This window comes from Paraglaciecola chathamensis S18K6 (assembly GCA_000314955.1).
GTDB lineage: Bacteria > Pseudomonadota > Gammaproteobacteria > Enterobacterales > Alteromonadaceae > Paraglaciecola > Paraglaciecola chathamensis.
Genome location: BAEM01000006.1, coordinates 115,343 through 156,859 on the forward strand (window position 1 = coordinate 115,343; position 41,517 = coordinate 156,859).

37 protein-coding genes and 1 pseudogene (1 of these 38 running past the window's edge) are annotated in these 41,517 nt (G+C 45.2%); 24 read left to right on the forward strand and 14 right to left on the reverse strand.

Translation table 11 applies throughout. The features are described from left to right. The 6 genes from GCHA_RS01760 to pip form a co-directional block, all read right to left on the reverse strand. Positions 1 to 2,859: the 5' portion of an efflux RND transporter permease subunit gene (locus GCHA_RS01760; protein ID WP_007984384.1), read on the reverse strand. The gene continues 264 nt to the left of window position 1, outside the view; the window shows 2,859 of its 3,123 coding nt (coding positions 1–2,859); its start codon is at positions 2,857 to 2,859; its stop codon lies off the left edge, out of view. Positions 2,860 to 2,869: 10 nt separating this feature from the next. Further along, positions 2,870 to 4,108, reverse strand: a complete 1,239-nt coding sequence (locus tag GCHA_RS01765) for an efflux RND transporter periplasmic adaptor subunit (protein WP_039991940.1) — start codon at positions 4,106 to 4,108, stop codon at positions 2,870 to 2,872. Between the two features lie 8 nt (positions 4,109 to 4,116). Next, a complete protein-coding gene (locus tag GCHA_RS01770; RefSeq protein ID WP_007984386.1) occupies positions 4,117 to 5,397 on the reverse strand; it encodes a TolC family protein in 1,281 nt (426 codons plus the stop codon). 529 nt (positions 5,398 to 5,926) lie between these two features. Beyond that, on the reverse strand, positions 5,927 to 6,853 hold the full coding sequence (locus GCHA_RS01775; protein WP_007984387.1) for a bifunctional GNAT family N-acetyltransferase/hotdog fold thioesterase: 927 nt from the start codon (positions 6,851 to 6,853) through the stop codon (positions 5,927 to 5,929). Between the two features lie 95 nt (positions 6,854 to 6,948). Continuing rightward, positions 6,949 to 7,386, reverse strand: a complete 438-nt coding sequence (gene dtd, locus GCHA_RS01780; RefSeq protein ID WP_007984388.1) for a D-aminoacyl-tRNA deacylase — start codon at positions 7,384 to 7,386, stop codon at positions 6,949 to 6,951. Continuing rightward, complete coding sequence (gene pip / locus GCHA_RS01785) at positions 7,383 to 8,351, reverse strand: prolyl aminopeptidase (RefSeq protein ID WP_007984389.1); 969 nt, start codon at positions 8,349 to 8,351, stop codon at positions 7,383 to 7,385. The genes dtd and pip overlap by 4 nt, the downstream gene beginning before the upstream one ends. Before the next feature lie 94 nt (positions 8,352 to 8,445). Between pip and GCHA_RS01790 the strand changes: the two genes are divergently transcribed. Both GCHA_RS01790 and GCHA_RS01795 read left to right on the forward strand, forming a co-directional pair. Continuing rightward, on the forward strand, positions 8,446 to 8,673 hold the full coding sequence (locus tag GCHA_RS01790) for a hypothetical protein (protein ID WP_007984390.1): 228 nt from the start codon (positions 8,446 to 8,448) through the stop codon (positions 8,671 to 8,673). A gap of 21 nt (positions 8,674 to 8,694) precedes the next feature. Beyond that, on the forward strand, positions 8,695 to 9,333 hold the full coding sequence (locus GCHA_RS01795) for a DUF2959 domain-containing protein (RefSeq protein ID WP_007984391.1): 639 nt from the start codon (positions 8,695 to 8,697) through the stop codon (positions 9,331 to 9,333). A 14-nt stretch (positions 9,334 to 9,347) separates the two neighbouring features. Here GCHA_RS01795 and GCHA_RS01800 read toward each other — a convergent pair whose 3' ends face one another. Both GCHA_RS01800 and metF read right to left on the reverse strand, forming a co-directional pair. Further along, positions 9,348 to 10,250, reverse strand: a complete 903-nt coding sequence (locus tag GCHA_RS01800) for a virulence factor BrkB family protein (RefSeq protein WP_007984392.1) — start codon at positions 10,248 to 10,250, stop codon at positions 9,348 to 9,350. A 34-nt stretch (positions 10,251 to 10,284) separates the two neighbouring features. Then, on the reverse strand, positions 10,285 to 11,169 hold the full coding sequence (metF, locus tag GCHA_RS01805) for a methylenetetrahydrofolate reductase (protein WP_007984393.1): 885 nt from the start codon (positions 11,167 to 11,169) through the stop codon (positions 10,285 to 10,287). Between the two features lie 146 nt (positions 11,170 to 11,315). On the opposite strand from metF, the gene metJ reads away from it, so the two are divergent. Then, complete coding sequence (metJ, locus tag GCHA_RS01810) at positions 11,316 to 11,639, forward strand: met regulon transcriptional regulator MetJ (protein WP_007984394.1); 324 nt, start codon at positions 11,316 to 11,318, stop codon at positions 11,637 to 11,639. 35 nt (positions 11,640 to 11,674) lie between these two features. On the opposite strand, the gene GCHA_RS01815 is transcribed toward metJ, so the two are convergent. After that, positions 11,675 to 12,340, reverse strand: coding sequence for a glutathione S-transferase family protein (locus GCHA_RS01815; RefSeq protein ID WP_007984395.1), 666 nt, complete (start codon positions 12,338 to 12,340; stop codon positions 11,675 to 11,677). Between the two features lie 150 nt (positions 12,341 to 12,490). Next, the gene (locus GCHA_RS01825; RefSeq protein WP_007984396.1) at positions 12,491 to 12,817 is read right to left on the reverse strand and encodes a c-type cytochrome; all 327 of its coding nucleotides are present in this window, start codon (positions 12,815 to 12,817) and stop codon (positions 12,491 to 12,493) included. 67 nt (positions 12,818 to 12,884) lie between these two features. Here GCHA_RS01825 and GCHA_RS01830 point away from each other — a divergent pair, with 67 nt between their 5' ends. The 4 genes from GCHA_RS01830 to GCHA_RS01845 all read left to right on the forward strand — a co-directional run bounded on the left by GCHA_RS01830 (position 12,885) and on the right by GCHA_RS01845 (position 19,612). Then, on the forward strand, positions 12,885 to 14,327 hold the full coding sequence (locus tag GCHA_RS01830) for a protein adenylyltransferase SelO (RefSeq protein ID WP_007984398.1): 1,443 nt from the start codon (positions 12,885 to 12,887) through the stop codon (positions 14,325 to 14,327). A gap of 179 nt (positions 14,328 to 14,506) precedes the next feature. Further along, positions 14,507 to 17,389, forward strand: a complete 2,883-nt coding sequence (locus tag GCHA_RS01835) for an EAL domain-containing protein (RefSeq protein ID WP_007984400.1) — start codon at positions 14,507 to 14,509, stop codon at positions 17,387 to 17,389. A gap of 88 nt (positions 17,390 to 17,477) precedes the next feature. Further along, positions 17,478 to 18,092 carry a GTP cyclohydrolase II gene (gene ribA / locus GCHA_RS01840; protein WP_013752646.1) on the forward strand — a complete coding sequence of 205 codons (615 nt, stop codon included), beginning with the start codon at positions 17,478 to 17,480 and terminating at the stop codon, positions 18,090 to 18,092. Between the two features lie 161 nt (positions 18,093 to 18,253). Continuing rightward, entirely contained in the window at positions 18,254 to 19,612 is a 1,359-nt protein-coding gene (locus tag GCHA_RS01845; RefSeq protein ID WP_007984404.1) for a DUF3300 domain-containing protein, read from the forward strand. A 119-nt stretch (positions 19,613 to 19,731) separates the two neighbouring features. Here the strand turns inward: GCHA_RS01845 and GCHA_RS01850 are convergent, their stop codons facing one another. Continuing rightward, the gene (locus GCHA_RS01850) at positions 19,732 to 20,052 is read right to left on the reverse strand and encodes a DUF3718 domain-containing protein (RefSeq protein ID WP_007984406.1); all 321 of its coding nucleotides are present in this window, start codon (positions 20,050 to 20,052) and stop codon (positions 19,732 to 19,734) included. Between the two features lie 517 nt (positions 20,053 to 20,569). Between GCHA_RS01850 and GCHA_RS01855 the strand changes: the two genes are divergently transcribed. Both GCHA_RS01855 and GCHA_RS01860 read left to right on the forward strand, forming a co-directional pair. Then, positions 20,570 to 21,622, forward strand: a complete 1,053-nt coding sequence (locus GCHA_RS01855) for an agmatine deiminase family protein (RefSeq protein WP_007984409.1) — start codon at positions 20,570 to 20,572, stop codon at positions 21,620 to 21,622. Continuing rightward, a complete protein-coding gene (locus GCHA_RS01860) occupies positions 21,619 to 22,527 on the forward strand; it encodes a carbon-nitrogen hydrolase (protein ID WP_007984411.1) in 909 nt (302 codons plus the stop codon). The genes GCHA_RS01855 and GCHA_RS01860 overlap by 4 nt, the downstream gene beginning before the upstream one ends. 114 nt (positions 22,528 to 22,641) lie before the next feature. On the opposite strand, the gene GCHA_RS01865 is transcribed toward GCHA_RS01860, so the two are convergent. Then, positions 22,642 to 23,658 carry a serine/threonine dehydratase gene (locus GCHA_RS01865; RefSeq protein ID WP_007984413.1) on the reverse strand — a complete coding sequence of 339 codons (1,017 nt, stop codon included), beginning with the start codon at positions 23,656 to 23,658 and terminating at the stop codon, positions 22,642 to 22,644. Between the two features lie 119 nt (positions 23,659 to 23,777). On the opposite strand from GCHA_RS01865, the gene GCHA_RS01870 reads away from it, so the two are divergent. Beyond that, positions 23,778 to 24,152 carry a PH domain-containing protein gene (locus GCHA_RS01870; RefSeq protein ID WP_007984414.1) on the forward strand — a complete coding sequence of 125 codons (375 nt, stop codon included), beginning with the start codon at positions 23,778 to 23,780 and terminating at the stop codon, positions 24,150 to 24,152. An 83-nt stretch (positions 24,153 to 24,235) separates the two neighbouring features. Here the strand turns inward: GCHA_RS01870 and GCHA_RS01875 are convergent, their stop codons facing one another. Further along, positions 24,236 to 26,443, reverse strand: coding sequence for a S9 family peptidase (locus GCHA_RS01875; protein WP_007984415.1), 2,208 nt, complete (start codon positions 26,441 to 26,443; stop codon positions 24,236 to 24,238). Between the two features lie 63 nt (positions 26,444 to 26,506). Here GCHA_RS01875 and GCHA_RS01880 point away from each other — a divergent pair, with 63 nt between their 5' ends. From GCHA_RS01880 to GCHA_RS01890, 3 genes are all read left to right on the forward strand, one after another. After that, positions 26,507 to 27,157: an NAD(P)H-binding protein gene (locus GCHA_RS01880; protein WP_007984416.1), complete on the forward strand. Its 651-nt coding sequence runs from the start codon at positions 26,507 to 26,509 to the stop codon at positions 27,155 to 27,157. Then, a complete protein-coding gene (locus GCHA_RS01885; RefSeq protein WP_007984417.1) occupies positions 27,154 to 27,900 on the forward strand; it encodes a tRNA1(Val) (adenine(37)-N6)-methyltransferase in 747 nt (248 codons plus the stop codon). The genes GCHA_RS01880 and GCHA_RS01885 overlap by 4 nt, the downstream gene beginning before the upstream one ends. A 116-nt stretch (positions 27,901 to 28,016) precedes the next feature. Then, a complete protein-coding gene (locus tag GCHA_RS01890) occupies positions 28,017 to 28,394 on the forward strand; it encodes a hypothetical protein (RefSeq protein ID WP_013752639.1) in 378 nt (125 codons plus the stop codon). Between the two features lie 54 nt (positions 28,395 to 28,448). On the opposite strand, the gene queG is transcribed toward GCHA_RS01890, so the two are convergent. Continuing rightward, positions 28,449 to 29,642, reverse strand: a complete 1,194-nt coding sequence (gene queG / locus GCHA_RS01895; protein WP_007984419.1) for a tRNA epoxyqueuosine(34) reductase QueG — start codon at positions 29,640 to 29,642, stop codon at positions 28,449 to 28,451. Here queG and GCHA_RS01900 point away from each other — a divergent pair. From GCHA_RS01900 to GCHA_RS01945, 11 genes and pseudogenes are all read left to right on the forward strand, one after another. Next, entirely contained in the window at positions 29,630 to 31,165 is a 1,536-nt protein-coding gene (locus GCHA_RS01900) for a bifunctional ADP-dependent NAD(P)H-hydrate dehydratase/NAD(P)H-hydrate epimerase (protein WP_007984420.1), read from the forward strand. The genes queG and GCHA_RS01900 overlap by 13 nt on opposite strands. After that, positions 31,162 to 31,620, forward strand: a complete 459-nt coding sequence (tsaE, locus tag GCHA_RS01905) for a tRNA (adenosine(37)-N6)-threonylcarbamoyltransferase complex ATPase subunit type 1 TsaE (protein ID WP_007984421.1) — start codon at positions 31,162 to 31,164, stop codon at positions 31,618 to 31,620. The genes GCHA_RS01900 and tsaE overlap by 4 nt, the downstream gene beginning before the upstream one ends. Then, complete coding sequence (locus GCHA_RS01910; RefSeq protein ID WP_007984423.1) at positions 31,620 to 32,957, forward strand: N-acetylmuramoyl-L-alanine amidase; 1,338 nt, start codon at positions 31,620 to 31,622, stop codon at positions 32,955 to 32,957. The genes tsaE and GCHA_RS01910 overlap by 1 nt, the downstream gene beginning before the upstream one ends. 65 nt (positions 32,958 to 33,022) lie before the next feature. Next, a complete protein-coding gene (mutL, locus tag GCHA_RS01915) occupies positions 33,023 to 35,008 on the forward strand; it encodes a DNA mismatch repair endonuclease MutL (RefSeq protein ID WP_437123575.1) in 1,986 nt (661 codons plus the stop codon). Beyond that, on the forward strand, positions 34,992 to 35,939 hold the full coding sequence (gene miaA, locus GCHA_RS01920) for a tRNA (adenosine(37)-N6)-dimethylallyltransferase MiaA (RefSeq protein ID WP_007984425.1): 948 nt from the start codon (positions 34,992 to 34,994) through the stop codon (positions 35,937 to 35,939). Before mutL ends, miaA begins: the two co-directional genes overlap by 17 nt. A gap of 79 nt (positions 35,940 to 36,018) precedes the next feature. After that, on the forward strand, positions 36,019 to 36,270 hold the full coding sequence (gene hfq, locus GCHA_RS01925) for an RNA chaperone Hfq (RefSeq protein WP_006994043.1): 252 nt from the start codon (positions 36,019 to 36,021) through the stop codon (positions 36,268 to 36,270). 25 nt (positions 36,271 to 36,295) lie between these two features. Beyond that, entirely contained in the window at positions 36,296 to 37,594 is a 1,299-nt protein-coding gene (gene hflX, locus GCHA_RS01930; RefSeq protein WP_007984443.1) for a ribosome rescue GTPase HflX, read from the forward strand. Positions 37,595 to 37,656: 62 nt separating this feature from the next. Next, entirely contained in the window at positions 37,657 to 38,805 is a 1,149-nt protein-coding gene (gene hflK / locus GCHA_RS01935) for an FtsH protease activity modulator HflK (RefSeq protein WP_007984445.1), read from the forward strand. 3 nt (positions 38,806 to 38,808) lie between these two features. Next, on the forward strand, positions 38,809 to 39,693 hold the full coding sequence (gene hflC / locus GCHA_RS01940) for a protease modulator HflC (protein WP_007984447.1): 885 nt from the start codon (positions 38,809 to 38,811) through the stop codon (positions 39,691 to 39,693). A gap of 503 nt (positions 39,694 to 40,196) precedes the next feature. Further along, positions 40,197 to 40,301, forward strand: a pseudogene (locus GCHA_RS22840) (transposase); the annotation flags it as partial. An 88-nt stretch (positions 40,302 to 40,389) separates the two neighbouring features. Then, positions 40,390 to 41,373: a hypothetical protein gene (locus GCHA_RS01945; RefSeq protein ID WP_007984449.1), complete on the forward strand. Its 984-nt coding sequence runs from the start codon at positions 40,390 to 40,392 to the stop codon at positions 41,371 to 41,373. The last annotated feature ends 144 nt before the right edge of the window (positions 41,374 to 41,517 follow it).

A 41,517-nucleotide genomic window follows, 5' to 3' on the forward strand; every position in this document is an offset into this window, starting at 1 on the left:
CTGCTGGCGGAGGTCGCGAATAAAAGAAACCATAACAAGGCCATTGAGAATGGCGATTCCAGAAAGGGCGATAAACCCCACTGCAGCGGAAATGGAGAAAGGTATATCTCTGAGCATCAGCGCGGCTACGCCCCCTGTTAGTGCCAGCGGTACGCCAGTGAAAATGATCAACGCATCCTTAACAGAACTCAGAGCCAGTATAAGCAAGCCAATAATCAGCAGCAGCGTAACTGGCACCACTACTGCAAGCCGCGCTGAGGCAGACTGTAGTTTCTGATATGTACCGCCGTACTCTATCCAGTACCCCGCCGGAATTTCTACCTCGCCGTCTACTGCACTTTGTATATCGGCCACGAAACTGCCGAGATCCCGTCCACGCACGTTAGCAGTAACCACCACTCGACGCTTACCATTTTCTCGGTTTATCTGGTTAGCCCCTGATACCAGTTCAAGATCTGCCAGCTCCCGCAGTGGCATGACACGACCATCTGACAAGTTAATTGGCAAATAAGCCAAAGCCTCTACGTCACTACGACGCTTCTCACCTAGGCGCACCACAATGTCGGAACGAATATCGCCTTCATAGAATTTGCCCGCAACCTTGCCACCCAATGCCGTACCCAACTGCTCCTGTAACTGTGCTTTAGTCAAACCAAGCAGGGGCAGCTTGTCCTGCTTGGGTACAATATTCAGCATTGGCAGGCCAGTAGTCTGTTCCACCTGAACATCGGCAATGCCTTCAACCCCACTGATGGCGCTTTCAATTTCGCTACCAAGGGCAGCTAGAGCATCGAAATCATCGCCAAATACCTTAATCGCCAGTTCTGCGCGCACCCCTGCCAGTAATTCGTTAAACCGCATCTGAATAGGCTGAAGGAACTCATAACGGTTACCCGGAATAGGTGTCACAATTGCGGATAGCTCACTAACCACCTGTTCTTTGCTTTTAGTTGGGTCCGGCCACTGCTCCCGAGGCTTTAGAATGATGAAATTATCGGCCACGCTAGGAGGCACGGCATCGGTTGCAACATCGGCGGTACCAATTTTAGCAAATACGCGCTCTACTTCTGGCATTTCGCTGATCTTTTCTTCAAGAATTTTTTGCAGTGCTACCGCCTGGCTCAGCGAGGTGCCAGGTATACGCAACGCGTGCATAGCAATATCCCCTTCATCTAGGTTTGGCGCAAACTCGCTGCCCAACTGAGTAGCCTGATAACTGAAGAATATAACCAGGGCAGCGGCTAACCCGACCACCAAATAGCTTCCTTTTAGAACCCATTTCAGCGCCGGTCGATACAGCGCCTCAGCCCCTTTAATAATAGGGCTGTGTTTTTCTTTCACAGGCTTATTGAACAGCAGAGCTATCGTAGCTGGGACGAAAGTGACAGAAAGCACCATTGCGCTCAGCAAGGCGATTACCACGGTCATTGCCATAGGGTGGAACATTTTTCCCTCCACCCCTTCTAAGGCGAAGATAGGCAAATACACTGCTGTAATAATAAACACCCCAAACAGTGCCGGACGAATAACTTCTCGGGTTGCATTAAATACCACCTTCATGCGCGCTTTTACGGGAAGTTCCTGCCCCTGCTGACTAAGTCGGCGCAAACAATTCTCAACAATAATGATGGCGCCATCTACTAACAATCCGAAGTCCAAAGCCCCAAGACTCATCAGGTTAGCACTAACCCTAGCTTGCACCATACCGGTCACCGTCATCAGCATGGCAAAAGGGATCACAAGTGCAGTAAGAAATGCCGCACGAAAGTTACCCAGTAACAAAAACAGAACAACGATAACCAGTAGCGCCCCTTCGATGAGGTTGGTTTCAACTGTTTGGAGTGTTTTGTCAACCAGACGGGTACGGTCGTATACTGCCGTCGCTACAATGCCTTCTGGCAGGGTACGGTTTATTTCTATTAATTTTTCTGCCACGGCGTTTGCTACGGTGCGGCTGTTTTCGCCGATAAGCATAAAGACAGTACTCATCACTACTTCCCGACCGTTCTGGGTCGCAGCGCCGGTTCTAAGGCCCTTACCGTTTTCTATGTCGGCAACATCTTTCAGATAGACGGCTGAACCATCAACTTCAGCAAGGGGAATATTGCCAAGCGCATGAATGTTCTTCAACTGGCCAGGCACTCGTATTAGCCACTGGGCACCATTTTGCTCGATGAATCCTGCTCCGCGGTTCTGGTTGTTGGCGGCAATCGCGTCCACCACATTTTGCTGAGTTAAATTGAATGCTAGGAGCTGTTGCGGATTAACCGCTATTAGCACCTCCCTTTCAAATCCACCGATGGGGTTAACTTCTACCACGCCTGGCACACGCATCAATTGGGGCCGGATAGTCCAATCGTGCACCGTTCGTAAATCCGTTGGCGATACCGAACTGCCGTCAATGTTAACCGCGCCAGGTTTGGCATCGACGGTAAACATAAATATTTCACCAAGGCCGGTGGCTATTGGACCCAGTTCCGGCTCCAATCCTGCGGGCAATTCAGAACGAGCGGCAGACAAACGCTCGCTTACCAACTGGCGTGCGAAATACACGTCCGTATCATCGCTAAAAATTGCAACCACTTGAGAAAGGCCGTAACGGGACACTGAACGCGTATAGGTTAAACCAGGCAAACCAGACAGAGCCGTTTCCAAAGGGAAGGTAACCCGCTGTTCTATTTCCAGAGGTGTATACCCGGCGGCTTCGGTATTGATCATAACCTGGACATTGGTAATATCCGGCACTGCGTCAATGGGTAGCTTGGTAAAATTCCAAACACCAACGCCAGCCGCCATTAGCACGAGGGCCAGTACCAGCAATTTGCGCTTTATTGAAAAACTTATAATCGCTTCCAACATGAGGTTGCTCCTAGTGGTCGTGAGACGCGCCAGACTTCTCGATGTCGGCTTTTAATACAAAACTGTTTTCGGTGACATACTCGGTACCCGGTTCAAGACCACCCAGCACCTCTATCCATTCACCGCCTTCACGCCCCAACTCCAACATTCGAACTTCATATTGCCCGCCCACTTTGGCGTAAACCACGGTAAAATCACGAAACGCCTGTAACCCAATTTTTTTAACCGCCAGAGGAACAGCAATATTAGCAACGTTAATATTGGCATTAACAAAGCTACCTACAGATAAAGCGTCTTGGGCATCATTCACGTTTACCCAATGAATGCGCGCCTGATCACGTCGAACTTCCGGTTCAATAAACGTCACCTTGGCCGTAATGTCCTGCGCAGATCCTTCAACCCTCAATGAGACATCACTACCGACCTTTACCTTATCGTAATCTGACGGATAAACAGCTAATCGGGCGATGTAGTTCCCTGTAGTGGTTAGTGTGATTAACGTGCGCCCTTTGGTTTGCTCCCCTTCATTTGCCATGAGCGACGTTATCACCCCAGTGGCGGGGGCTTTTATGGTGTAAGGCTTCAGACTTTCATTGCTTTCGATCGTAAAAAGTCTCTGGCCTTTTTTTACTTTGTCTCCAAAGTTAACGTGTCGTTGCGTAATTTCGCCATCGAACCGAGCACTAACCTTAGTGTGTGCGTTAGGTGGAAAAGCCAGTACGCCGTATGCAGGAATACTTTGGTGCAGTGTTGCTTCACCGGCAATTTCAGTCTTTATTTCCATTGCGTCAGCTACTGCCTGTTCAATGGTTGTCCGGCCTTCATAGTTTTCGTATTCCCAACGGTACGATGTACCTTTGTACTGCGCTGTCACCGTGACGTAAAATGAATGGGGTTCGTAAATTACGCTGTCTCCGCGTAAAAAGTCTCCTTGGGCTCTAAAGTTGATGTCATCTATTACATCGCCCAAGCGGGTAAGTTTGACGTTAAGCTTTACTTTTTGCGGCGCAATGACATTTCCTTTATCGGTAAGCCAAACACGGAATTCCGGCGGCACGCCGGTTTCAAAAATCGCCAGCTCAACAGCAAAGTCACCATCGCGCAGCATTCTGCCACGATGAGGCCCTTTCTCGGGCTCGACCTCAGCCGATTCTGTTGGACCCGATGCAGCCGTAGCGAAGGGGATTGGAAGTGCCAAGCAAAGGGTTAAAGCTAGGCTTACCGATGTAAGTAGTTTGGTGTTTTTCATGATTTTTCTCATTGGGAAAAAGCGGTGCCGGTCAGGCGCTGGATCTCGATGTGTTGCAAGTGCATGGCCTCGTAGGAAGCCACTAACTGCCTCTGTGTGTTGAGCAATTCCCTCTGCAATTGAACCCACTGCGTGTAACTCAGTTGACCTTTTTCAAATGCATGGCGGGCTTCTTTCAACGCTGAGTCCAACGTTGGAATAATGCGATTTTCAATGGTGTGGATGACGTGCCCCGAATGCGCCATCTCTTGAATCAGTACGAATAACTGGGCATCCAATTGTTGCATTAGTGACGCTTGTTCACTCGCTAGTACCTGTTGCTGTGCCCGCAACGCGGCAATTTTACCGGCGTTGATATCTGTTCTGCCCCACGGAATAGAGACGCCGGCCACAAGTCCAAAGTCATCGGTAGATTCATAACGGCGTACTCCTGCAGACAGCTGCCACTGAGGCTTAGCTTCGATGCGGGCGTTTTCGATCTGTGATTCAACGATGCGCTGGGAGGTGGTGAAGCGCGAAACTTGGGGGTTATTGCGAATGGAGCTAATGGCTTGAGCAGTGTTGGGGAGCATAGGTATTTCACTCAAATCGCCAGATAAAGAATAGTCAGTTTCTGGGTCGCCCCACAAGGCACTTAACTGGTACTTCGCCGCGGCAATTTCATGCTCCGAATCTTCCACTGCCAACTCCCGCCGTATAAGTTCTGCTTCTGCCAGTTTCCGTTCAACCAGTGAGCTTTTCCCGGCGTTAATACGCTCCTTGATCACGCTCAACAGCTCTCTGGCTTGAGAGACACCAAGCTTATTCAGCCTCAGTTGCTCTTCGCTAACGAGTACTTCAATAAATTTTTTCGCAGTAAGGGCCGACAAATCCAGCGCCTTCACTTTTTTATCGTTGAGCAGTTGGCTAGCTTCGCTATCCACCGCCTTAATACGGCTGCTAATTTGCTCTTGCTGCAATATCCAAGAATACGTCAAGGTAGACTGCATGCTTTTCAAAGCGCTGAAATTATCAGTCCCCATGGCATCTTCAATCATCAGGCTAACTTGCGCGCGCTGTTCAGTGCCGGCCTGTATTCGTCGCCCCTCCATTACAGCCTGCTGATCAACAAATACTCTGAGGTCTGGGTGGTTTTCCAGTGTCAGTGACACCGCATTTTGCATAGTCAATGATAAGGAAGGTACGGTCTCCCCTAGTGTCGTTAAACTGACCACTCCCGCCAGCACCCCAACCAAAAACCGACTAGCGATAGGTTTTAAAGTTAAAGAATATTGATGTTTTTTAATCATTACCCACCCTGTCAGTGACAATTTCGGAGCCATAGCAATGTCAATTCCATCACAATATGCATTAGCTGCTATGGCATAAAATTCATACAATACAATCGTCGCAGATCAAAAACCCATTGGCAATAGGTTTTATCCGCAATAGCTTAGTAAGTATTATATGTTTGCCCTAAGAAACTTTCTTTTTTACGTGGAGGGTAATTAGTAATAAAGCGCTATTACTGTGACAAATTCAGCAAGTTATTCTGTGGTCAGCAAAGAATTACACAATTTCCGCAGTTTTCAATTAATAAGATTAACCTTTCACACTAGCGTCATACGCTACGGACTGCGAATTAGTTTGCTTCCTTTGCAATTTTATAGAAAACAGATTTCAGAAGTATGCAATACACATTACTTTATAACAGCCCTCGCAACGCCCAATAGGGCAAACAAACGCAATGAACGAGAATTGACTGAAGCGCATTCAAACCCAACCTGACAACACCACGTGCGCTGGGTGTTGTCAGTTGTAAGCGTTAACTAGTGAACCTTAGGTGCTTTCGTTTTCTTTTGGGGTGGTTTCAGGGGGGAGTATCCAGTACACACCACTGAATTCAGCGACTGCGGTATCGCCATCTAGAATGTCCACTTGCAGTTTAATATGGCACTTTTTGCCTTTGGACAAGGTTTCAAACTTGCCGCTTAGGCTTTCAACATGACATAACGCTCTGGGCTGCATGGTGATGGGCTTGTGATAATGAATATTACCGTCTCCTAGCACTATTTCGCCGGCTAGGTTCTTTTGCTTAAGTTGCAGAAAAATCATTCCCCAGCCCGTTAACGTGGCTAAAGAAAAAATGCTGCCTGCGAACATAGTCCCGTGCAGGTTGATATTTCTATTTAACGAGGCGCGGTTCTCTAGAGTTTTACCGGAATATTGATAGAGCTTAATGCCCATTTGCTCACTAATGGGGATGGTGTCGTGCCAAGTGTCTTGCAGTTCTTTACACCATTTGGGGTGTAGCAAAATCGTATTGTGTTCTAAAAGACGCTTAACCATTTGTTGGCGTTTTAGCTTGCCCAGCTCAGTAGATGCTTCTTTTTCTACTTCAAAACCACAACTTTCGAAAAAGGGTGTCGACAGTTCACGACTGTTCGTCACCATACGTACCGCCCCTTCTTGGCGCGCAACTGATTCAAGCGAAGACATGATCATTTTTGCTAAGCCGCGACCTTGGGCTTCATTGGCAACAGCAATATGACGGATCTGTGCTTCTTCTGCGCTGTTCATGTGCACGCGACCAATGGCAATCACTTCACCTTTGTTGTTGCGGATCATGCGATGCTCACTGACTTGTTCGTATTCGTCTTTTTCAGACCCTTGGGGGAAGTTCCAAGGCTTGCGTAGCATTAACCAGCGAAATTCGAAGTACGCGTCAAACTCAGCATCTGTTTCTGGGGTTTCAATTTTATACATTATGATGCACTTATCCTTATGGAAATATCGATAACCTGAGGCCAGATTACACTAGCCAGCCCACCATTAAATAGCATTCAATGCTTGGTAGCAAATTAGACACTCAAACTAAAGGTGACAGGCCCGTCGTTTACTAAACTGACTTGCATGTTTGCACCAAAACGGCCTGTCTCGCAGTCGATCTCGCTATTTTTACCGAGTTCAACAAAATAGTTGTACAGAGCTTCGCCTAACTGCGGACTGGCGCCTTGAGAAAAACCGGGGCGATTCCCTTTGTTCGTTTGTGCCACCAAGGTAAATTGAGAAACCACCAGCAGTCCGCCGCCTACTTGTTTGAGGTTCAAGTTCATTTTGCCGTTTTCATCACTGAAAATTCGGTAATTCAACACCCGTTCAAAAAGCTTTTTAGCCTTTTCTTCGTTGTCGTCTTTTTCAACCCCTAATAATAACACTATGCCCTGCTCTATCTGCCCTGTCACCTGTTCATCGGCGGTGACCTTTGCTTCACTCACCCTTTGAATTAGGCCAATCATTGTTGCTCCTTGATAAAACGTGCCATGGCTTTTGTGGCTAGACACAACGCCGCACTAATTTTCGGCTCATTGGCGCTGTGCCCTGACTCAGGAACTATCGTAAGTTGGCTAGCAGGCCACGCTTCGTTAAGTAAGTAAGCCCCTTGTATTTTGCACACGCAGTCATAGCGACCATGAATAATCGTCGCGGGTATATGCTTGATTTTATGAATATTATTCAATATGAAGTTAGGTTCAATAAAGCATAAATGCTTAATATAGTGGCATTCCAGAATCGCCAAGCTTATGCCTCTGTGCACATCGGGTACCAGCTCATCTTCATGTAATTTACAATGTAGCTTGCTAATGCGCGCTTCCCATAAACACCAGGCTTTAATCGCTGCCATTTTGTGTACTTCATCGCTGCCGGTAAACAATGCGTAATAAGCGTCAACCAAAGAGCAGTTTTTAATCTCGTCAGCCACAGGATGCACAAACTCGTGGTAGTAATCAGGGAACAATTGCGCCGCGCCGCCTTGCTCATCAAGATACCAATCGAAGTCTTCTTTTCGCCCTAAAAAGCTGCCGCGCAATATCAAACCTTTAACCGTTTGCGGCTGTTCAATAGCGGCAAGCATGGCTAGCGTCGCCCCCCAAGAGCCACCAAACAATATCCACTGTTGCACACCTAAGTGCTTTCTTATCAGTGATATGTCGTTCAGCAAATCCTGCGTTGTATTGTTCTTTATGCTGCCAAATGGCGTGGATTGGCCACTTCCTCTTTGGTCGAACCCGATGATCCAGTATTTTTCTGGGTCAAAGAAACGGCGATAATTAGCAAAAAGCCCTGCCCCTGGGCCGCCATGCAAAAACAGCACAGGTATGCCTTTCGGGTTGCCGCTTTGTTCTACATATAGCGAGTGCCCTGCGCCAACGGCAAGCATTTCACTAAAAAAAGGTTTAATTGCAGGATAGAGTTCGCTCATAGCAGTTGCCACATTGACATTATTTCTTCCAACCGATTGCAGTAGTTTGCTAAAGTGTATTAACAATAATGAATTAATAACTTAGGGGCAACAGATGGCAGGACAAGGTTCAGGCGGAAATGTAATTGCAGCGATATGTAACTTCTTTATTCCAGGCCTAGGGCAATTAGTGCAAGGACGTATACTGGCAGCAATCATCTTTTTTGTTCTAGTTTGGACTAACTATGCCTTAGCAGCGACCGGCATTCTCTTTTTTATGGCTGTGTTTGGTTTCATATTTCAAGTGTGGTCGATCATTGACGCTGCTAAGTATCGCGGTTAAATAACGCTAAATGAGGTTTTCATGATAAAAATTATCCCTGCACTATTTGCATTTACTGTGCTTACTGGGTGCCAAAGCGCCTACTATGCCGCTTGGGAAAAGGTAGGAGTTGAAAAGCGCGATATCATGGTTGATCGCGTTGAAGATGCCAAAGAATCCCAAGAAGATGCTCAACAACAGTTTAGCGATGCACTAGAACAATTCACGCATTTGATGAATTACGACGGTGGTGAATTGCAAGATGTTTACGAAGAGCTAAAAGACCAATACGAAGAAAGTAACCAAGCGGCCACTGAAGTCACTAAACGGATTAATAAAGTGCAAAGCGTAGCCGATGCGTTATTTGATGAGTGGGAAACTGAGCTTGATAAATACAGTAACCCAGATCTGCGCCGCGAAAGCGCCAATAAATTAAAAGACACCCAGCGCCGCTACGCTAGCCTGCTTAAAAGCATGCGTAAAGCGGAAGCTAAAATGGAGCCGGTTTTATCTGCACTACAAGACAACGTACTGTATTTAAAACATAACCTAAATGCGACCGCAATAGGGGCGTTACAAAGTGAATTTAATGGCGTTAAAAATGATATTAACCAGCTAATTGCTGAAATGAATAACGCCATTAAAGAATCGAACGCGTTTATCTCGAGTATGCGAGACTAATTCGTTTTCATACGCTACGCAGGCGATTGGGGGTCTTCCTCGTCGACCTGCGTAAAACTCTCTTCTGCTTCCTCGTGAAAAAACACTTCAATAACGTGGGTTAACTCCGCCCCGAGCAATACCACAATCCAAGATAAATATACCCAGACGAACAAGATAGGTATAACCGCCATTGCACCATAAATCATTTGATACGATGGAAAGTGAGTGATGTAAAACGAGAAACCTTTCTTCGACAATTCAAACAATAATGCCCCCATAAACGCACCAACAAGGGCGTGACGAGGGTTAATTCGTTTGTTTGGAACAATCATATAAATAATAAAGAACGCACATACCGATGCTATAAACGGCACGATTTTAAGCATGGCAGTGGTTGCGCCCATCGTATATGCCTCTGCGGAGTTCGCAAACGCCACTAGATAAGAGCTCATGATCACACTCAAGCCAATTAACAGCGGCCCAAGCGTAAGGATCATCCAGTAAATAGCGAAGGTAAAAATGATCGGGCGTTCGCTTTTCGCCTGCCATATGCGGTTTAAGGTTTTATCAATATTTGAGATAAGCAGTAAAGCCACCACCACTAAAGATAAAATGCCTATCGCGCCCATTTTTGACGCATTCCCTACAAACTCGGCCACATAACCTTGAATTTGATCGCCCGAGGTAGGAATAAAATTACCGAAAATGAGCGCCTCTATATCACCACGCACTTCTGAAAACGCAGGAAAGGCCGACAAGATGGTGAAGAACACCATAATAAACGGCACCAAAGATAATAAAGACACATAAGCTAAGTGCCCTGCAGATACGGTAATTCCGTCTCGCTGGCAGTGACTTACAAACATACGAGCAAAAATATTCGCTTTGGGTAACCAGCGCCTGAATAGATCCGATAGGATAACTTTGGGCTCCATATATTTCCTTTTTACAGCAGGTTAGCAATATTGCCTAGTCTGCTCTAACACCTAACATATGGCAAATGGCGTAGCTTAATTCACAGCGATTTAAGGTGTAAAAATGGAAATCACGAATACCTTCTTTGGCTAGCACTTTTACCATGTCCATGGCGATGCTCGCGCCCATAAGGTTACGGGTTGTTTGGTCATCTTTGTCTATGCCGTCATACATTTTATGCAACCAGTTCGGTACGTGCACATTGGTAAAACCTGCAAAACGCTGCAAGGTTTGATAGTTAGTCACAGGAAGGATCCCAGGGACTATGTCCATATCGATGCCCGCTGCGGCGGCTCTGTCTCTGAAACGTAAGAAAACTTCAGCATCGAAGAAGAACTGGCTAATCGCTTGGTTTGCTCCTGCTTCGGCCTTGCGCTTAAGATTCAACAAATCAAATTGGCTATTGGGTGCTTCTGGGTGTTTTTCTGGATAGGCCGCAACCGCAATGTCAAAGTCAGCCACGTCGCGTAACAAAGCAACCAAATCAGACGCATAAGAAACGTGCTCAGTGTAGCCTTCGGGTAAATCGCCACGCAAAGCAACGATTTTACGAATGCCGCTGGCCCAATAATCTTTGGCAATTTGCTTTAGCTCTTCTCGACTTGCGTCAACACAGGTCAAGTGCGGCGCTGCCGCTATGCCTGTTTCGCTCTGAATTCGTTTTACGATTTCGTGGGTGCGGTCACGCTCACCGCTATTGGCACCGTATGTCACTGACATATATTTAGGCTTGAGCGGTGCTAGGCGTTCAACCGATTTCCACAATGTTTTTTCCATTGTCTCGGTTTTCGGAGGAAAAAATTCAAACGATACATTGATCCCTTTCACTTCAGACAGTGACTGGTTGAGGGCATCGATACCTTGTGCATAAGAGACCATGGAAAGCTCCGTTAATATCTAGACGTTTAGACGTCTAAACTAAACTTTGTACGTAAAGCCGTCAAGATGTTTAGCAGTCTATCGTTGACCTTTATTGGTTTATGGTTAGAATTTCCCCTTATAAGAAAGAAAAAAGCGAGTAAACGATGGCTAAAACGACGAAATGGAATGGGAAATACATTCATCCCTACGCCGAACACGGAAAGAAAAGCGAGCAGGTGAAAAAGGTGACTGTGTCTATTCCCCTTAAAGTGCTCAAAGTATTAACGGATGAACGCACCCGTAGGCAGGTGAATAATCTGCGTCATGCGACAAACTCAGAGCTACTGTGTGAAGCGTTTCTGCACGCTTTTACTGGGCAGCCTTTACCGAACGACAATGATTTGCAAAAAGATAACGACAATCGCATTCCTAGCGATGCTTTACGCATCATGCAGGAAATGGGCATTAACATCGATTCAGAAGAATAGGCCTTAACAGGCTATTCTTCTGACTGAGATAGACCTCAAGCGTAATCGTACTGTCCGCCGCGTGAGAGTCCTTGTTGATAAGCAGGTCGCTCATGAATGCGCTTCACATAGGCAGCAATGTTCGGGTATTGCCCGGGGACATTACGAGAAGCCATAGCCTCTAACGGGAAGCTCATTTGAATATCAGCGCCTGTTAGTGTATCCCCAGCAAACCATTCATTCTCAGCTAAATATTGCTCAACATACTTCAGGTTCGCTACCAGATTCAGTCCGTAATATCCGTCCATCACTTTATCAGCAATTTTATTGGCCACCATTTTGACAAAAAACGGCTTGGCATTTTGGCGCACTTTATCGAACACCAGTTTTGCTACCATAGGCGGCATCATTGTACCTTCGGCGAAGTGCAACCAATAGGTGTATTGACGGTACGCTTCGGTACCTGCCTCAGGTATCAAGGCTTTATCGCTATATTTACGCGCCAAATAATCAATGATCGCCCCTGATTCTGCCACGGTAACTTCACCATCAGTGATAACCGGCGATTTACCAAGCTGATGCACTTTTTTCAATGATTCGGGCGCTAGGTTGGTCTGACTATCTCGCTGATATCGCTCAATGTCATATTCCACACCTAATTCTTCGAGCATCCATAGAATGCGCTGAGAGCGTGAGTTGTTTAGATGGTGGAGTGTGATCATGAGACACCTTTTATACAGTAAGTTTTTGATAGTACTAAAGTACGCGCAAAGAACCGAACTGGCTCATCAAAAATATGAATATGTTTTCATTAACGTAAAAAGGCTGAAGAAATCCCCAGCCTTTTTTAGAAAACTAGCAACCGAGAAGGATTATTTTCCTGACGGATCGAGACTCGCGTAATACGCCGCCAAGTTTTCAATATCTGCATCGCTTAGGCCCGCCACCATAGGTGCCATAACCATATTTTTACGCTCTCCAGAACGGAACGCTTTAAGTTGTAATGCCAAGTATTGCTCTTTTTGACCTGCTAAGTTGGGATACATTGGAATTTGTGAGATACCATTAGCACCATGACATGCCATGCAGGTCGCTGATTTAGTTTTACCGGCCGCAATGTCGCCAGCGAAAACGTTAGTTGATAACATGGCAACTGTCGACAGACTCGCCACAACACATGCTTTTGAGATTAGATTCATATTTGGTCCTTAAGGTAACTTCGGTTTACAAAAAACCATTCTACGAGTAATAAAATAGGGGCAGACAATGAATTTAGATCATTCATATGCAACGCAACTAGGTGATTTAGGTGCCTTAACTAAACCTTTAAGTGTGGCCAACCCTCAACTCATTGAGGTAAACCACACGTTGCGTGAAGCTCTGCAACTACCAGCATCATGGTTTACGCAATCTAGCATAATGTCGATGCTTTTTGGCAATACAAGTTCGCTTACGAAACATTCTTTTGCACAAAAGTACGGCGGTCATCAGTTTGGTGGCTGGAATCCTGACCTAGGAGACGGCCGTGGTTTATTGCTTGGTGAAGCAAAAGATCAACAGGGAAACCCGTGGGATTTACATTTAAAAGGCGCAGGCCCAACGCCCTATTCACGATTCGCCGATGGGCGTGCTGTGCTGCGTTCGACCTTACGTGAATACCTTGCGAGCGAAGCTCTGCATCACATGGGCATTCCCACATCGCGCGCATTATGCCTTATTACCAGTGACGAACCTGTGTATCGTGAGAAACAAGAAAAAGCGGCCATGATGATCCGCGTTAGCCAAAGCCATATACGTTTTGGGCACTTTGAGTACTTTTACCACAATGGTGAGTTGGATAAACTCGAGAAGTTGTTTGACTATTGCTTTGAACGGCATTTTTCTGACTGTTTACAGACCGAGTCACCGCATTTAGCAATGCTCGAAAAAATAGTCACCGATACCGCAACCTTAATTGCGAAATGGCAAGCATTTGGTTTTAACCACGGTGTAATGAACACAGATAACATGTCGATTCACGGTATCACCTTTGATTTTGGCCCCTATGCATTCTTAGATGATTTTGATCCTAAATTTGTCTGTAATCATTCAGACCACCAAGGGCGTTACGCATTTGAGCAACAACCTGGCATTGGTTTGTGGAATCTAAATGCCCTTGCCCACGCGTTCACTCCTTATTTGAGCATTGAGCAAATAAAAAGCGCCTTGAGCCAATACGAACCGCGACTGATGGCTGAGTTTTCACAGTTAATGCGCCAAAAACTTGGGTTATATGAAAATAATCATACCACTGCCGAACTGGTCAATCGTTGGCTTGATTTGGTGTCACAAGACAAGCGCGATTACCATATCAGTTTTCGATTATTGTGTGACATTGACGAGCAAGGTGCCCACCCGAAGCTAGTCGATCATTTTATTCAACGTGAAGCGGCCCAAGCTTGGCTCACGCAATACCAACAAGCGATACGCGCTCAAGGCACGGATACACAAGAGCGACAAGCACAAATGCGTAAAGTGAATCCAGCGTATGTGCTGCGAAATTATCAAGCTCAACTAGCGATAGACGCAGCAGAGCAAGGTGACTTTACCCATTTCAGAATGCTTCTACAGGTATTACAGCAGCCGTTTGAGAGTAAACCTGAGTACGCAGAATTTGCTAAGCCTCCCCCTGATTGGGGTAAGCATATGGAAATATCGTGCAGCAGCTAATCATCATGTATAAATATAAACTCTTTGTTGAATGGGAATAACCGATGTTAGGCTACGCGTTAACATACAATTCGCCGTTGCATACCGTCATTAACACCGTGACTGCAACGCACCTTGCTTTGGTTTTCTAAATTGTGAAAATGCGCCTTTCATCCCGCTTTGCTCCGTTACTGTGCTTCATGTTGCTGATTGTTATGCAAATAAGCCAAGCAGTGTCAGCGCAGGTAGAGTTAACCCCAGTTAACGTGAGTAATAGCGCTGCGCCTATCAATTTAATGGAACATAGCCAGTGGTTGGTGGCAGATAACCGCGTACAATTATCGGATATACAAGAACTTACCACCTGGCGCAGTGAATTCTCACCTCAGCCACTGAATGCTAACCAAAGCCTTTGGGGTAAAGTCACCCTGACGAGCGAGAGCAGCAACAAACCGTTTTTTATCAGTATCGATAATCCGCGTATTGATGCTCTTGATATTTACATACTAGATGAGCGCGACCGCATAATTAATTCCTACCGCATGGGAACAAGCCGCCCTTTAGATAACGGCCCGTTCGCCCACAGGCTGTTTGTGATTCCGTTAGATATTCCTTATGCCCAACCACGCAACATCTATGTAAAAGTTCGTGATAATGGCCCGTTAGTGTTCGCGTTTACGTTACAAACCGAAACCGCTTTACTCGATAAAGAACAGCGCAACAGCATTGTTTTCTCCCTCATAAGTGGCGCGCTCGCCATGATGGTATTGTACTTTTTAGTGACGTATACCTTGCTTCGCAGTCCTGTTCGCTTCTGGTTTTCGGTTGCCAGTACCGCGTACTTGCTGCTGTTTTTAAATAGCCAGGGGGTGGTGAGCTACCTGTCAGGGTATAACGCATATATCGACAATATCAGCACCATTTTGTGTGCACTGCTTCTGTTTTCATTAGCTAAAATAACCTTCACTATATTTCGCCCATTGCCCACCTATTACCGCTACTTTCTATACGCTACGGGTTGGATAAGTGCAGCATCTGCGTTTGTTCTCAATAGTTACCATCAGATTTTATTGGTGTCAGGCGCCGCAGCGCTAGCGGTTGTTACCATTGCAGTACTGGCGATATTTTACCGCTATAAAGGCCACCACATTAGTAACCGCATGTTCGCCTTAGGCTTAACATTAATCGCTTTGACCACGGCGGCGCATACCGGTCTTTATCTCAAATGGCTTGCCTTCCCTGAACAGCTTTCCCTGACGCTCAGCGCGCTCATCATTATCGGCATTGTGCTTATTGCCGTAGCGATAGCGGCCCATGAAAAAGTCATTGCATTTCGTCATTACACTGAGCAACAAGACGCCATTCGAGACCTACAGCAGTTTGTCGATATGTTTGAAGATGCGCCCGAAGGACGATTTATTACCAGTTTGGACGGCGAGCTACTGCGCGCCAACCGTGCCATGGCAAAAATATTCGGCTATGAAGACGTCGCCCACATGAAAGCACAATTGGACTCTGTATCTACCTTGTATGCTCAGTCGCACGAACGTGAACTATTGCTCGGTGAGCTACATAAAAATCAGTCAACCTTGGGTAAGGAAATTAAAGGCCAAACACGCCAGAACCAGCCGCTTTGGTTGCTGGTTTCAGCCCAGTTGAGCGATAGCAGTAAAGGCCTTGCTAAAGGCGACGGTACAAGCAGTGATAAAATAATTTACGGCTCGATTTTAGATATCAGTAAGCAAAAGGCCGCGGATCAGAATATCGAATACATGGCCAGTCACGATACCCTAACCGGCTTTTACCAACGCCAAGAATTTGAGAAACGCTTACACGCAGCCATTATTCAAGCCAAACAAGAGCAGGACGAGCTGACCTTGCTGCACGTTAATATCGATCAGTTCAAAGCAATTAACGATACTTATGGCCACAAAGCGGGCGACGCCATTCTTAGGCAGTTTTCCCAGTTGATGCTCAAAATAGTGACTGTCGACAACATGATTGGCCGTCTAGGCGGCGACGAATTCGGCATATTACTGACGGGAAGCAACGCCCAGAACAGCTTTATGCTGGCAAATAAACTGCTTAATACCGTGCAAAATTATGACTTCTCCTGGGAAGAGCGCCGTTTAAGTATCGGCATCAGCATTGGCCAAGTATCCTGGAATGAAAAAGTCACTAGCTCAGAACAATTGCTAAGTATGGCGGATTCTGCCTGCTATATGGCCAAAACCCTCGGCCGTAATCGTTTGCATACTTATTCTTCTACTGACAAACAAATAGCAAAATATGAATCCCAGTTAAGCTGGCTACCTCGCATTCAACATGCGTTGACCCACAATGGCTTTGAGCTGCATATGCAAACATACATGCCAATGACCTCGATAGCGCAGGGGCATCATTATGAAATATTATTGCGCCTAGTAGACGAACACGACCAGCGTGTTTTACCGAACGAGTTTTTACCTGCAGCTGAACGTTATAACCTCAGCGCTAAGATTGATCGCTGGGTTATCGATACTTATTTTACCTGGCTGAATCAAAACCCGCAGCACAAGGAAGATCTCGTTCGCTGTAACATTAATCTTAGCGGACAGTCTTTAGGCAATCAGGACTTAAAGTTATTTATTCTCAGCGCTTTTGAAAAGTACCACGTACCCCACAGCAAAATATGCTTTGAAATAACCGAGAGTATGGCTATTTTAAAACTTGATGAAACCATTGAGTTTATTAATACCTTCAAAGCTCTTGGGTGCACGTTTGCCTTAGATGACTTTGGTAGCGGCTTTTCATCTTATAATTACCTTAAAAACCTACCGGTTGATCAAGTTAAGATTGATGGTGAGTTCGTCAAAAGTATTCTTATCGACTCAGTTGATATGGCCATGGTGACCTCGATAAAGGACATCGCGAGCGCCATGAAAATTCAAACAATTGCCGAATATGTTGAGTCAAAAGAAATAATGGTTGAGCTTGGTAAAATAGGCGTCGATTTTGTGCAAGGGTTTGGTGTTAATAAACCCGCTCCTTTGCATACGTTGAAAGACGATGACCAATTGCTTAAATCAAAGCCGGAGTCGTAAAGGCACTTGTTTTTAAATATTCAGCACCCATATTTTGTACCAGTGTGTCACCCCTTTAAAACCTTTTTACAAGTCAGCATTTAACATTATGAAACAACATCAGAAGTACGAATTCGTGAGCTCAGCCTCCCTACCAACACGCTGGGGACAGTTCACTATACACGGGTTCGTTGAAACAGCGACCGAGCAAGAACATGTCGCACTATCCTACGGACAATGGCAATCTGGCGATGTGATCCCCATTCGTATCCACTCTGAATGCTTAACCGGTGATGCATTATTTAGCACCCGATGTGACTGTGGAGCGCAATTAGAAAAAGCGCTACAAAACATTGTTGAGCAAGGCAAAGGTGTATTGCTCTACTTGCGCCAAGAAGGCCGTGGCATTGGGCTACTCAATAAAATTCGCGCGTACAACCTGCAAGATCAGGGATTAGATACGGTTGAAGCCAATGAGCACCTAGGTTTTGACGCTGATTTGCGTGAATACGATATGTGTAAGTTGATGCTCGACACATTAAATGTACAGCGCGTAAATCTAATGACCAACAACCCTAAAAAGCGCACCGCGTTAGAGGGAATGGGCGTTGAAGTGGTCAGCCGCACACCTATTGATCACGGAATTACCGACGACAACCGTCATTATATTCGCACCAAAACAGAAAAACTGGGGCACAAATTTGACTCCCACTTATTGAAATAACCTATGTGCTTGGCCGCTATAAGCGGCCTAATACGTTCCCCCCTGCTGCATTTCAAAAACTCTTAAGCCTCGATTCAGTTTTGGTTAAGCCTGCATAACCCACACTACACTTACGTTAAGTTTTACGCATACCGTAAAATAGCGACTAATTGAGGTGTCCCATGGGCAAAACCACAAAGTATCTGATTATCTACATCGGCATCATCATTCTACTCATCGGTACCGCGATAGAACTCGCTCACGCCGAAACTCAAGATGAGCCCCCAGTAGAATTACATCAAGCCAAGCTTGACCAAATGCTCGCGCCAATCGCTTTGTATCCTGATGCACTGCTGTCACATATTCTAATTGCAGCCACATACCCTTTAGAGGTTGTTCAAGCAGCTCGCTGGCGAGACGAACACGCTGATTTGTCTGAGCAGCAAGCACTAGATCTTGCTGAACAACAAGACTGGGATCCTAGCGTTATTGCCCTTACTCCGTTCAAAGAGTTACTTGAGCGTATGAGTAAAGATTTAAACTGGTTACAAGACTTAGGTGATGCATTTTTAGCGAATGAAGCTCAAGTGCTAGATAGCGTGCAAACACTACGCAGTCGTGCCTATGCCAAGGGCAACTTGCATGACAACCAGTATCAAAGCGTTGAACGAGAACAAGAGAAAATTGTGATACACAGCGTTGAGCGTGAAACCGTATATGTACCGTTTTATGACACCCGTGTTGTTTACGGCGATTGGTGGTGGACAGTCCACCAGCCTATTTATTGGCGCTCGCCGCGTCATTACACCTATCACTCTGGGTTTCATTGGAGCCCACGTTTTCATATCAGTGCAGGTTTCTTTTTTGGTGGTTTTCACTGGCGCAATAACCATGTGGTGATAAATAACGACTATCGCTATCGTCGCTCGAATCACAGATACATCTACAACAAGGTGCGCCAGTACCCGCGATGGCAGCATAACCGTCACCATAGACGGACAGTTAAGTATCACAATGGTTACAAAAACAAGCATAAGCGCACCGTAGTGAGTCGCAATTATGAAAGCCAGAACCAGCGTCGTCATCAAAAACAGGTGCTCTCGCGATTGAAGCACAAAGAGGTTCAATCTAATCGCGGTGTTTATCACACTAAGCGCAACGCGCAGCATAAGTCTGAACGTTTCGATAAAAAAGCGACATCAACCACCAGACGGTCGATTAACACCGGCCAACACAAGGTAAAAACAGATCGGGTAAGCAAGCATCAGCGTGCGTCGCGAGGTGACACGAATCACAACCGTTTGAATACGCCTCGTAAGTCTGTAAAGCAAGCACCGGCTAAACACGTTAGAAGCCAGCAAGCTCGTAACCAACAGGTTCGCAATCAACAGGCAAACGTGCATAAAAATGTCCATAAAAAGGTACAGCGTATGTCGTCATCGAAGCAGCAACACAGAGCGCAGTCGAGTATGCGTAAGCACTCAAGTCGTGCGGCAAATTCGAATTCAGGAAAGTTTAAAGCAAGAAGGGTAGAACCTTAAGATTTGCTTAGTCGCCAGAAAAGGCTTTAGTGGTGTATGGAAGTATTCAACAAAAGGAAGCTAAAATAGCCTGCAGGGCAGGCTATTTGCCTATGCTGAATGAGGTATCGGACAACCTCTTATGCATTGTTTTTAGTCTTTAGGTAAGCACTAACTTGTGATGCTTCACGCTGTTCTGAGAATTTAATCAAATCAACACCGTTACATTTCATGCCATCAGCAGATACAAGCTTACGAAGAACATCATTAGAGCTTGCAGCAACTTGACCTACTTTACCGCGTAAGCTGCGCTTAAGCATACCAAGGTCATCATTTACTACCGCTTTACAGAAGCTAGAGTATTCACTATCACCTGCGAAACGAACTTTGCTGCTTGATTCCATGGCAGCACTTGCATTAAAAGCTGTCAACGCGACTAAAGATAAAAGTACTTTTTTCATGGTTTACTCCAAATATATGTTTGCTAATTAGGTGTACTACAGGTTCTGCCTGCCAATAAAATATCCATGATTTTGATGATCATGTCTGTGGTTTTATTGTTCGAAACTAGTAAAAAGCATGTAAAACAAGGAGTTACACAAAAATAACATTTATAAGCTATTGAATTAAATGAATATTTTTCATTTATATATACCCATAAGTGAAATGAATATTCCTATTTATTCCAAAAACGTCTGTTTAAAACTGAAAGTCACAACAGATATAAATCAAAAATAGAACAAAATATGAACATATTGTGGAGTTAGAGGCAATTTTACAGGTTAAAATGTTGTTAAATTACAAAATATATAGTTTTTATTACATAATTAGATGGGTATTTTTTTGCTAAATAGCCCTTTGATGAATTATTTTCCGCATAAATATATTTGTAAACGGTCAAAATTCACAAGACCCGCCTGATGGTTATCATTATACTCCGCGCATATTGAGCAACTTTATATTGTGATGGTAAATTCTATGCGATTACTCCCAGAATGGGCGCCCCAAGAAGCGATTATCCTTGCTTGGCCTGACGACAAAACCGATTGGCAGCCCTGGCTTGCAGATGTTAGACAAGTCTATTTGACGATCATTGCCACGCTTAACCAAGCTGGCACTGGCGTGATACTGCTGATTCGTGATGACCAGCGCTCTACATTTACCTCTTTGAGCAAAGACTTTGCTCAGCCTATCGATCGCGTTCTGTTAGTGCGCGCCGATTATAATGACACTTGGGTGCGAGATTATGGCTTCTTGACGTGCCACAGCTCAGGCGGCATGCAACCCATTGAATTTAATTTTAACGGTTGGGGCAATAAGTTCGACGCTAAAAAGGACAATCAAATAAACCAGCAAGTCTTAGCTGGCTTATGTCGTTTACCGCTGCAAAGCTTCGATGTGGTGGCTGAGGGCGGCGCACTAGAAATTGATGATGCAGGGGTGTTGTTGTCTACCGAGTTTTGTTTATCGAACCCAGAACGCAATGGCGAAATGACGATGTCACAGTATCGCGGAGCGTTCAAAGTTGCCCTCGGAGCCAAAAGCGTACATATATTCCAGCATGGGCATTTAGAAGGCGATGACACGGATGGTCATATTGATACCCTAGTACGTTTCACGCCTGATGATGGGTTGGTCGTGCAGTCTGCATTCAATGTGCCCGATGACTCGCACCATGCAGGCTTAGCTGCTCTTGTAACAGAGTGCCGCGAAGCATTGCCAGAGCATAAAATATTCGAATTGCCTTTACCTTGTGTGTTCAATAAGCAAGGTGAGCGTTTGCCTGCATCTTATGCAAACTACTTGATAAATAATAAACAGATCTTATGTCCTGTATATCAACAACCACAAGATGATCTCGCCATGGAAGTGATGGCGAAAGCCTATCCAGGGCATAGCATAGTGCCAATCAACTGCTTAACTTTGGTACAGCAATTTGGTAGCTTGCACTGCATTAGCATGCAGGTACCTGTGAGTACGTTAACCTTTGATATCAGCCAAAAACTAGCAACAGGAGTCAGTGAGTTATGAGTCGCACCCCGCAAACCGCTAAAACCCTTAAAGTAGGGGTTGTTCAGCAGGCGGTTGCCAATAATGACAAGCAATTAAGTTGGCAACGTAGCGCTGAGCAAGTCACCAAACTCGCCGAACAAGGCTGTGAATTAGTGATGCTGCAAGAGCTGCACAGCACCTTGTATTTCTGCCAACAAGAAAACACTGATTTTTTCGATTTGGCTGAGCCAATACCAGGCCCTGCAACGGATTACTTTGCCGAGTTGGCCGCCAAATTAGATATAGTGCTAATTACCTCTTTGTTTGAAAAACGCGGTTCTGGCTTGTATCACAATACCGCTGTGGTGTTTGATCGCCAGCTAGGCATGGTGGGTAAATATCGTAAGATGCACATTCCTGACGATCCAGGCTTTTACGAGAAATTTTACTTCACACCGGGTGATATGGGCTTCGAGCCTATTCAAACCAGTGTCGGCAAATTAGGTGTGCTTGTTTGCTGGGATCAGTGGTATCCAGAAGCAGCGCGTTTGATGGCGATGCGCGGGGCTGACATGCTGTTTTACCCTACAGCTATTGGTTGGGACCCTGCGGATACTGAAGACGAACAGCAACGCCAATTTGGTGCTTGGCAGACCATACAACGCTCTCATGCCGTAGCTAATTCAGTACCGGTTATTGTGGCAAACCGCACTGGCTTTGAAGCCTCACCGGTAGAAGGCGATAACGGCATTCAGTTCTGGGGGCAAAGTTTTATCGCTGGCCCACAGGGGGAAATTCTGGCGCAAGCAGATGCCGATAGTGAGCAAAACTTGATGGTGGAATTAGACTTGGCTCGCACAGAACAGGTTAAACGGATTTGGCCGTATTTCCGTGACCGCCGCATTGATGCATATGATGATATGACTAAGCGCTGGCGCGACTAAATCGCCCAGCGTATAAAAGCAAAGCCCCAGTGCTTATAAACTCTTATTTATAAACTCTTATTTATAAACACTGGGGCTTTTTTGATGTGCAAATGCAGAAGGAACCAAGAGGAGCTAAATCACAGACGCTAATGGCGCGTTCGGTAAGCTTGGCTGATGAATTAAATGATCTTCTTGCCATATCTGCTGCATTTTCTGCGCATCAATATTCCCGCCAGATAAAATTACCACCACTTTTTGCGGCGAATTTTGTTGCGCTAGATAATTCACGACACCATGCATACTCATCGCGCTCGTTGGCTCGATATGAAGTTTCAACAAATGCTGTAACCACTGGGTCCAGTAGGCGATTTGCCTTTCGTCCACCTCATAAAAACCGTCCAATTGCTGAATAATCGGATATGTATGCTCGCCAACTGCAGGCGTTGCCGCCCCATCGGCAAGGGTTTTAGCCGGCGTAGTTAAACGCTGTATGCTGCCTAAACGCAATGATTGCGCTGCGTCATTGCCAGCCAATGGTTCACAGGCAATCACGTTAGATTGCGGGCTATTATGTCTTGCTGCAATCAAGCTACCCGAGGCTAATCCCCCGCCGCCACAAGGCATGAATATCGCGTTGACATCTGAAGTTTGCTCGAATATTTCAGCAGCTACCGTGCCCTGCCCCGCGATGACATCAGGATGATTAAAAGGCGGGATCCATAACGTACCTGGCTCTTTGGCTGCTTGCTCTACGGCAATGTCGGCTTCATCTCGTAACGGAAATAAACGTAACTCAGCCCCGTAAGAGCGAGTAGCGGCAGCTTTAATTTTCGAAATGTTTTGCGCGCTAAAAATGGTTACTGGAATATTAAACAAAGAAGCCGCATAGGCTACTGCCTGGGCGTGATTACCAGAACTACTTGCCACGACTCGCTTAATGGATTGCTTTTGCTGCCTTGCATGCAACAGTGTATTCAAGGCACCCCGTAACTTAAATGCGCCTGTACGTTGCAGACATTCTGTTTTAAATAGCACTTCGTGCCCTAGCCAATGATTCAGTAACGCAGACGTCATGAGCTCAGACGTACGCACATAGTTTGCAATACGTTGTCTTGCCGCGCTGATATCTGCAAAAGTCACTTCAGGCATGTTGCATTAACTCCTTAAGATGTAGGCCAGTATGCACTTTAACATGAGCTATTATTCGTTATCAGTTCTCTTTTAAGCCAAAATCAGTTTTACTAGGTAAAAACAAAAAGGAGAATGATATGGGATTACTCGATGCCATTATGGGCAACGCGTCTGAAATTGATGTGAGTGAAGTGAGCGAAGAATTAGCACCGATTATCGGTGCGACCGAAGAGGTTCAACAGGTGTTTAAAGTCGTACGGGATATGTACGTATTCACCAATAAACGCTTATTGTTGATTGATAAACAAGGGTTAACTGGCCGAAAAGTGGATTACCACTCGATCCCGTACCGGGCAATCACTCAGTTTAAAATTGAAACCGCTGGGCATTTTGATTTAGACGCAGAAATAAAAATTTGGGTCTCAGGACAAGATCAACCCATCGAAAAAGAGCTTAAAAAAGACACCGTTGTCGGTATTCAGCAAACCCTTGCTACTCACATGTTTGCATAATTGCATACATATCAATGTATAAATAATAACGGCGACTCAACAGGCGCCGTTTTAAATTTTCTCTTACTAACTAATTTCAGTGTCTATTTCATATCAAAATGACGATCGAAAAAGTTGGTAATTGTGTGAAACAAATGAATACCGGTTTGCTTACCACGGATACTGTGCTTTTTACCCGGATAATCCATGCTTTCAAATGGGATGGCTAGATCCTGCAAATGTTTGTACAGCTTGGTGCTGTTGGTAAACAATACGTTGTCATCGGCCATGCCGTGGTAAATCATCAAATCACCGGTTAGATTTTTCGCATATGGGAAAACCGATGACGCGATGTAAGCATCTTCGTCTTCTTTAGGGTTACCCATATAACGCTCGGTGTAATGGGTATCGTATAACGCCCAATCTGTCACTGGTGCGCCAGCAACACCTGCTTTGAAATACTCGCCAGCTTTAAACATGCTCATCAACGACATGTAACCACCGTAACTGTGACCGTAAATGCCAATACGCTCTGGGTCAACATAAGGCAGTTTACGCAAGAATTTTACGCCCGCTATTTGGTCATCTACTTCCGTGCTACCCATTTTCTTGTATAGAGGATCTTCAAACGCTTTACCACGATAGTTAGAGCCTCGGTTATCGACAGAAAAGACCACATAACCTTTATTCGCCCAATATTGCATTAGCAATCCACGATTACCGCCCCAGCTGTTGGTAACCACTTGCGCATGGGGGCCGCCGTACACGTAAACAATAACAGGGTGTTTCCCTTGGATTTTCTTCGGTTTATACAAACGATAATAAAGCTCTGTGCCATCATCGCTGACAAAACTATCGAGTGTTGGCTCTACCCAGTCACTTTGCAGAGCTTCTAAGGGGTGGCTCCCTTTAATCGCGTTTTCATTTAACCATGCTAGGTGCTTACCATCGGCTTGATGCAAGCTGACTTGCCATGGTGTATTCACGGTAGAGAATTTATCGACATAAACAGATGCGTCATCACTGAAACTAGGAACATGAGTTCCACTTCGCTGACTTAGCTTTTTAATATCTCCACCAGCGATAGATACCGTATAAATATGTTGCTCTAGTGGCGTATTCGCGCGACCAGTGAAATATATAAGACCTTGCTTTTCATTAATGGCCTCAATTTCATCTACTACCCAGTCTCCTTCGGTCAATTGGCGCACCAATGTACCATCGTTTTTATACAGATATAAATGTTTAAACCCTGTTTTTTCCGACGCCCAAATAAAGTGCTTTTGGTCGTTCAAGAAATGTAGATCGTCATTTAGGTTAACCCAAGTGTTGCTCGACTCTTTAAGCAAGGTGTTTTGCTTGCCACTTTGGCTATTAAAAGCACGCAGCTCTAGGGTCTTTTGATCTCGGCTTTGCCATTGGTAGGTCAACATTTGACTGTCTTTCATCCAATTCACTCTAGCAAGGTAAATATCTTGCTCTTTGCCTAAATCGACCCATTGAGTGTTGCCGCTAGCGAGATCTTTCACCGCAAGTTTAACCGTTACGTTTGGGGTACCTGCACTGGGGTAGCGCTGGTTAATCATTTTGATTGAATCAGCGTATATTTCGCTACGGGTAATTTCATCAACTGGAGATTCGTCCACTTGAGTAAACGCAATTTTGCTTTCATCTGGTGACCACCAGTAGCCTGTCATACGGCCCATTTCTTCTTGAGCAACAAACTCTGCCATGGCGTTTTTAATTGTGCCTTTACCATCAAACGTAAGCTGTGTTTCAACCTGCGTCTTGATGCTTTTAATGAACAAGTTTTGTTCGCGAACGTAAGAAATAAAATTCGCTTTAGGTGAAAAACGAATATCGGTTTCAAACGCGTCTGTATCTAAAATCTTTTGGGCTTTTTCATCTCCTAAGCGGAAGTAATACGCATCACCCGCTAACGGAAACAACAAGGCCTTACCATCATCAGACCAAAAATAGTTCACAATACCTGAACCACTTAAACGCATGCGCTCTCGGCGCGCTTTCTCTTCATCAGATAGTGCCTCAGGGCCGCTGTGCAAATCGTCCGAGTTGAACAACATTTGAGTGTTACCCGTAGCGATATTGTACTCCCACAAATCATAACGCTCGTAATCTGTGGTTTTCCCCTGTAAAAAGGTCACGCGCTTGCCGTCGGGTGAAACTTTCACATTGTTTGCAGAGCTGCCTTCTAAGGCCGGTGAGTCAAAAATTCGTTCTATCGTGAGGTTTTCAGTTGCCATTGCCGGTACCGCCAGTGAACATAACAAGATCCAAAAAAGATTTTTCATTATTATCTTTATCCTTTAATCATATGCTGCGTATTGTAAAGGCTTGATCCAAATAGGTAAAACATGAAGAGCAGAAATACTGCGTTAGTTTTAGGCGCAACAGGCCTAGTGGGTAAAGCTTTAGTGACACAGCTTTTGGCTGACCCTCGTTACACCAAGGTGACGTGCTTGGTTCGAAGACCGCTGAAACACAGTGACTACCCTGACGTAGAGGGCAAGTTAGAGCCTATCGTTATTGACTTCGAGGCGCTACAAGATTACCAAGGCTATTTTAACGCCGACCATATCTACGTGTGCTTAGGCACCACAATTAAACAAGCAAAAAGTAAAACGGCTTTTCGCAAAGTCGACTTTGAATACGTGCATATAGCCGCCCAACTTGCTAGAGCACAAAAAGTGCAAAGCTTTGTATGGATATCCTCAGTAGGGGCAAACGCAAAAAGTAAGCGCTTTTACTTACGGGTAAAGGGTGAGCTAGAAAACGCCATACTGAATATGTCTGGTTTAGCCCACGCGAGCGCGGTACGCCCATCCTTATTACTTGGAAATCGGGCAGAGGTACGCTTTTTAGAGCGCGTCGGGATCATGCTTGCCAATCTCATTTCACCTCTTTTATTTGGGCGCTGGGCAAAATACAAACCGGTTTCAGCAAGGCAAGTAGCAGCGCATATGATAACTATGCAAGACTTTACGTCTAAAAGGGGCATTCAATGAAACGCCAAGGGTTTCAATTTAAGCAGTTTTTTGTTGAACATAAAGACTGCGCCATGAAAGTCGGAACCGACAGCATTATGTTGGGTAGTTGGGTAACCTGCCCTACTTGCAACAATGACAATACCCCTCAACAGTTTTTAGACATAGGAACGGGTAGCGGTTTGCTAGCCATAATGCTTGCCCAGAAAAGTCCTGCACGCACCTGTATTACTGGAATTGATATTGATAGTGACGCTATAGCTCAAGCTAAGCGGAATATGGCCGATAGTCCTTGGTCAGAAAAATTGGACGCGCAGCAAACCAGCTTACAGAGTTTTCAAAAACGTGAGGTCGAGCAGAAATTCCCCCTGATAATCAGTAATCCGCCGTATTTTAATAGCCCTATTTCGAGCGAAGAAAAACATACCCAAAAACGCGTTCAAGCACGACAAACCAGTGAGCTAACCCATCAATCGTTACTCAATAACGTGGCGCAGTTACTGGCTGACAACGGCATGTTTTACTGCGTTCTTCCTAGCGATGTTTGTGAGGCATTTATTGAGTATGCGAACACAATAGGCTTGCAGCTAATAAAACAACTCACCGTGTTTTCAAAACCGAACACACCTGCCCTACGTGAATTACTTGCCTTTGGCTTTGAAGCCCGCGCACTGTGCACAGATTCATTGACTATTTATACAGAAAATCACCAATATTCAGCCGATTACAAAGCACTATGTAAAGACTATTACCTCAATTTTTAATGCTGTTTAGCCTTAGTTATCAAGAAAAAACGCTAGATACTTGTGAGAAAATTGCCTAATGTGAAGACAGAGCAAACGTAAAAACAGTCTTATTTGCTCCACTTTGGGAGGTTCTTATGCACGCTGTTCCGCTACCAAACTCTGTTTCATCCCTGACTGACCGCTTACACGTGTTGGAATTTCACTGGCACGGCGTCGGGCTACAAATTCCTAAATTTGCTTTATATGCTTGTGTGCCAAACCCCACGTTTACTTGTTTTGTCCAGCGCCATCATAGGCAAATCGCGATCATGGAATTTGGTCGCTACACCCTGCCCATCCTCGACCCGCTAGAAGACGATTTAGACGATCAGGCAAATTTTGTCGCCATCGTGAGTGTTGCCAGAGGGAATCGTTTTGGCTTGTATGGGTTCCCCGCTGACAACCAGGGGCAAAGCTTTACTTTGCCTTTGGATCACGAAAGCGTGCCGCGCATCGTTGAATACTTTATTTAATAGTGGGTTAACAATAGTTGTAGAGAAATATGGGGGTTGTCATATATTTCAGGATTAAGCGTCGCGAGTTAAGCCTTTTTCGATACTTCGAATTAAGCGCTGATTTAAACGCTGAGCTTGCTTGGGTAAAAGCGAGTCGTCAGTATCGGTGTCATCACTAATATTGACCACTTCTACGCTAAGTTGTTTTTTAGCCTCCTGTTCTTTGAGTGCCCATTTAGCATGCTCTTTGACCAAATCAGTACCACGTGCCTCTAGCTCAATAAGCACCTCGCAAATCTGCTGTGAATAGGGCGCGTTACCTAACGCTACGGCAATGTTACGCTGCCAGCGCTCGTGGCCAATTCTGCGTATAGCAGAGCCTTCAGTGTTTTTCAAAAACGTGCTTTCATCCCAACACGCCAACTCCGCTAAGGTTTTGTCCTGTAACAAGTCACGGGGATGAAAATCACTTTCTTTGGTCAGTTTAGCGTAGCGGTTCCACGGGCAAATCAGCTGGCAATCATCACAACCATATATACGGTTACCTAACGCCCGACGAAATTCTTCAGGTATAGCACCTTTTAACTCAATCGTAAGATAGGAGATACAGCGTTTGGCATCCACAACATACGGCGCCACAATTGCTTGTGTTGGGCAGATGGTAATACAAGCATTGCAACTACCGCATTGCTCTTCTACTGGTTCATCCACGGGTAAGGGAATATCAATAAACAGTTCACCTAAGAAAAACCACGAGCCCCCTTCTTTATTCAGCGTCAGTGAGTGCTTGCCTGTCCAGCCGATACCGGCTTTTTCTGCCAATGCATGTTCAAGCACAGGGGCGGAATCTACAAACGGTCTGAAATTAGCCGTTGTGCACTCGCTGCGAATTTTTTCACCCAGTTTTTTAAGGCGATTACGTAAAAGCTTGTGATAATCACGCCCTAAGGCATAGCGGCTAATGTAAGCCGTATCTTTATTTTTTAAGGTTTGGGCAAATTTAGCATCAGGAGGCAAATAATCCATACGCACACTTATCACGCGCAAGGTTCCTGGCAATAATTCTGCGGGTCTGGCGCGCTTCATACCGTGTTCGGCCATAAAATTCATTTGCCCATGGTAGCCCTCGTCCAACCAAGCTTGTAGCTTGTGTTCATGACGCGATAAATCGATATCAGCGATCCCTACCTGTTGAAAGCCTAGCGCTTCGCCCCAAGCCTTGATATTTTGGGCTAATTGATGGAGATCATATTGTGCAAAAGACATTAACTACCTTGACGGACAATTGGGCGCCGAGCAGTTTATCACAGAAAGTTTTTCTCGCGCAGCAGGTACGCCAACACGAAGAAGAAGCTGCTGAAACCTGTGGCTATCACATGGACATGCTAATGCAACGAGCAGGTCAGGGAATATTTCGCCATTTAAAAGCTAATTTCCCTTATGCCCATAATGTATTGGTTATCGTTGGCGCCGGCAATAACGCTGGCGATGGCTATGTCGTTGCTACCTTGGCCAAGTCATTTGGTTGGCAGGTAACAGTAGCGGCATTGAACCCCGACAAAGCACTCAGCGGTGACGCGCATATGGCTCAAGACGCCTGGTTTAAAGAAGGCGGCAGTATTAAGCACTGGCAAGAAGTAGAGTTTGCCTCGTATGACGTTATTGTCGATGGCATACTCGGCACAGGTTTGACCGGACAAGTTCGGGATGACGCCCGGGAGCTTATTAATGCCGTAAATGATGCAAGCCTTCCGGTACTGAGTATCGATGTGCCCTCTGGGCTAAATGCCGACACCGGCGTGCCGCTTGGGGTAAGTATCAAGGCCGACTGTACTGTCACCGTTGTGGCGCAAAAGGCAGGTTTGCTTACAGGCCAAGGTAAATCCTACTGCGGCAAGCTCATTTATGATGATTTAGATATAGCTGAAGCATTCAATGCCATTGCGACGCCGATTGCGTGCAAGGTGAGCTACGTTGACTTACCTGAGCTAGGCAAGCGAGAGTCGAATGCGCATAAAGGGCATTTTGGGCGCTTACTGACGGTTGGTGCCAATAGCGGTATGCCAGGTTCATTGCGCTTAACCAGCGAAGCTGCCTTGCGAACCGGTGCCGCCCTAGTGCGCGCTTATTGCCATACTGATAGTCGCTTGCCCATTTCTATGGGGCGCCCCGAATTGATGATTGCCAGTGAGCAACTGGATAAACAGCTTGATTGGTCATCGTGTTTGGCAATTGGCCCAGGGCTAGGTACTGACAAATGGGCAACTGACGTATTCAGCCAGCTAATGGCCCATTTAGAATCTAATCAAAAAGCCTGTGTTATCGATGCTGATGGCCTCAATTTATTAGCGGACTCAAGTCGAAGCTCGCGCACCCTGCTCTCTACCAAACTTAGCGTCATCACGCCCCACCCTGGCGAAGCGGCGCGGCTGCTGCATTGTAGTGTGTCTGACATAGAAAATGACCGACTGAATGCCGCCCAAACGTTAGCTAAAAAATATAATGCAGTGGCAGTATTAAAAGGCGCTGGCACGATTATTAGTAATGGTGAGCAAAGCTGGATTTGCGCAGATGGTAATCCAGGTATGGCCACCGCTGGCATGGGAGATACACTAACAGGTATTATTGGCGGTTTTATTTCCCAAGGCATGAGTGCCACACAAGGGGCTATTTATGGCGTTTGTTTGCACGCTCATGCCGCGGATAACCTTGCCCAACGATATGGTCAACGTGGTATGCTAGCCAGCGATTTATTTGAACCTTTACGAGAATTAGTTAATCCCACATGAAGCACTCTTTTTATTTAGCGGATGAGCAAGCCACTACTGAATTAGCAGCACAACTGGCGAATCTATGTAATCGCGCCACTGTTATTTATCTTGAGGGCGATTTAGGCGCAGGCAAAACCTCTTTTTGTCGCGGTTTTATTCACGGTTTAGGCTACAAAGGGCGCGTTAAAAGCCCGACCTATACCTTGGTAGAACCCTACGAAATTGACAGTTGGCGAATATTTCATTTTGATTTGTATCGCTTGTCTGATCCCGAGGAATTGGAATTTATTGGTATTCGTGATTACTTTGACGACGATTGTATTTGTTTAATCGAATGGCCAGATAAAGGTGAAGGCCTCTTGGCAGGGGCTGATTTACACATTAGTATTGAATTCATTGAAAATAGTCGCTCGTTAACTGTGCAAGCAAATAACGAATATGGACAAACACTACTGAGTAATTTGACCCCCTAATGAAGTATCTGCGGCCAATATCATTATCAGTGCTCCTCAGCATTTTATTGCTGTTGGTTGTGCCGGTTAGTTTTGCTAAAAATGCCATAGATAGCGTTCGTATTTGGCCATCACCTGGTAGTACGCGCATTGTTTTTGATCTTGAAGATACCCCTCAATACAGCTACTTCACCCTGAGCAACCCAGATAGACTGGTCATTGATTTAGCCGACACCAAAAAGAATTTTGATTTCGCCAAGCTAGCAAATAAAAGCCCCTTGGTGAAAAAGCTTCGTTATAGCTCAGCCAAAGACAAAAGCGGTATTCGGGTCGTTATCGAACTCAACAAAAAACTCGATAGTAATCTGTTTGCCTTGCCCCCTACTGAGCCCTATCGTAATCGCTTAGTAATAGATTTAGATGACAAGAATGCACCGGCTTCGGCCCCTACTGTGGTCAAACATAATAATACCCAACAATCTCGCGATATCGTGATTGTGATTGATGCTGGTCACGGTGGTGAAGATCCAGGCTCGATAGGACGCGGCGGCACATTCGAAAAAAACATCACGTTAAATGTTGCTCAGCGCTTGGCCAAGCTGATTGATGCGGAGCCTGGCATGAAATCAGTTATGACGCGTTCAGGTGATTATTATATTTCACCCAATAAGCGCCCTGATATTGCTCGCAAGCATAAAGCAGATTTGCTCATCTCGATTCACGCAGATGCATTTACCACTCCGCAGCCCAGAGGAGCTTCGGTTTGGGTACTGTCTATGCGCCGTGCTAACACAGAACTTGGTCGCTGGATGGAAAAATCTGAACGTCATTCAGAGTTATTAGGTGGTGCAGCAGAAGTTATTCAGGACACCGCGAGTGAGCGCTATTTAACACAAGCCTTGCTAGATATGTCGATGGATCATTCCCTAACCACCAGTTACGATTTAAGCCGAAAGGTAATAGGTAAGTTGCGCGGCATTACCAGAATGCACAAGAAAATTCCTCAAGCTGCCAGCCTAGCGGTATTAACCTCACCGGACATTCCTTCTATCTTGGTAGAAACAGGTTTTATCTCTAACCCTTCAGAAGAAAAAAATCTAAATTGGTCTAAGTTTCGTCAGCAACTAGCGACGTCTATCTTCAGTGCTGTCAAAACCCACTTTTCTGAATCGCCGCCTGATGATTCCTTATGGGCCAAACAGAAACGCCACACCCGCACCCACAAAGTACGTAGTGGTGAAAGCCTTTCGCTGCTTGCCCAGCGCTACAATGTCAATGTTGGAGCAATTAAGGCCGCCAACAATTTACGCTCAGACGTTGTGCGTATTGGGCAAGTCCTGACTATTCCTCGCACTTAGTCCGTTATACAATAACCACAGTTTCACGTTTTTATTGAGGTCACTTTTTGTCCGCCACCAGTGCAATGATACGAATCTTACCTGCTCAACTTGCTAACCAAATCGCCGCAGGTGAAGTGGTAGAGCGCCCAGCATCCGTTGTAAAAGAGTTGGTTGAAAACAGCCTTGATTCTGGGGCGAGCCAAATCGACATTGAAATCGACAAAGGTGGGCACAAGCGTATTTGCATTCGCGATAATGGCGGCGGAATCGAGAAAGACCAATTAGCACTCGCCTTAAGTCGCCATGCCACCAGTAAAATCAGTTCATTAGACGACTTAGAGCATATTCATAGTTTAGGCTTTCGCGGTGAAGCGCTAGCCAGTATTAGTTCAGTGGCCCGTTTAACCCTTACCTCGAAACCAAAAAGCCAGCAGCAAGCATGGCAGGCACACGCCCAAGGCCGAGATATGGAGGTGCAACTAAACCCGGTTGCCCACCCTGATGGAACTTGCGTCGAAGTAATCGATTTATTCTTTAACACCCCAGCTCGGCGAAAATTTTTACGTGCGGAAAAGACCGAGTTTAACCATATCGATGAAATCATCAGGCGCATTTCTCTTAGCCGTTTTGATGTCAGTTTTAGCCTTAAACATAACGGTAAGCTGTTACGCAAGTACCCTGCTCTCACCCAGCACACGGATCATCTAAAACGCCTAGGCGCTATTTGCAATAAGGACTTCGCGAGCACAGCTATCGCTTTAGACAGCCATTATCAAGACATGACGTTATCCGGCTGGATAGCCCCACCAGATGTAGCTCATCAGCAATCTGACGTGCAGTATTTTTATGTTAATGGCCGCATGATGCGCGACAAGTTAATCAATCATGCCATTCGCCAAGCATTCGAAGGGGTTATTCACCCTGATTCCTCGCCCAACTATGTACTGTATTTAAACATTACTCATAACGAAGTAGACGTTAACGTGCACCCAGCAAAGCACGAAGTACGTTTTCATCAAGCCCGTTTGGTACATGATTTTATTTTTCGCGCTATTGCTGATGGTATTCACCAATACTTTAGTGATGCGCCAAGCCAAGCTGGTCCAAACGAATTAGCTGAGGTGGCACCTCAACACGATTATATTGCTCCCCTTCAATCAGCGCCCCAGGAAACTGAAAACACGCAGGAGCAAATTGAACAGCGACCACATAACCAGTTTGTACGAGCGCCTTACGCTGATAATGAAGCATCCAAGCTAAGCGTGAATGAAAGCCAATTCTCATCTGGGTATTCACCAGCCACGAATGGCGATACCCGAGCCCATCAGCAAAGCGATAATATGCAAAATGTTGCCGGAGAAGCTCCTCAGCGTAACGGCAACAGTGCGCCTCGCACCGCAACATCAAGACCCGGTTCGGGAAATAGCGTGTCAGCTCAAGCGGTAAAAGGTTACCAGCAGTTAATGAGCACCAATAAAACACTTAGCGCTGATGTTTCCTCGCCTATTGAGAACCACCACCTATGCTTACCCGTAGATGATGAGCGGCTACTAGTATTATTTGATGCGCAACATTACGTACTGCCAGCCAATGCGTTAATTGCTGCGCACCTTAGTACTACATTTGATGAACAAAATATGGTTGCCCAACCACTACTGATGCCCGTATCTATTGCCGCTGATAAAGAAACGCTACACTGCGCCCAGGCTTTATATGATGCACTGCTAAACAACCGCATAGAGATTGGTTGGAGTCAAAAGCGTATCATTCTAAGAAAAGTTCCCTCCGGGATGCGTCAGTTGCCTTGGGCTAATATCTTACCTGAATTACTTGATACCCAAATGACCACTGAAAGCTCCGAGAAGATGCAATCCATAGATGAAAGTGCAGTCAAAGCGCATTTATTTCACTGCATTGCATTGCATTCACCAAAACTCACCCCACTTCAAATGCATAAAATGTGGATGACATTACATGACCATCCGAAGAGCTTTAACACTTTGATGAATAAAGCGGTGTTATTACCGCTAGCACAACTAGTAAGCGCACATATTGAATCAACTCACTGACAAGCAAGATCTTCCGCCCGCCATTTTACTTATGGGCCCAACGGCTTCTGGTAAAACGGCGCTGGCCATTGAGCTATGCCAAGCACTGCCTTGTGAAATAATCAGTGTTGATTCAGCGTTAATCTATAAAGGCATGGATATTGGCACTGCCAAACCGACAGCAGAGGAACTTGCCCAAGCCCCTCACCGACTAATCGATATCCTTGACCCAGTACAAAGTTACTCTGTAGCTGAATTTAGACGTGATGCGCTGGCGGCCATGCAAGACATTACCCAGCGTGGGCGTATTCCACTTCTGGTGGGCGGCACCATGATGTATTACAAGGCATTAACTGACGGGCTATCCACTTTACCGCAAGCAGATTCACTGGTCAGAGCTGAAATTGAAAAACAAGCGCAAGAAAATGGCTGGCAAACGCTACATCAGGAATTACAAGGGATTGACCCAGTTTCTGCGCAGCGAATACATCCTAATGATCCCCAACGTTTGACCCGCGCTTTAGAGATTTATCGCATTAGTGGTAAATCAATGACCGAATTAAGTTTGAATAAACAACCTTCGGCCCCATATCAGTTTTCACAATTTGCCATCGCTCCTCAAGACCGACATGTATTGCACGATAGAATAGCTCAACGCTTTGATATTATGCTTAATTCTGGTTTCGAAGACGAAGTGGCCACGTTAAGAAAACGTGAAGATTTGCACCTAGATTTACCCTCTATGCGCTGTGTTGGATACCGACAAATGTGGCAATATTTAGACGGTAATAATAGTTACCAAGAAATGCGTGAAAAAGGCTTAGCAGCCACCAGACAACTAGCAAAACGTCAACTAACGTGGTTACGCAGTTGGCAAAACTTACATTGGTTAGATACCTTTTCAAAAGACAATTTGACTAATGTGATGAAACTCAGCAGAATTCGTACGTGAGCCGTGAGCTATACAGCCTTTTTTATTTCTGTATACTGGGCAAAAAGGCGAATTTGATAATAAAAAGAAAGGATAGATGATGGCTAAAGGGCAGTCTTTACAAGACCCATTTTTAAATGCGCTACGCAAAGAGCGTATTCCTGTATCAATTTATCTTGTCAACGGGATTAAATTACAGGGTCAAGTTGAGTCATTCGACCAATTTGTCATTTTGCTTAAAAACACCGTCAGCCAAATGGTATATAAGCATGCAATCTCTACCGTCGTTCCTTCACGGGCGCTACCGGTTGCTGCTACTAATCCTCATGCGGACGCTGACGAGAACCAATAGTTAGTGAAGGTCTCAGGAGAACGGCTTGTTTGACCGTTATGAAGCAGGCGAACAGGCTGTACTAGTACATATAGATTTTTCTGATGACAACAGCAAAGAAGATCTACTAGAACTTCAATTGTTGGTCACATCTGCGGGAGTGAGCGCGGTTGATGTCGTAACAGGCAGCCGTAACGCTCCTCATACGCGTTATTTCGTCGGCAGCGGCAAGGCCGAAGAAATCGCGAATACTGTTAGAGCGTCTGAAGCTGATGTGGTTATTTTTAACCACAGCTTATCGCCATCTCAAGAACGTAACTTAGAGCAAGTATGTAAGTGTCGTGTGCTTGATCGCACAGGATTAATTTTAGATATTTTTGCTCAGCGTGCACGTACCCATGAAGGTAAACTGCAAGTAGAGCTTGCTCAGCTCAAACATATTTCTACTCGCCTTATTCGCGGCTGGACCCACCTTGAGCGCCAAAAAGGTGGGATAGGCTTACGCGGGCCGGGTGAAACTCAATTAGAAACAGATAGACGTTTACTCCGTGCGCGTATTAAAAGTATTCAAGCACGCTTAGGCAAAGTACAAAAACAGCGTGAACAAGGCAGACGCGCGCGAGTTCGCGCCGAAATTCCAACGCTTGCGCTTGTGGGTTACACCAATGCCGGTAAGTCGACTCTGTTTAACACTATTACACAGTCTGAGGTATACGCAGCGGATCAGTTGTTCGCCACGCTAGACCCAACGCTCAGACGTATAGAGCTACAAGATGTGGGGCCTGCTATTTTAGCTGATACCGTTGGCTTTATTCGCCATCTTCCCCATGATTTAGTGGCTGCATTTAAGGCCACACTTCAAGAAACCCAGCAGGCAGATTTATTGCTGCACGTGGTCGACTATTCCGACGATCAATTTCGTGAGAACATCGATCAAGTGAATGAAGTATTAGACGAGATAGACTCTGACGAAATACCTCAATTAATGATTTGTAACAAGATTGATCGCATGGACGGCGTTGAGCCAAGGATCGATCGAGATGAAAATGGCATACCTACTCGGGTCTGGATGTCTGCTCAGCAAGGCTTAGGTACAGAATTATTGTTCGAAGCGTTAAGCGACTGCCTTGCTCAGAATATGGTGCGCTATCAGTTACGCATTCCGCCGCAAGAAGGTAAACTACGAGGTGATTTGTTTAATCTTAACTGCATCTCTGAAGAATCTTATGCCGAAGATGGTGACTGGTTAGTAGAGATACATATGCCTCTTGCAGATTGGCAGCGTTTAGCTAAGCGCTCTGATGCTGATTTAGCATCATTTATTGTACAGAGCTTAGATGCGTAAAATTGCGCAGCTACGCGACATGAATAACAGAATAAATATGATTAACTATTTGGAGAGTAAAGATGGCTTGGAATGAGCCCGGTGGTAACAATAACGATCCGTGGAAGAACCGCGGTGGTCGCGATCAAGGTCCACCTGATTTAGACGAAGTGTTTAAAAATATTTTAAATAAATTCGGCAAGTTTGGTGGTGGCAAAGGCGGCTCTTCTAATGGCAAAGGCTTCGGCTTAGGTCTTGGTTTAGTTATTGGCCTTTTAGTTATCGTTTGGTTTATCAGTGGTTTTTACACCATTCGTGAAGCTGAGCGCGGTGTGGTTCTGCGCTTTGGTGAGTTCAGTCACTTTGTTGAACCTGGCCTTCGCTGGAAACCGACTTTCGTCGATAGCGTATTACCAGTGGATGTACAAACGGTACGTTCATTACCTTCCTCCGGCTCTATGCTAACCGAAGATGAAAACGTGGTTCGGGTAGAGATGGAAGTTCAATACCGTATTCTTGAACCTTACAAGTACAGCTTCTCGGTAACTAGCCCTGAAACAAGCTTAAGCCAAGCATTTGATAGTGCTATACGCTACGTAGTTGGTCACTCGAAAATGGATGACGTACTGACCAGCGGCCGTGAAGTCGCACGTCAAAATGTACGTGAAGAGCTTCAAGCGATATTAGAACCATACGATATGGGTATTTCTATTGTCGATATGAACTTTAAAGATGCGCGCCCACCGGAAGAAGTAAAAGCGGCATTTGATGACGCTATCGCCGCACAGGAAGACGAACAGCGCTTTATCAATGAAGCTGAAGCTTATTCTCGCGAAATCGAACCACGCGCTCGTGGTCAGGTCAATCGCATGGCTGAAGAAGCTCAAGCATATAAAGAACAAGCTATCTTGCAAGCGCAAGGTGAAGTGGCTCGTTTTGAAGAGCTATTACCACAGTACCAAGCTGCACCAGAAGTAACCCGCAGCCGTATTTACCTTGAGACGCTAGAAGAAGTGTACTCCAAAACAAGTAAGATCATGGTCGACACTAAAGGCAGTGGCAACATGCTTTATTTACCATTGGACAAAATACTGGAAAGACAAAACTCTAGTACAACTCCATCGACAAACCGTAGAACGCTAGAAGGTTTACGTAATCAAGATCCTGTTTCAAACGTAGGCTCACAAGATAACGGCATTCGTAGCGGTAGTTCACGTAGTGGGAGAAACTAAGCGATGAAAAATTTCTTAATCGTCATCATTATCGCACTAGGTGCATTAGTCCTTAGCTCACTGTTTGTGGTTGACGAAGGCGAAAAAGCTATCGTTATTCAATTCGGTAAAGTACAGCGTGACACTGACAGCGGCGACACCGTCGTATTTGAGCCAGGTTTACACTTTAAGCTACCGCTTATTGACCGCGTAGTAACGCTAGACTCGCGTATTCAAACGTTAGATGAGGTTGCTGACCGCTTTGTAACGTCAGAGAAAAAAGACTTAATCGTTGATTTATACGTGAAGTGGAAAATCAAAGATTTCGCTAAATACTACCTAGCAACCGGTGGTTTTAAAGATAACGCTGAAATCCTATTACAACAAAAAGTAAACAACGGATTACGTTCTGAATTTGGTACCCGTACCATTTCACAAATCGTATCTGGTGAGCGCTCAGAGTTGATGGACGAAGCGATGGCCCAAGCCTCTGATAGCTCAGATGAATTAGGCATCGAAATTGTTGATGTACGAGTAAAACAAATCAACTTGCCGCTAGAAGTACGTAACTATATCTTCCAACGTATGCGCACCGAGCGTGACGCAGTTGCTCGTGAGCACCGTTCTGAAGGTAAAGAGAAAGCTGAATTCATCAAAGCCAATATGGATGCGAAAGTAACCGTTATGCTTGCTGATGCAGAGCGTAACGCGCGTAAACTACGTGGTGAAGGCGATGCAAAAGCAGCTGAAATTTACGCTAAAACGTATACCAAGGATGCTGAGTTTTATAACTTCCTACGTAGTATGGATGCGTACAAATCGAGCTTTAGCAACAAACAAGACGTAATTGTGCTTGAACCAGACAGCGACTTCTTCAAGTATATGAAGAACGAAACAGGCAAAAACTAAGCCCGCACGGATTCAATAGCAGTTTAAAACGCTATTTTTAATAGCAATAAAAAAGCGCCAATGTGGCGCTTTTTTTGTACCCACTTAATGGGCACAGCCTCGAAAGAGCAAACACCTTACCTTTTGGCTTTGAACGACGTATTCACAAACTAGACTCGCAAAGCTTATGCATCTCTTCATTATGGTCGAAGTGAGCTGCCGCGCCAAACACCTAATCAGACTCCCCAAAATACAAAATATATTAAAGACTCTTAAGATAAAGGAGTAAATACAATGACATCCATGATAAAGGCCGTTGATTTTCACAAAATATATTGGTTATAAAAAAATCCATGATAAATACAATGACACCCATGATAAAAGTCGTTGATTTTCACTAAATATATTGGTTATAAAGACATCCAAGATAAAAGTATAGTTAGGTGGACACCCTTTATAAAAATGGTTAATTTTCATCCCTAAACTACACTTGTTGCGTGTTCCATTTTATTGAGTCGACTGTTATGCCTCAGTCACGAAAAAGCCAAATCAGTTTAATCGATACGCTTTATTATCACTGTGTTTCTCGTTGTGTACGCCAGTCTTTCTTATGCGGTACTAACACGCTGAAAATTATCAAGACGCCCATAATAAAATGGTTAATTTTCATCCCTGAACTACACTTGTTGCGTGTTCTACTTTATTGGGTCGACTGTTATGCCTCAGTCACGAAAAAGCCAAATCAGTTTAATCGATACGCCTTATTATCACTGTGTGTCCCGTTGTGTACGCCAGTCTTTCTTATGCGGTACAAACACGCTGACAGGGCAAAGCTATGAACATCGTCGTGGCTGGGTAGAAGAGCGTTTGTTGTTTTTATCTACAGTGTTTGCTATTGATATTTGCGCTTATGCAGTCATGAGCAATCATACTCATGTGGTGCTTTGTGTGGATAAAACCTTGGCTGATAACTGGGATACCAAATCGGTACTAAAGCGTTATCACATACTTCATAAAGGTACGTTACTCACTCAAAAATTTATAAACGGTGATACCTTAACCCAAGGGGAGTTAATCACCCTTGATGATACCGTTGAAATTTACAGAAAACGCTTGTACGACATTAGCTGGTTTATGCGTGACTTGAATGAATATATTGCCCGTCAAGCCAATCAAGAAGATGACTGCACCGGTAGGTTTTGGGAAGGGCGATTTAAATCTCAAGCCCTATTAGACGAAAGTGCAGTACTAGCGTGTATGGCCTATGTAGATTTAAACCCGATTAGAGCGAAAATAGCCAAAACACCTGAAACGGCAAAACACACCAGTATCAAAAAGCGTCTTCACGCCGTTAAACATCATCACGCCCAACCAAGTACATTAATGCCTTTTGTGGGAAACCCGAAAGAAAACATGCCCAAAGGAATAGCTTACTCCCTTAAAGACTACTGTGAGCTTATCGATACCACAGGTCGCTGTATTCGTGATGACAAGGCAGGTTATATCGACAACACTCAAAGCCCTATTCTAGAAAGACTAGGACTAGACTCAGCACAGTGGCTAGCCTTAACCACTGAATTTGAAAAACACTTCTGCTACGCAGCGGGCGCAGAGCAAATGATGAATGCCTTCAAGCGCCATACCCATCATCAACGAATACGCGGGATGAGCAAAGCAAAAGAACTGCTAAAGCGCGCTTAAACTTAAACTAATCTCAACAAATACACTTAATGCACAGCTTGTGTCACGTGCGCTTGCCTATATTTCTTCAATCCACATAAATTCCTCCCCAACGCTCAACTCAAAAGTGCAATTATTTAGTATCTAGAGCAATTATTACCAATG

What these genes read in the sequence shown, in the direction of transcription:
- GCHA_RS01850 (WP_007984406.1), bottom strand. Translation starts at nt 20,052, where the DNA reads ATGAAAAAAGTACTTTTATCTTTAGTCGCGTTGACAGCTTTTAATGCA.
- tsaE (WP_007984421.1), top strand. Translation starts at nt 31,162, where the DNA reads ATGAAGCACTCTTTTTATTTAGCGGATGAGCAAGCCACTACTGAATTA.
- dtd (WP_007984388.1), bottom strand. Translation starts at nt 7,386, where the DNA reads ATGATTGGCCTAATTCAAAGGGTGAGTGAAGCAAAGGTCACCGCCGAT.
- GCHA_RS01880 (WP_007984416.1), top strand. Translation starts at nt 26,507, where the DNA reads ATGAAGAGCAGAAATACTGCGTTAGTTTTAGGCGCAACAGGCCTAGTG.
- metF (WP_007984393.1), bottom strand. Translation starts at nt 11,169, where the DNA reads ATGGTCTCTTATGCACAAGGTATCGATGCCCTCAACCAGTCACTGTCT.
- mutL (WP_437123575.1), top strand. Translation starts at nt 33,023, where the DNA reads ATGATACGAATCTTACCTGCTCAACTTGCTAACCAAATCGCCGCAGGT.
- ribA (WP_013752646.1), top strand. Translation starts at nt 17,478, where the DNA reads ATGAAACAACATCAGAAGTACGAATTCGTGAGCTCAGCCTCCCTACCA.
- GCHA_RS01865 (WP_007984413.1), bottom strand. Translation starts at nt 23,658, where the DNA reads ATGCCTGAAGTGACTTTTGCAGATATCAGCGCGGCAAGACAACGTATT.
- GCHA_RS01800 (WP_007984392.1), bottom strand. Translation starts at nt 10,250, where the DNA reads ATGGAGCCCAAAGTTATCCTATCGGATCTATTCAGGCGCTGGTTACCC.
- hflK (WP_007984445.1), top strand. Translation starts at nt 37,657, where the DNA reads ATGGCTTGGAATGAGCCCGGTGGTAACAATAACGATCCGTGGAAGAAC.
- metJ (WP_007984394.1), top strand. Translation starts at nt 11,316, where the DNA reads ATGGCTAAAACGACGAAATGGAATGGGAAATACATTCATCCCTACGCC.
- GCHA_RS01790 (WP_007984390.1), top strand. Translation starts at nt 8,446, where the DNA reads ATGGCAGGACAAGGTTCAGGCGGAAATGTAATTGCAGCGATATGTAAC.
- GCHA_RS01795 (WP_007984391.1), top strand. Translation starts at nt 8,695, where the DNA reads ATGATAAAAATTATCCCTGCACTATTTGCATTTACTGTGCTTACTGGG.
- GCHA_RS01860 (WP_007984411.1), top strand. Translation starts at nt 21,619, where the DNA reads ATGAGTCGCACCCCGCAAACCGCTAAAACCCTTAAAGTAGGGGTTGTT.
- GCHA_RS01890 (WP_013752639.1), top strand. Translation starts at nt 28,017, where the DNA reads ATGCACGCTGTTCCGCTACCAAACTCTGTTTCATCCCTGACTGACCGC.
- hfq (WP_006994043.1), top strand. Translation starts at nt 36,019, where the DNA reads ATGGCTAAAGGGCAGTCTTTACAAGACCCATTTTTAAATGCGCTACGC.
- GCHA_RS01830 (WP_007984398.1), top strand. Translation starts at nt 12,885, where the DNA reads ATGAATTTAGATCATTCATATGCAACGCAACTAGGTGATTTAGGTGCC.
- pip (WP_007984389.1), bottom strand. Translation starts at nt 8,351, where the DNA reads ATGAGCGAACTCTATCCTGCAATTAAACCTTTTTTTAGTGAAATGCTT.
- GCHA_RS01770 (WP_007984386.1), bottom strand. Translation starts at nt 5,397, where the DNA reads ATGATTAAAAAACATCAATATTCTTTAACTTTAAAACCTATCGCTAGT.
- GCHA_RS01910 (WP_007984423.1), top strand. Translation starts at nt 31,620, where the DNA reads ATGAAGTATCTGCGGCCAATATCATTATCAGTGCTCCTCAGCATTTTA.
- GCHA_RS01945 (WP_007984449.1), top strand. Translation starts at nt 40,390, where the DNA reads ATGCCTCAGTCACGAAAAAGCCAAATCAGTTTAATCGATACGCCTTAT.
- GCHA_RS01845 (WP_007984404.1), top strand. Translation starts at nt 18,254, where the DNA reads ATGGGCAAAACCACAAAGTATCTGATTATCTACATCGGCATCATCATT.
- GCHA_RS01765 (WP_039991940.1), bottom strand. Translation starts at nt 4,108, where the DNA reads ATGAAAAACACCAAACTACTTACATCGGTAAGCCTAGCTTTAACCCTT.
- GCHA_RS01870 (WP_007984414.1), top strand. Translation starts at nt 23,778, where the DNA reads ATGGGATTACTCGATGCCATTATGGGCAACGCGTCTGAAATTGATGTG.
- hflC (WP_007984447.1), top strand. Translation starts at nt 38,809, where the DNA reads ATGAAAAATTTCTTAATCGTCATCATTATCGCACTAGGTGCATTAGTC.
- GCHA_RS01825 (WP_007984396.1), bottom strand. Translation starts at nt 12,817, where the DNA reads ATGAATCTAATCTCAAAAGCATGTGTTGTGGCGAGTCTGTCGACAGTT.
- GCHA_RS01775 (WP_007984387.1), bottom strand. Translation starts at nt 6,853, where the DNA reads ATGTATAAAATTGAAACCCCAGAAACAGATGCTGAGTTTGACGCGTAC.
- GCHA_RS01835 (WP_007984400.1), top strand. Translation starts at nt 14,507, where the DNA reads ATGTTGCTGATTGTTATGCAAATAAGCCAAGCAGTGTCAGCGCAGGTA.
- queG (WP_007984419.1), bottom strand. Translation starts at nt 29,642, where the DNA reads ATGTCTTTTGCACAATATGATCTCCATCAATTAGCCCAAAATATCAAG.
- GCHA_RS01855 (WP_007984409.1), top strand. Translation starts at nt 20,570, where the DNA reads ATGCGATTACTCCCAGAATGGGCGCCCCAAGAAGCGATTATCCTTGCT.
- GCHA_RS01885 (WP_007984417.1), top strand. Translation starts at nt 27,154, where the DNA reads ATGAAACGCCAAGGGTTTCAATTTAAGCAGTTTTTTGTTGAACATAAA.
- GCHA_RS01815 (WP_007984395.1), bottom strand. Translation starts at nt 12,340, where the DNA reads ATGATCACACTCCACCATCTAAACAACTCACGCTCTCAGCGCATTCTA.
- GCHA_RS01875 (WP_007984415.1), bottom strand. Translation starts at nt 26,443, where the DNA reads ATGAAAAATCTTTTTTGGATCTTGTTATGTTCACTGGCGGTACCGGCA.